The 57671-nt window shown below is 59.5% G+C and carries 47 protein-coding genes, 2 tRNA genes and 1 pseudogene (1 of these 50 running past the window's edge); 7 read left to right on the top strand and 43 right to left on the bottom strand.

Annotated features, from left to right (window positions below; genetic code table 11):
- On the top strand, positions 1–355 hold the 3' portion of the coding sequence (locus tag ACESLM_RS08155; RefSeq protein ID WP_372631057.1) for a serine hydrolase domain-containing protein. 743 nt of this gene lie to the left of the window's left edge; the window shows 355 of its 1098 coding nt (coding positions 744–1098); its start codon lies off the left edge, out of view; its stop codon occupies positions 353–355.
- A gap of 26 nt (positions 356–381) precedes the next feature.
- On the opposite strand, the gene ACESLM_RS08150 is transcribed toward ACESLM_RS08155, so the two are convergent.
- From ACESLM_RS08150 to ACESLM_RS08085, 14 genes are all read right to left on the bottom strand, one after another.
- Complete coding sequence (locus tag ACESLM_RS08150; RefSeq protein ID WP_372631056.1) at positions 382–729, bottom strand: MmcQ/YjbR family DNA-binding protein; 348 nt, start codon at positions 727–729, stop codon at positions 382–384.
- A complete protein-coding gene (locus ACESLM_RS08145; protein ID WP_372631055.1) occupies positions 713–1123 on the bottom strand; it encodes a VOC family protein in 411 nt (136 codons plus the stop codon). Before ACESLM_RS08145 ends, ACESLM_RS08150 begins: the two co-directional genes overlap by 17 nt.
- Before the next feature lie 129 nt (positions 1124–1252).
- The gene (gap, locus tag ACESLM_RS08140; protein ID WP_372631054.1) at positions 1253–2287 is read right to left on the bottom strand and encodes a type I glyceraldehyde-3-phosphate dehydrogenase; all 1035 of its coding nucleotides are present in this window, start codon (positions 2285–2287) and stop codon (positions 1253–1255) included.
- A gap of 542 nt (positions 2288–2829) precedes the next feature.
- Positions 2830–4137: an extracellular solute-binding protein gene (locus ACESLM_RS08135; RefSeq protein ID WP_372631053.1), complete on the bottom strand. Its 1308-nt coding sequence runs from the start codon at positions 4135–4137 to the stop codon at positions 2830–2832.
- 17 nt (positions 4138–4154) lie between these two features.
- The gene (locus tag ACESLM_RS08130; RefSeq protein ID WP_372631052.1) at positions 4155–5732 is read right to left on the bottom strand and encodes a response regulator transcription factor; all 1578 of its coding nucleotides are present in this window, start codon (positions 5730–5732) and stop codon (positions 4155–4157) included.
- Positions 5733–5734: 2 nt separating this feature from the next.
- Complete coding sequence (locus ACESLM_RS08125) at positions 5735–7558, bottom strand: cache domain-containing sensor histidine kinase (protein ID WP_372631051.1); 1824 nt, start codon at positions 7556–7558, stop codon at positions 5735–5737.
- Positions 7559–7655: 97 nt separating this feature from the next.
- Positions 7656–8489, bottom strand: a complete 834-nt coding sequence (locus ACESLM_RS08120; RefSeq protein ID WP_372631050.1) for a carbohydrate ABC transporter permease — start codon at positions 8487–8489, stop codon at positions 7656–7658.
- A gap of 24 nt (positions 8490–8513) precedes the next feature.
- Positions 8514–9443: a carbohydrate ABC transporter permease gene (locus ACESLM_RS08115; RefSeq protein ID WP_372631049.1), complete on the bottom strand. Its 930-nt coding sequence runs from the start codon at positions 9441–9443 to the stop codon at positions 8514–8516.
- Positions 9444–9519: 76 nt separating this feature from the next.
- Positions 9520–10827, bottom strand: a complete 1308-nt coding sequence (locus tag ACESLM_RS08110; protein WP_372631048.1) for an extracellular solute-binding protein — start codon at positions 10825–10827, stop codon at positions 9520–9522.
- Between the two features lie 248 nt (positions 10828–11075).
- Positions 11076–12149: a Gfo/Idh/MocA family protein gene (locus ACESLM_RS08105; RefSeq protein WP_372631047.1), complete on the bottom strand. Its 1074-nt coding sequence runs from the start codon at positions 12147–12149 to the stop codon at positions 11076–11078.
- A gap of 150 nt (positions 12150–12299) precedes the next feature.
- Positions 12300–16061, bottom strand: a complete 3762-nt coding sequence (locus ACESLM_RS08100) for a fibronectin type III domain-containing protein (protein WP_372631046.1) — start codon at positions 16059–16061, stop codon at positions 12300–12302.
- Between the two features lie 578 nt (positions 16062–16639).
- Positions 16640–17644, bottom strand: coding sequence for a FecCD family ABC transporter permease (locus ACESLM_RS08095; RefSeq protein ID WP_372631045.1), 1005 nt, complete (start codon positions 17642–17644; stop codon positions 16640–16642).
- Positions 17637–18665 carry a FecCD family ABC transporter permease gene (locus tag ACESLM_RS08090; protein WP_372631044.1) on the bottom strand — a complete coding sequence of 343 codons (1029 nt, stop codon included), beginning with the start codon at positions 18663–18665 and terminating at the stop codon, positions 17637–17639. Before ACESLM_RS08090 ends, ACESLM_RS08095 begins: the two co-directional genes overlap by 8 nt.
- A gap of 72 nt (positions 18666–18737) precedes the next feature.
- Complete coding sequence (locus ACESLM_RS08085; RefSeq protein WP_372631043.1) at positions 18738–20717, bottom strand: ABC transporter substrate-binding protein; 1980 nt, start codon at positions 20715–20717, stop codon at positions 18738–18740.
- Positions 20718–20901: 184 nt separating this feature from the next.
- Here ACESLM_RS08085 and ACESLM_RS08080 point away from each other — a divergent pair, with 184 nt between their 5' ends.
- Both ACESLM_RS08080 and ACESLM_RS08075 read left to right on the top strand, forming a co-directional pair.
- Positions 20902–21810 carry an ATP-binding cassette domain-containing protein gene (locus ACESLM_RS08080; protein ID WP_372631042.1) on the top strand — a complete coding sequence of 303 codons (909 nt, stop codon included), beginning with the start codon at positions 20902–20904 and terminating at the stop codon, positions 21808–21810.
- A 354-nt stretch (positions 21811–22164) separates the two neighbouring features.
- On the top strand, positions 22165–22956 hold the full coding sequence (locus tag ACESLM_RS08075; RefSeq protein ID WP_372631082.1) for an ABC transporter permease: 792 nt from the start codon (positions 22165–22167) through the stop codon (positions 22954–22956).
- Between the two features lie 74 nt (positions 22957–23030).
- On the opposite strand, the gene ACESLM_RS08070 is transcribed toward ACESLM_RS08075, so the two are convergent.
- Both ACESLM_RS08070 and ACESLM_RS08065 read right to left on the bottom strand, forming a co-directional pair.
- Positions 23031–23849 (bottom strand): TetR/AcrR family transcriptional regulator, encoded by an 819-nt coding sequence (locus ACESLM_RS08070; RefSeq protein WP_372631041.1) that lies wholly within the window; start codon positions 23847–23849, stop codon positions 23031–23033.
- Positions 23850–24023: 174 nt separating this feature from the next.
- Positions 24024–25022, bottom strand: a complete 999-nt coding sequence (locus ACESLM_RS08065) for an SDR family oxidoreductase (protein ID WP_372631040.1) — start codon at positions 25020–25022, stop codon at positions 24024–24026.
- 142 nt (positions 25023–25164) lie between these two features.
- Between ACESLM_RS08065 and ACESLM_RS08060 the strand changes: the two genes are divergently transcribed.
- Positions 25165–25335 carry a hypothetical protein gene (locus ACESLM_RS08060; RefSeq protein WP_372631039.1) on the top strand — a complete coding sequence of 57 codons (171 nt, stop codon included), beginning with the start codon at positions 25165–25167 and terminating at the stop codon, positions 25333–25335.
- A gap of 23 nt (positions 25336–25358) precedes the next feature.
- On the opposite strand, the gene ACESLM_RS08055 is transcribed toward ACESLM_RS08060, so the two are convergent.
- The 11 genes from ACESLM_RS08055 to ACESLM_RS08005 all read right to left on the bottom strand — a co-directional run bounded on the left by ACESLM_RS08055 (position 25359) and on the right by ACESLM_RS08005 (position 37009).
- Positions 25359–26633 (bottom strand): hypothetical protein, encoded by a 1275-nt coding sequence (locus ACESLM_RS08055; RefSeq protein WP_372631038.1) that lies wholly within the window; start codon positions 26631–26633, stop codon positions 25359–25361.
- 154 nt (positions 26634–26787) lie between these two features.
- The gene (locus ACESLM_RS08050; RefSeq protein ID WP_372631037.1) at positions 26788–27555 is read right to left on the bottom strand and encodes an ABC transporter ATP-binding protein; all 768 of its coding nucleotides are present in this window, start codon (positions 27553–27555) and stop codon (positions 26788–26790) included.
- A 15-nt stretch (positions 27556–27570) separates the two neighbouring features.
- The gene (locus ACESLM_RS08045) at positions 27571–29907 is read right to left on the bottom strand and encodes an ABC transporter permease (RefSeq protein WP_372631036.1); all 2337 of its coding nucleotides are present in this window, start codon (positions 29905–29907) and stop codon (positions 27571–27573) included.
- A gap of 16 nt (positions 29908–29923) precedes the next feature.
- Positions 29924–30586, bottom strand: coding sequence for a TetR/AcrR family transcriptional regulator (locus tag ACESLM_RS08040; protein ID WP_372631035.1), 663 nt, complete (start codon positions 30584–30586; stop codon positions 29924–29926).
- A gap of 147 nt (positions 30587–30733) precedes the next feature.
- Positions 30734–31702, bottom strand: coding sequence for an iron-hydroxamate ABC transporter substrate-binding protein (locus tag ACESLM_RS08035; protein ID WP_372631034.1), 969 nt, complete (start codon positions 31700–31702; stop codon positions 30734–30736).
- 261 nt (positions 31703–31963) lie between these two features.
- Positions 31964–32179 carry a cold-inducible protein YdjO-related protein gene (locus ACESLM_RS08030; protein WP_372631033.1) on the bottom strand — a complete coding sequence of 72 codons (216 nt, stop codon included), beginning with the start codon at positions 32177–32179 and terminating at the stop codon, positions 31964–31966.
- Positions 32180–32257: 78 nt separating this feature from the next.
- On the bottom strand, positions 32258–32881 hold the full coding sequence (locus ACESLM_RS08025) for a hypothetical protein (protein ID WP_372631032.1): 624 nt from the start codon (positions 32879–32881) through the stop codon (positions 32258–32260).
- Between the two features lie 77 nt (positions 32882–32958).
- Positions 32959–34512 carry a HelD family protein gene (locus tag ACESLM_RS08020; protein WP_372631031.1) on the bottom strand — a complete coding sequence of 518 codons (1554 nt, stop codon included), beginning with the start codon at positions 34510–34512 and terminating at the stop codon, positions 32959–32961.
- Positions 34513–34657: 145 nt separating this feature from the next.
- Complete coding sequence (locus ACESLM_RS08015; RefSeq protein WP_372631030.1) at positions 34658–35026, bottom strand: hypothetical protein; 369 nt, start codon at positions 35024–35026, stop codon at positions 34658–34660.
- A gap of 199 nt (positions 35027–35225) precedes the next feature.
- Positions 35226–36041, bottom strand: a complete 816-nt coding sequence (locus ACESLM_RS08010) for an ABC transporter permease (RefSeq protein ID WP_372631029.1) — start codon at positions 36039–36041, stop codon at positions 35226–35228.
- On the bottom strand, positions 36038–37009 hold the full coding sequence (locus ACESLM_RS08005) for an ATP-binding cassette domain-containing protein (RefSeq protein ID WP_372631028.1): 972 nt from the start codon (positions 37007–37009) through the stop codon (positions 36038–36040). Before ACESLM_RS08005 ends, ACESLM_RS08010 begins: the two co-directional genes overlap by 4 nt.
- Positions 37010–37284: 275 nt before the next feature.
- On the opposite strand from ACESLM_RS08005, the gene ACESLM_RS08000 reads away from it, so the two are divergent.
- Positions 37285–38358 carry a lactonase family protein gene (locus tag ACESLM_RS08000; RefSeq protein WP_372631027.1) on the top strand — a complete coding sequence of 358 codons (1074 nt, stop codon included), beginning with the start codon at positions 37285–37287 and terminating at the stop codon, positions 38356–38358.
- Positions 38359–38521: 163 nt separating this feature from the next.
- Positions 38522–40825: a glycoside hydrolase family 65 protein gene (locus tag ACESLM_RS07995; protein ID WP_372631026.1), complete on the top strand. Its 2304-nt coding sequence runs from the start codon at positions 38522–38524 to the stop codon at positions 40823–40825.
- An 84-nt stretch (positions 40826–40909) separates the two neighbouring features.
- Here ACESLM_RS07995 and ACESLM_RS07990 read toward each other — a convergent pair whose 3' ends face one another.
- The 4 genes from ACESLM_RS07990 to nrdR form a co-directional block, all read right to left on the bottom strand.
- Positions 40910–42571, bottom strand: coding sequence for a stalk domain-containing protein (locus ACESLM_RS07990; protein ID WP_372631025.1), 1662 nt, complete (start codon positions 42569–42571; stop codon positions 40910–40912).
- 208 nt (positions 42572–42779) lie between these two features.
- Positions 42780–42855: transfer RNA gene (locus ACESLM_RS07985), tRNA-Lys, on the bottom strand.
- Between the two features lie 9 nt (positions 42856–42864).
- Positions 42865–42940: transfer RNA gene (locus tag ACESLM_RS07980), tRNA-Ala, on the bottom strand.
- A gap of 274 nt (positions 42941–43214) precedes the next feature.
- Complete coding sequence (nrdR, locus tag ACESLM_RS07975) at positions 43215–43676, bottom strand: transcriptional regulator NrdR (RefSeq protein ID WP_094041919.1); 462 nt, start codon at positions 43674–43676, stop codon at positions 43215–43217.
- 110 nt (positions 43677–43786) lie between these two features.
- Here nrdR and ACESLM_RS07970 point away from each other — a divergent pair, with 110 nt between their 5' ends.
- Positions 43787–43999, top strand: a complete 213-nt coding sequence (locus ACESLM_RS07970; RefSeq protein ID WP_094041920.1) for an alpha/beta-type small acid-soluble spore protein — start codon at positions 43787–43789, stop codon at positions 43997–43999.
- 88 nt (positions 44000–44087) lie between these two features.
- Here ACESLM_RS07970 and ACESLM_RS07965 read toward each other — a convergent pair whose 3' ends face one another.
- From ACESLM_RS07965 to ACESLM_RS07910, 12 genes and pseudogenes are all read right to left on the bottom strand, one after another.
- Positions 44088–44657, bottom strand: a complete 570-nt coding sequence (locus ACESLM_RS07965) for a lytic transglycosylase domain-containing protein (RefSeq protein ID WP_372631024.1) — start codon at positions 44655–44657, stop codon at positions 44088–44090.
- A complete protein-coding gene (coaE, locus tag ACESLM_RS07960) occupies positions 44654–45250 on the bottom strand; it encodes a dephospho-CoA kinase (protein WP_372631023.1) in 597 nt (198 codons plus the stop codon). The genes ACESLM_RS07965 and coaE overlap by 4 nt, the downstream gene beginning before the upstream one ends.
- An 87-nt stretch (positions 45251–45337) precedes the next feature.
- Positions 45338–46015, bottom strand: a complete 678-nt coding sequence (gene ytaF / locus ACESLM_RS07955) for a sporulation membrane protein YtaF (RefSeq protein WP_372631022.1) — start codon at positions 46013–46015, stop codon at positions 45338–45340.
- Positions 46016–46120: 105 nt separating this feature from the next.
- Positions 46121–47050: a DNA-formamidopyrimidine glycosylase gene (mutM, locus tag ACESLM_RS07950; protein WP_372631021.1), complete on the bottom strand. Its 930-nt coding sequence runs from the start codon at positions 47048–47050 to the stop codon at positions 46121–46123.
- Between the two features lie 16 nt (positions 47051–47066).
- Positions 47067–49739, bottom strand: a complete 2673-nt coding sequence (polA, locus tag ACESLM_RS07945) for a DNA polymerase I (protein WP_372631020.1) — start codon at positions 49737–49739, stop codon at positions 47067–47069.
- Positions 49740–49866: 127 nt separating this feature from the next.
- The gene (locus ACESLM_RS07940; RefSeq protein WP_372631019.1) at positions 49867–51108 is read right to left on the bottom strand and encodes an EAL domain-containing protein; all 1242 of its coding nucleotides are present in this window, start codon (positions 51106–51108) and stop codon (positions 49867–49869) included.
- A 70-nt stretch (positions 51109–51178) separates the two neighbouring features.
- On the bottom strand, positions 51179–53482 hold the full coding sequence (locus tag ACESLM_RS07935) for an EAL domain-containing protein (RefSeq protein ID WP_372631018.1): 2304 nt from the start codon (positions 53480–53482) through the stop codon (positions 51179–51181).
- 70 nt (positions 53483–53552) lie between these two features.
- Positions 53553–54788: a M20 metallopeptidase family protein gene (locus ACESLM_RS07930; protein WP_372631017.1), complete on the bottom strand. Its 1236-nt coding sequence runs from the start codon at positions 54786–54788 to the stop codon at positions 53553–53555.
- A complete protein-coding gene (gene sdaAA, locus ACESLM_RS07925) occupies positions 54766–55698 on the bottom strand; it encodes an L-serine ammonia-lyase, iron-sulfur-dependent, subunit alpha (protein ID WP_372631016.1) in 933 nt (310 codons plus the stop codon). Before sdaAA ends, ACESLM_RS07930 begins: the two co-directional genes overlap by 23 nt.
- The gene (gene sdaAB / locus ACESLM_RS07920) at positions 55695–56375 is read right to left on the bottom strand and encodes an L-serine ammonia-lyase, iron-sulfur-dependent subunit beta (protein WP_372631015.1); all 681 of its coding nucleotides are present in this window, start codon (positions 56373–56375) and stop codon (positions 55695–55697) included. Before sdaAB ends, sdaAA begins: the two co-directional genes overlap by 4 nt.
- A 16-nt stretch (positions 56376–56391) precedes the next feature.
- Positions 56392–57459 carry a dihydrodipicolinate synthase family protein gene (locus tag ACESLM_RS07915; protein ID WP_372631014.1) on the bottom strand — a complete coding sequence of 356 codons (1068 nt, stop codon included), beginning with the start codon at positions 57457–57459 and terminating at the stop codon, positions 56392–56394.
- A 3-nt stretch (positions 57460–57462) separates the two neighbouring features.
- A pseudogene (locus ACESLM_RS07910) lies at positions 57463–57671 on the bottom strand (epimerase); the annotation flags it as partial.

The following is a 57671-nucleotide window of genomic DNA, read 5'->3' as shown; positions in this document are numbered from 1 at the left end:
GGGCGGAGGCGTCGTCTCCACGACCGAAGACCAGCTCAAGCTGATGAAAGCGCTGGTGGAACACCGCATCGTAAGCAAGGGGACGTTGGAGAAAATGAAAAGCGACCGGGGGAGGTTTTTCCCCGGCATCGATTACGGTTACGGATTGATGATGATCAAGCCGATGTTCCTGCTCATGCCCGGCAAGTACAGCTCGTGGGGCAACATGGGGACGTCCGGCTCGTGGCTGTTCTATCACCCGAAGACGGACGCATATCTGATCGGCAGCCTGAACCAGTTCCGCTATAACCGGAAAGGGCTGAGACTGATGTTCAAGGCGATCGACATTTTGCTTCGCTGCGGCGAGCGCGTTTAATCCGACGCCGCGGACTACGCCGGGTGTCAGAGCAGAGCGCTGTCCAAGAAACGTTTCACGAGACTTTTGGGGGCGACCTGCTTCCAGGCGCCGATGAGAAGTGAGCGGAACTCGTCCCGTTCGATCCGATCGAGGCGGACGAAGACGTAGGCCAGTTTGGCGTATTTCTCCGGAACTTTGAAAACGTCGGGAGCGAGAGAGACGTTGATCTCCCGCTCCTCCAGGGACATTTTCAGCAGCGCTGTACCGCCGTCCGGCTGTTCAACCGCGAAGATTTTACCCCGTACCCGGTAAGAGGGCTTATCCCAGTGGTCGTGCTCCTCCGCCTCCGGCAGCTCCAGCGCCATCCGGCGCAGCTCATCCGTAGTAACCACGGTCGCCTCCCGTAAACGTCGCGATGTACCAGTGATTGCCTTGCGGGTCCTCGACTCCCGCACTTCTTTCCCCGTACGGCATGTCTGCCGGTTCGTACAGCGATGCCGCGCCGGCCGCCAGAGCCCGCGCATAGCAATCGTCCGTATCCGGAACGAATACATGCAGCGTATTCGCGCGGGGAGGGAAACGGTCGCTGCCCGCGGACAGCTCGACTACGGACTCTCCGATTTTCACTTCCGCATGCCCGACGGTGCCGTCCTCTCTCTCGGACCGATTCAGCACCTCGGCGCCAAAAACCCCTTCCAGAAACTCGATCTGCTTGTCCGCGTCCGCCACCGTGAAATACGGCGTGACGTTCTGGTATCCGCGAGGAGCGTATCTGTTGCTTGCCATGTTTTCCGCCTCCTTGTCATGATCGCCTGCCCCTCTATCCTTCCAAGTCTGTCCTGGGCTGCATGGCAAACGTCTGTCTCTCTATCTTCGACATGTCCGTCCCGAATTACTGCCGCCGCCTGCGGAAAATTACGCCCGTTTCAGCGCGGTGGCGCGAGGCTCCCTCATCCGCTCCTGAACGAGACGGGCCAAGTCGGCTACCCGGCAAGCGTATCCGCTCTCGTTGTCGTACCAAGCGAGCAGCTTGACGTAACCGTCGGAGACGCTGACCGTCAGGGCGTCGATGACCGCCGATTGCTCATTGCCGATAAAATCCGCGGACACGAGCGGCGCATCCGTATATCCGATGTAAGGGGACAGTTCTCCCTCGGCCGCGGCACGGAAAGCTTCCAGCACCTGCCGCGTTCCGGTCGGCCTCGACAGCTTGGCCGTCAGATCGATCAGCGACACGTCCTGCGTCGGAACGCGGATCGAGCTTCCTTCAATACGCGGCGCCAAGTGGGGAAGCACGCCGGCCAGCGCTTTGCCGACGCCGGTCGTCGTAGGCACGATTGACTGCGTGCACGCCCGAGCCCTCCGCAAGTCTTTGTGCGGATTGTCCAGATGGTTCTGGTCCGACGTGTACGAGTGAACCGTCGTCATCCATCCGCGTTCCACGCCGAACGCGCGGTCGAGCACAAGCAGGACGGGCGACAGGCAGTTCGTCGTGCAGGACGCCGCGGACAGCAGATGGTGCTCGTCCGGATCGTACAAATGATCGTTCACGCCCATGACGACGGTCAGGTCCATTCGCTCGCCCGGAGCCGTAACGATCACTTTCCGCGCTCCGCCGACCATATGCTTCCGCGCTCCGGCTCCGTCGTTGAACTTTCCCGTCGCATCGACGACGATGTCCGCCCCGAGCGAACGCCATGGAATGCGCTCCGGCTCTCTCTCGTACGTCATCCGGATGGAATGGCCGTCGACGACCAGCATCCCGTCCCGCACGCCCACATCGGCCGCCCAAATCCCGTGCACCGTATCGTATTTCAGCAGATGGGCGATCGTCTCGACCGGATACGCGCTGTTTATCGCCTTCAGATCTCCCGGTCGTCTTGCCATCCACTTTCTAACCAACAGCCGTCCGATTCTCCCCATCCCGCTAATTCCGATCCCTTGGCTCATGTTGTCCCCCTATTGATCAACGAGTTAACTATTACACACTAAATATACATTTATCTGAAATAATGCACAATATAAACACCAATAAAACTTATTTATGACTCATATTAAAGATGAATAAGACGGAAATAAGACTACTCAGTGGCTTACAGTAGCTCGCTAGGGGCGCTACTTCTCCTTGTTTCTTCGACGCATCAATATGTGGTTTTTTCGAGTATCTCCCTCGTCGGAGCGCCATTCGGGAATCGTTAATCGATTCTTTAGAACATCGACCTCCGTTTGAGCGCCATTCGGGAGTCGTTAATCGATTGTTTAGTACATCGACCTCCATTTGGGTACCATTCCGGAGTCGTTAATCGATTCTTTCGAACAACGTCTCCCCAGAGCCCTGGGGAACGAGGCGTACTCACACTTCGGGCAACTCGCCTTGCGAAAAATCCCCGATGCGCATGCGTTCATGTAGGCGATCGGTCAGCCATAAAAAAATAACCCCCTTCCCAACCTAAGGTCGAGAAAGGAGGCCCCTGCTTTTCTATCCGCGCCGCTTACTCCTGAAGCCACCCGTCCACTTGCTTCGCCAGCTGCTCGAGACCGAGCTCGACCGGGACGCGGCCGTGCAGCATTCGTTCGAACATCTCGTTAAACGCCGCGTCGATCTTGGCCCAGTTCGCCACAGGAGGACGGAGGAACGACGCGTCGAGGCTTTCCACATAGGGCCGGATCGTCGGGCTGTAAGTCTCCTCCGATTCGCTCGCCTCGGCATTCGTCGGCAGCAGCCCGGCCTTGAACATGAGCCGCTGGGCTTCCACCCCCGCCATCCACTTCATGAACGTCCAGGCCGCCTGCTTATTCCGTGAACTTTCCATCAGCACCAGATTTTCTCCGCCGATGATCGAGCCTTTCGTCCCCGGATTGTGCGGGAACGGGGCCGGCACCGTATTGTCCCGCAGCTTCTCGTCATCGTAGCCTTCCACGTTCGACAGAATCGTGTAGTACCACGGCCCTTCGTCCATCATAAGCAGCTTGCCGTCCGGCACCGCCTGCCAGCGCTCCAGCCTGCCGGACAGCACGTCGCCGCTGACGAGGTTGGATTCGACCAGACGCTTGAGCGTATGAACGGCCCGAATGCTGTCCGCACTGTCCAGATACCCGCTCGCCCGCGTATAGTCCTCGTTCGTCAGCCGTCCGCCCAACCCGACGAAATAGGGCAGCACCGCCCACGTATTGATGCCGTTAACGCCGAGCTGGTAGCCGGTCCGCTCGCTGAGCGCCACCAATTCGTCCATCGTCTCCGGCGGTTTGTCCAGATCGGCTTTGCGCAGAAGCTCGCGGCTGTAGATCGCGACCTTCGTATTGATGTTCAGCGGCAGTCCGTAGTACCGGCCCTCGTACTTGCCGGATTCGAGCGCCGACCCCAGCAGCAGCTTCGTGACGCGGGGCAGCTCGGGATAGGCGTCGATCGGGTCGATCAGCCCCAGTCTGGCGAATTCCGGCAGCCAGGCGATATCCATGCGCACGACGTCCGGCCCGGTGCCCGAAGTCGTCTCGGCGATCAGCGAACCTTTGAAATACTCGTACAGATGCTTGACCGACACGACGCGAATCTCCGGATGCTGAGCCTCGAACGCCGGAATGACCTCGTCCTCGAACACCTTCATCTCCACGTCGCTGTACGTGTGCCAGACCGTGATCACTTCGCTGGCCTCCGGCTCCATCACCAGTTCGACTTCGTCTCCGTCGATAATGCTTTCCGCGCCGCAGCCCGTGAGCAGGACGGCGGCCAGCGCCAGACGCAGGGCGGCATGCGAACGGCGGCGAAGCCGGTCGCCAATCGTCCTCGCGAGTTTCGTCACCGTCGTCCCCTCCTCCCTTATTCGCGTCTCGGCAGACGTTCGCGATATTCGACCGGGGACGCTCCGGTCGTTTTTTTGAACAGCTTGCTGAAATATTTGACGTCGTTGAAGCCCGATCTCTGCGCCACTTCATATATTTTCAGGCTCGGATCCCCCAGCAGCTCCTTCGCTTTGCCGATGCGCAGGCGAATCAAATAATCGATAAAGTTAAAACCCGTATGATGCTTGAATTGGAGGCAGAAGTAGTTTTTGCTCATATGGACGTAATCGGCGAGCTGCTGCAGCGTGATTTCGCCCGTATAGTGCTGCGCGATGTACGCGATCGCCTTGTCGATCAGCTGTTTGTTGCCCTTGTACGTATGCGATCCGGCGGCGAAAGACTTCCGGTAACCCCGAATTTGTGCCTGCAGCAGGTCGGTCAGCTCTCCGAACGTTTCGCTGCGCTTAAGCTCCTCGAAGCCTTCGAGCAGCACGATCATCTCCTGCTCGTTCATGAACAGCGCCGTCACGATCTCGAACGCTTCCTTGCGCACCGCATCCGGGTCGGGCCGCATCGTCTCCCAACGTCCGATCCAGGCGCGCACGATCGCGTCGGCGCTCTCCGCATCCCGGGTCTGCGCGCTCGTCTTCAGCTCCTGCAGCAGTTGAGCGGAGGTCGGATGCCCAGGGGACGGCTCTTGCCCCTGCGCCTGCCCGGCCCCGGACGGACCGTACAGCCCGCCGCCTTCGAAAAACCGGCGCTCCGCCGCCGAACCGCTCGCCTGGAAGACGTCTCTCAGCTCTTCCGCGCTCCCTCCGAACGCGCAGCCGATCGTTACCCTGACGCCGAGTCTTTCTGCCCACCGCTCCGCAACGGAGCCGAGAACCGGCTGCGGCAGCACTCCGCCGCCTGCTTCCGCAGGAACGATCAGCACAAGCGTCCGCGTTCCGACAAGGAACGCCACGCCCTCCTCCGCCGTCTCGTAGAAAAGCTCCTGCATCTCCTCCAGCAAAATGGCGGCATGAAGCTGGCCGAACCTCTCCTCCGTCTCTCTCAGCCCGTCGATCAGCACGGTGCAGATCGCATAGCCGTGCTTCATCCATTCGGGCGCCGCATCCGCAGACAGACCTCCGTCGTCGTGGGCCAACGCACGCTTGACGTCCGATTCCAGCCGCTTGCGGCCGGAGGCCAGCTTGGTCATCCATACGAGCTGTCTGTCCCGATCCTGCCGCCTCTCTTCCTCGATCTGCCCCAGGCATTTGCGGACGAGCTCCAGCAGTCCCTCGGGCTCCAGCGTCGGCTTCAGCAAATAATCGACGACGCCCAGCTTCAGTCCCTGGCGGACGTATTCGAAATCGTTGTAGCTGCTGACGAAAATCACCTTCGTCCGCGGATGGCGCGCCAGCGTCCGTCTCGTCAGCTCAAGTCCGTCCATGACGGGCATCTTGATGTCGGTGATCAGAATATCGACCGGCTCGCTTTCGAGCGACCGCCAGGCTTCCTCTCCGTTGGCGAAATCGCCGATAAGCCCGACGTTCTCCCGTCCCCAGTCGACCGACGCCTTGATCCCGAACCGGATGACCGGCTCGTCGTCCACGATCGCTACCCGGTACATGCTCATCCCTCCTCGCGTTGCTCTCGCTTGCCCTTCGGCTTGATCAGCTTCATGTGCACGACCGTTCCTCCCACCTCGCCGCAGCTGCCGATTCGCATCTCCGAGCCGGGCGGGTAGTATAGCCGAATCCATTCGCGAACGTGCATCAGCCCGATTCCCGTCATTCCGGCTGGCTCCGCGCCTTGCGGAGCGCCCAGCTTCTGCAGATCGTCCGGCGAGATCCCGCGGCCGCTGTCGCGGATCGCAATCGCGATCGCCTCCTCCGTCGCGCGCGCCTCGATCCGAATGTCGCCGCCTCCGCCAAGCGGCACGAGCCCGTGGAACACGGCGTTCTCCACGAGCGGCTGAATGAGCATCCGCGGCACCGGAAACGTCTCCGCCTCGGGCGCGATGTCAAGCTTCAGCCGGAATTCCGTATCGTAACGGATCTGCAGGATGGACAAATATTTCGCGACGATGTCCAGCTCCTCCGCGAGCGTGACGAAGCTGCCCTTCTTGCCCATGTTGGCCTCCAGCAGCAGCACGAGCGACGACAGCGCGTCGTACGCTTTGGAGCTCTGGTTGTAGCGGACGAGCCACTTGATCGTGCTGAGCGTATTGAACAGGAAGTGCGGATTGATGCGGTGCATGACCGCCCTCAGCTCCGCTTGGCGCTTGCTCTCCTGCACCTCCCGCACTTCGCGCACGAGCTCGTCGATTCGCTTGATCATTTTGTTGAACTGCCGGCTGAGCAGCCCGATCTCGTCCTTGGTTCTGACTTCCGTACGGGCCGTGAAGTCGCCGCCTTCCGCCACCTTCATCTGCGAAGTCAGCTGCTGGATCGGCTTCGTCACCTGGCGGGCCAGGATGAGGCCGATCGCCACGGCGAGCAGCGCGAATCCGACGGCGGACGTCCAGATCATGCGGCGCATGCTCGTCAGCTGATCGGTGATTTCGTGGATCGGCACCGAGCCGACGACGCTCCAACCGTTCGTCAGCGTCTGCTTGATATGATAGAAGCGAACGCCGTCCTCCTCGTGCTCGAACTCGGCGGCGTTGCCGGACGCCGCCCATTCCCTCAGCTCCGGATCGGACAAAGGCTGCCCGAGACGGTCCAGCCGGCGGTCGATCACGATCGTCCCAGACTCGTCGACGACGAAAAATCCGCCGGTATCCCCGAGACGGATTTGTCCGATCCGATCCAATATTTTGTTGCCGTCCAGGTTAACGAGCAAATAGCCGATGTCGTCGAGCGACTCGAAATCTTTAATGACGCGGGTGACGGGCAGCACCAGATCGTTGATGTCCCCGATGCCGCTGTACGGATCGTAAGCCAGCTTTCCCCAAGCCGGCTTCCCGTCCTTCAGCCTGGCCATCCTGGCCCACTCCAGGTCGTCCAGCGATTGCACGTAGATTTTCGACAGCTTAAACGAGCCGCTCCCCCAGCTTGTGCCTTCCTCTCTGAGAACGTACAGCGTTTTCACGAAGGAATTGGAGCCCACGTAGTTGTTCAGCAGATTGGACACGTACGTTTTGTAGGCTTCCTCCTCTTCCGGCGTCGGACTCGCATTGCGCGCGGCCTGCTGCAGCTTGACGTCGCTGTACAAAATGTTGGAGGCGTCCGTGCCGGCAAGCATAATCGCGGACAGAGCGTCGGCGGCCTGCCGGACAAGCTGGAGCGAGGAGACGCGGACGTTCTTCTTGACGAGCTTCGACGAAGCGTTGTAGAACAGCACGCTCGTCAGCGTCGGAATGAGGATGACGACGAGCAGGGCCAGGATCATTTTCGTCGCGAATCTTCTGCCGCCGCGAAGCCTCTGGGCCGCGCCCCATACGAGTTGATTCATTGCCGCTCTCCTCCCGTACGCCTATTGTACACCGCCGGGAGGGCCCTATGAAAGCACTTTCAACAAGGTGTCGCATTTTCCGGAATTCCGTCCCCCATCAGCCTTTTACCGCCCCTTCGTTAAAGCCCGACTGCACGAACTTTTTCTGGAAGGCGACATAGATCAGAATGACCGGCAGCAGCGCGATGATCGACGCGGCGAAAATTTGCCCGTAGTTGGTCGCGTACTTGTCGTTGAACATCAGAATGGCGATCGGCAGCGTGCGCAGCGCCTCGCTCTTGATGATCGTCAGCGCCAGGAAGTATTCCTCCCATGTCGCCTGGAACACGAAGATCGCGAGCGTCCCCATCGCCGGCAGCGACAAGGGCAGGTAGATGTTCCAATAGATGCGCCAGCTCCCCCCGCCGTCGATTAGCACCGACTCCTCCAGCTCCCGCGGAATGCTCTCGAAGAACCCCCGGAGAAAAAACATGTTGCCCACGACCCCGGTTGCGATGTAGACGAGCCATAATCCCGCGTACGTGTTCACCAGCCCCATATTTTTGATGATGATGAATTGCGGAATGATGTTGATGACCGACGGGATCATCATCGTCAGCAGGAACAAGCGGAATACGCCCTCCTTGCCGGGAAAAGAAAACCGCGCAAACCCGTATGCGGTCAACGAACTGACGAGCAGCGCTCCCAGCATCGCCACCGACGTGAGCAGCATGCTGTTGCCGAAGTATTGCGCGAAGTGGTTTTTGCCCCAGACCACCTGATAGTTGATGAAGTTGGGCGTCACTCTGAACACTTCCTCCGGCCTCGGCAGCGAGAACGTGGCGGTGAAGAAGGAAGTGAGAATCATATAAATGAACGGAAAAACGAACAGCAGCGCTCCGGCCACGAGAATGGCATATACGGCGAGCTTCGTCATCCATGGCGTTCTCATAGGACGGGTCTCCTCCAATCGTCGTCAGAACAAGCGTTGCTTGCCGATCTTGGTCATCTGGTAATACGTGACGGCAAATACGAGCAGCCCCATCATGACGCCCATCGCCGCCGCTTCCCCGAAGTGGAAGTGCTTGAACGCCTCCATGTAGATCAGGCTCGGAATGACCTGCGTCTGGTTCATCGGACCGCCTGCCGTAATGAAGTACACCTGCGGGAAAAAGCCGAACGCGCCGTTGACCAGGTTGATCAGCACGAACACCGTAATCGGGCGCAGCATCGGCAGCGTCACGCGGAAAAATTTCCCCGTCGCCGAAGCGCCGTCCATGTCCGCCGCCTCGTACAAGTCGCGCGGGATGCCTTGGAGAGCGGCCAGATAGATGACGATGCCCCAGCCGACCGTCTTCCAAATATGGAACAGCCAGATCATGATCATCGCCGACCAGTAATGGCTCTTCCAGGCGATCGGCTCGGACAGGATGCCGACGTTCAGCAGCACGTAGTTGACGAAGCCGCCGGATCCGTCGGCGAACAAATATTTGAACAGCAGCGCGACGACGATCCACGACGTCACGATCGGCAAGTAGTACAGCGTGCGGAATGCAACCTTCATTTTCACGAACCGGGTATTGATGACGACGGCGAAAAACACCGCGAGAAACCAGTTGATCGGCACGGTGACCGCTACGTTGAGGAACGTGTTCTTCAGCGCGATCATGAATTTGCCGTTCGGGTCCTCGAATACGGCCCGGTAGTTGTCCCACCCGACCCACGGACTGTTCTGGCCGGGCAAAATGTTAAACTCCTGAAAGCTCACCTTGACGTTCTGGATCATCGGATAGACGACGAAGACGAGAACGCCGACGAGCCCGACGGCGACGAACGGAAGAGCGTTCAGCCATTGCGCCAGACCGGTTCGGAACCGGGATTTGCGGGGCAGCGTCGCTTGCGTCACGGCTATGGCCTCCTTCTATGGGATAGCGACGGCCGCGCCGCGATCGCTTCGTCGGCGCAGCCGTCTTCGTGGTAAGCTACTTGGCCAGAATGGCGTTTATCTGCTTCACCGCTTCGTTCAGCGCGTCCGCCGCCGTCTGATCGCCGCGGATCGCTTTCTCCAGGCTCAGGTTGAAGATCGTCTCCATCTCGCCCCATTGCGGGATCGGCGTGCGAGGCAGCGCCGTGTTAAGCTGCTCGATGAACGTGCCGATGTACGGGTTCTGGCCCGGATCGATGGCCTGCGCGGCCTCGCGGTTCGTCGGCACCATCCCGGCTTCGACCATGATCTGCTGCGGCTCCTTGCCGAGCATCCACTTCATGAACGTCCACGCTTCCTCCGGATGCTTGGAGTTGGCGAACGTGACGAGGTTCTCGCCGCCGACGACCGAGATGCTGCCGCCGGGACCGGCCGGGAGCTGCGCGCGAACGGTTTTGTCCAGCGGGTTAAACGTGTTCTCCGCATCGCCGAGCAGAATGCTGAAAAACCACGGGCCGTCGTCGATCATCATATACTGCCCGGATTTCAGCCCGTCCCACGAGCCCGGCTCTCCGCCGAGCAGCGCCGGAATGACGAGCCCTTCGTTGTTCCAGCTCACGATCGTCTCCAGCGCCTCGATGCTGGCCGGGCTGTTCAGATAACCGTCCACCTGCGTATAGTCGTCGTTCGTCACTTTGCCGCCGAGGCTCCAGAAATAAGGCAGCACTCCCCATGCTCCGATGCTCGATACGCCGATGCCCTGCTTGCCTTGGGATTTCAGGCTGCGGGCGGCCTGCACCAATTCGTCCATTGTCGCCGGCGCCTGCTCCAGCCCCGCTTCCTTCAGCGTGTCGGCGTTGTAGATGGCGATTTTCGTATTCGTGTTAAGCGGCACGCCGTAATATTCGCCCTTGAAAATGTTCGTCTGCATTGGACTGTCGAATACGGCGCTCTTCACGTCGTCGAAGCCGGGCAGGTCGCTCAGCTTCTTCAGCGCTCCCTTCGAGGCGAGCTCGGGCACCCAGATGATGTCCATCCGCATCAGATCGGGAGCCGCGTCGCCGGCCACCGCCGCGATTACCTGGTCCTTCAGTCCCTCGTACGGCATGCGGGTCAGCTTCAGCTCGATGTTCGGGTGCTCGGACTCGAACTGCGGCTTGATCTTCTCGAGCAGTACCTTCTCCTCGGAATCCGAATACGTGTGCCAGTATTCGATCGTGATTTTTTCCGCCGGTTTCGCGGAGTTCCCGGACGGCTTGCTCGGGCTGGCGCTTCCGCTCGGCGTCCCCTCGTTATTTCCCCCGCCGCATGCGGCCAATACGAACGTCAGCGCGAACGCCAGCACAACGGATAAGCTTTTTTTCATCGCCTGATCTCCCCCATTAACGTGATTTACATCCGACTCCGGGCAACTCCTTCGGCTGACCCGGAGGTTGGATGTCGTTGCTCGTTTAGTATGCGAGAATTCGGCGGGGATAAGAAACCGCTTACATTACGCTTTAGGGGGACTGCGTTCCGTAGTTTTGACGAGGCTTGGACCGCGCGCAGCAAAAAAGGTGTCGAACGTTCCGATTGCAATCGGAATGCCCGACACCTCTTTAGAGGGAAAGCCCCTTATTCCGCTTCGACCGCAACTGCGGCCCGGGCCGCGTTCGCTCGCACGACCGCTTCGAGAAGCAGTTGATTGCGATAGCCGTCCTCCAGCCCGGCGAATTCCGGGCTGGCCGGACGTTCGCCGCGGATGCGTTCGGCGAACTCCGCCCACGGGTTCAGCCCTTCGCTCTCCGCGACGTCGATCTTCTGGGTCGCCGTCTCCCTGCCGTCCTCCGTGGGACACATCCAGACGAGCTGCCGGTCGTTCAGCGTGCTGACAAGCAGCGTCCCCTTCTCGCCGTACAGCGCGACCTCGTGCTGGTTGCCCGAGCCGAGCGCGTTGCGCGACGTCTGGAACACGCCGACGGCCCCGTCTGCGAAGCGGGCATTAAAGCAGGCGAAGTCGTCGACCTTGACTTGTACGGACTCCCCCGTCTGCGGATGAGGGCGCTCCGGCACGATCGTCGTTAGCATTGCCTGAAGCTCGGCCATGCGTCCGCCGGTCAAATATTCCGCGATGTCGATCATATGCGAGCCGAGATCTCCGAGCGTCCCGGTTCCCGTCACCGCCTCGTCGAAGCGCCACAGGAACGGCGTGTTTTTCACCGTCGAGCCCCAATCCTGCAAATATTGCACGAACAGATGGTTGATGCGGCCCAGCTTGCCTTCGGCGACGAACTTCCGCGCATATTGGAAAGCCGGTCCGTTGCGATACGAGAAATTGATCAGCAGCGGAATCGGACGGCGGCGGTACGCCTCCAGCACCTCGCGCGCCTCGTCCAGCGTCCGCGTCAGCGGCTTCTCCGCGAAGAGCGGCTTGCCCGCCGCGATGCACGCCAGCAGAATCGCCGCATGCGAATCGTTCGGCGTCACGGAGACGACGCCTTCCACTCCCGCATCGGCAATGAGCGCATCCGCATCGCGATAGCGCCGCTCCTCCGGTACGCCCAGATTGCCGCCCACCTCCGCCAGCGCTTCCTCGCTGACGTCGCATAGCGCGACGATCTTCACGCCCTCCACCTTGCCCAACTGCTCGATATGATACCTTGCCATTCCGCCCAATCCGATAACTCCGATGCTGACTTGCCTGCTCACAGAGATCGCCTTCTTTCGCATGAAGAGGTTCAACCCTCATCATAAGGGTATCGCCTTATCGATTCGCAGCGCACGGCGAAATTCCTGCAAAGCCCGGCAACTTCCGAATATAAAACACGGAATCGGAACGGGCGACTCCTTCCTGGCGGCTTAGATCAGCCCGGACTTCTGCAGCAGCCGCTGCACGATCGATGCGGTTTCGGCCCTTGTCATGTAGGCTTTCGGAGCGAGAGTGGCGCTGTTGCGGCCCGTCACGATGCCGGAACGCACACTGTCGGCGATGCCGCTCCGCGCCCAGCCTGCCGCGGATGCGCGGTCTGCGAACGGCTCCAGCGCTTCCTCCCGCGTCCCGACAGCATTCCGTCCGTTGTTCAGCCCCGTCAGCTTCATCGCTTCGGCGATAATCGTCATGGCCTGCTCTCGCGTGATCTTATCGTTCGGTCGGAACGTGCCGTCTCCCATGCCGTCGATCAGACCGTACGCATGGGCTGTCTTTACCGCCCCATTGTACCAGTCCGATTCCTTCACGTCGGAGAACGGAGCCGCTCCGGTCTCCGGCTTCAGTCCCAGCGCGCGAACGACGATCGCCGCGAATTCTGCGCGCGTAATGTCTCTGTCCGGACTGAACAGCCCGTTGCCTACGCCGCCGATAACCATCCGCGAGCCCATGTCGTTTACCGCGTCTTTCGCCCAATGCTTCGCGACGTCGGCGAATTCCAGCGGATGCCAGACGACCGAATACGCGCTGTTCGTCAAGCTGTTGATCTTGGCGTAATACTTGCCGTCGACGACGACCTTCGTCGGCACGTGGCGCACCGTGCCGTTCGGATCGACGACGACGCCCGTCGTAATTTTGTTCGGGTCGACGCCGTCCGGGATCGCGACCGTCCGCTCGACGTAAGCGTTAAACTTCTCCACCTTGATCGTCCGATCCCCGAAGACCGCCTGAACCTTGAACTCCAACGAAGGCGAGACCAGCGTGAACGAACCTTTTTCCGCCGCGTTTTCCACGACTTTCGCCGCCTCCGCCGAAACCGCCGCAATCTCGATCCGCACCTTGATGTCTTCCAGGGCGACCGACTTGCCGATCTGCTCGGAGAGGGCGTCGATGTTGATCTGCAAGGCCGGAAGCGAGTAGGTCGCGCGAGCGGTACGGATTTCCAACACCGCCCGCTTGTCCTCCATGCTCCTAACCATCCGCCCGTTCAGCTCGCCGATGACGACGTCCGGCCCTGCCCCGACGGGAATGGCGACGACGGCGCCGCTGCCTTCTGCCGCAAGCTTGGCTGCCAGCTTATTTTCGTCGACGGAAATCGTCGTGACGGACTGTCCGGCGCGCTCGGATCGCGTTGCCGTCCCCGCGTTCTCCGCCTTGCCGTTGACCAGCACGTCCACTCCCGTATTCGCCGGAGCGGAAGGTCCGGTCGGTCCCGATTGCGCCGGCGGCGTACCGCCGCTTCCTCCGGACGGAGCGGCTGGAGTGACCGAGTTGGACTCGGCGGAGGCAGCCCCGCTTCCGGCGAGATTTTGGGCGATGACGGTAAACGTATAGCTCTCTCCGTTGTTCAGGCCGGTCACCGTAATCGGACTGCCGCCTCCAGTTGCTGTGATGCCGCCCGGATTTGACGTCACCACGAATTCCGTAATCGGACTGCCTCCGTCGTTACCCGGCGGATCAAAGCGGATCACGGCCGACCCGTTGCCCGCGGACGCCGTCACGTTCGTCGGCGCGTCCGGCGCGAACGCAAGCGGCGTCATTTCGCTCGAAGGAGCGGAGGCGACAGAAATTCCGGCGCCGTTCTTCGCCGTCACCGTGAACGTATAGTTCACCCCGTAAGTTAACCCGGTTACCTGAATCGGACTTGCCGATCCGGTCGCGGTAAGGCCTCCCGGACTTGCCGTCACCGCGTATTCCGTAATCGAACTGCCTCCGTCGTTATCCGGCGGATCGAAGCTGACTATGGCTCCGCGGATTCCCGGTACTGCAACCACTTGGGTCGGAGCATCCGGAGCCAGCGGCGTCGGGACGATCGCGTTCGACGGCGCGGAAGCGACGGAAGCTCCCGCCGCGTTGCTCGCCGCTACCTTAAACGTGTAGCTCTCCCCGTTCGTCAGGCCCGTTACCGTTATCGGGCTTGAACCGCCCGACGCCGTATAGCCACCAGGGCTCGAAGTGACGACATAGTTCGTAATCGGGCTGCCTCCGTCGCCCCCCGGAGGATCGAAGCTGATCAAGGCCGACCCGTTCCCTGCAGTCGCCGTCACGTTCAACGGTGCATCGGGCGCGAACGCAAGCGGATTAATCGGGTTCGAAGGAGCCGATGCGGCGGAAACCCCTGCAACGTTTTTCGCCGTCACCGTGAACGTGTAATTCACTCCGTACGTGACTCCCGTCACCGTTATCGGACTTGCCGCTCCCGTTCCCGTAAGCCCGTCGGGAATGGAGGTGACGACATATTCGGTAATCGGGCTGCCTCCGTCGCTCGTCGGAGGATCGAAGCTGACCGTCGCTTCCCCGACGCCCGCAGCCGCAGTTACATTCGTCGGGATGCCCGGCGCCACCGGAGCCGGAACGACTGCGTTCGACGGAGAAGAAGCGACCGAATCGCCGACCGCGTTGGTCGCCACGACCGTAAACTCGTAATTCTCCCCGTTCGTCAAGCCCGTTACCGTAATCGGGCTTGCGCTGCCCGTCGCCGTAAAGCCACCGGGGTTCGAAGTCACGACATAGCCCGTAATCGGGCTGCCTCCGTCGTTCGCCGGAGGATCGAAGCTGATCGAGGCCGACCCGTTCCCGGCAGTCGCAGTCACGTTCGCCGGCGCGTCCGGTGCCAGTCCGAGCGGCGTAATCTCGTTTGATGCAACTGACGAGACGGACGTTCCCGCGCTATTTTTCGCCGATACCGAGAACGTATAATTCTCTCCGTACGTCAGACCCGTCACCGTAATCGGGCTTGATCCGCCCGTTCCCGTAAGCCCTCCGGGACTGGACGTGACGATATATTCGGTAATCGGACTGCCCCCGTTGCTTGCTGGCGGGTCGAAGCTGACCGTCGCTTCCCCGACGCCCGCCGTCGCCGATACGTTCGTCGGAGCGCCCGGCGCGGTCGGCGGCAACGGCATCTGCGCGACTCTGATTTGATTTTGGCCCGAGGACGTCTCCGCCCATGACGCGTACAGCTTGCCGTCGTGGATGCCCAGCGAAGGATCATTGGCAGTCCCGTTGCCAGCATTCAGCCCCAACCCGCTGTCTGCCGCCGTCCAGCTGATGCCGTTATACTTTTTGACGCGTATTTTTCCGGCTTCCGTCCAGGAGGCATACAAATAACCGTCGTAAGCGATGAGCTTTGGAACTTTAGCCGCAGCGCTCATCAGGAAATTCAAACCTTTGTTATTGTCGACCCATTCCCAATCTTCCCCGTCGTAGGATTTTGCTCTTATGACCTGATTGCCCTCGGACCAGGCCACATAGAATTTGTCCTTGTACACCGCCGCGCTCGGATCTAATCTCGTGGCGATTACTCCGGTCGACAATCCTTCATTGACGACAGAAGTCCAGCTTGTGCCGCCGTTATAACGGCTAACCATTATTTTATTGGAACCGGCTACTCCTTGCTCCCATTCGCGCCATACGGCATACAATTTGTTGTTGTATACGACCAATCGCGGGGGATCGGACGTATACGAGTTCAGACCCGCCGATGGCGATACAAGCTGCCATTGACCATTGCTCTCGTTATACTTCTTGACAAATACGTTATACTTCTCCAGCCAGGCTGCGTAGAGCTCTCCGTTCAGCTCCATCATCGTCGGCTCGTTGCCCGGTTCTGCGCTTAAATTCAATTTTCCGCCGGCCTCAGTATTCCAGCCGCTGCCGTCATAGCTTCTGACGATCGCCAAATTGTTGACCATAAAGTACCTTTCGTACCATCCCGCATACAGTTTATCTTTAAAAACCGTCAAGGACGGTGCGAAGGCCGAACTATCCGCCTGGCTCGCATATGCGTTAATACAGCCTGAAGCTATACAGCCTTCTTTATTTTCGTCCACTGAACTCCAATTTGTTCCATCAAATTTCATCGCGTGTATCTGGTATTTGCTTTGAGCGTACTCTTCGGACCATAAGACATACAGCTCGCTCTCAAAAGATATCAGATCGCTTTTGAAGACCTTCTTGGTCGGATCCTTGCTCAGACCGATTCCTCCGTCTACGATCAACCAAGCGCTAGCCGCATGCGCGGTGTTCCCCGAAACGGGTAACCAAACCGCCATAAACGCAAGCAAAAAACTAAGCGCGAATTTGCTCTTCCTAAAAGTTCTCGAAGGGTTGTTCATCCTCATCCTGCAAGCCTCCCCTGCATATAATCGATCTGTGTCCATGACGACAACAATCGACTATATCTTACAAAAGAGACTATCAACAAATAATAAACATTCCGAACGAGTCGATTGCAGGTATAGGAACGACCTACTCATTGCCTGGGTCCTCTTTACGGCCTCCCGTTCCCCCGCCGCATAAGCAAATACAGGAAAAACGGCGCTCCGATCCCGGCCGTAAACACGCCCGCGGGAATATCGAGAGGCTGGAACAGCGTTCTGCCGGCCAGGTCGGACAGCAGCAGCAGATTGGCGCCGAGCAGCGCGGACACCGGAATGATTACCGCATGCGATCGTCCGGCGATTCTCCTCGCCATATGGGGCGCCAGGAGTCCGATGAAGGAAAGCGTGCCGGCTATGCCTACCGCGGCTCCCGCCAAAGCGACGCTGATTCCGATAAGGATGACGCGATGAAGCTGAAGCCGGCTTCCCAGACCGATGGCCGCGGCATCGCCGAGCGACTGCACGTTCAATTCCTTGGCGTAGAGCAGCGAGAGCGGCAAAAAAAACGCGACCCACGGCCATAGCGCCTGAATGTACGTCCAGTTGGTGCCATAGACGCTTCCTGTCATCCAGTTCAGCACCTGGGCTGCGAGATACGCCGGGCCGCTGATCAGCAGGAACATCGTGATCGCGCCCGCCGCCGTCGAGATGCCGATTCCGATCAGCACGAGCCGCATCGGCGACACGCCTCTGCTCCAAGCCAGCACGTAATTGATCGCGGCCGCAACGAAAGCGCCGGCGACCGCGACGACCGGAATCCAGTGAACGCTGTATCCCTGGAACAGCGTCATGAAGGCGACGGCCGCGACCGAAGCGCCTCCCGTCACCCCCATCAGATCGGGCGAAGCGAGCGGATTGCGAACGACGCCCTGAAGCAGCGCTCCGGACACCGCCAAAGCCGCTCCGACCAGCAGAGCCGCCGCGATTCTCGGCATCCGGAGCTTCATGACGATCAGATCGCTGCCCTGGTCGTTCCTTCCGATCAGAGACAGGACGACCTCCTTGAGGGGAACGCCCACTCCTCCTATCGACAGGCAGACAAGCGCGGTCAACGCCGTTACAACGGTTAACGACAACAGCAGGTACATCGTCCTACGTGAATTCCGCCTACTCATGCTTCCTCCTTCTCGCGACGCGGATCAGAAACGGAACGCCGATCAGCGCCGTCGCGACCCCTACGGGAACTTCCTTCGGCATCAGGACGAATCGCGAGGCGAGATCGGCCGTAACGAGAAGAATGGCGCCCGTTATCGCGCAATAAGGAATGAGCCAGCGGTGGTCGTTGCCGACGAGCGCCCTGCACAGGTGCGGCACGACGAGGCCTACGAACGCGATCGGACCGGCGATGGCGACGGAGCTGCCCGCGAGGAGCATGACGGCGACCGCCGCCGCGGCCCGGGAGATCAACAGTCTCTGACCGAGGCTCTTGGCGTTGTCGTCGCCGAGCGCCATGACGTTCAGCGATCCCGACAGCAGCATCGCCAGCGCCAGTCCCGCCAGCATGTAGGGAAGAACGTCCGCCAAATGCTCCAGCTTCCTGCCCGAGACGGAGCCGATCATCCAGAACAAGGCGGATTCCAGCGATTGCTTGTGGAGAAGCATCAGCCCCGACGTAGCCGACGACGCGAAAGCCGCGATCGCGGCTCCGGCCAAGGTCAGCCTGACCGGCTCGAAGCCTCCCCGTTCGCGGGCGCCGATCGCATAGACGAACGCCGCCGCAGCGAGCGCGCCCGCGAACGCGATCCAGATCATGCCGCCGAGCGTCAGCGAAGAACCGAAGGCGATCAGCCCGACCACGACGAAAAGCGACGCGCCCGAGTTAACGCCCAGCACCGACGGCGACGCCAGCGGATTTTTCGTGACGACCTGCATGACCGCTCCCGCAACTGCAAGGCTTGCTCCCGTCGCGAGCGCCACGAGCGCTCGGGGCACCCGGGTCGTCGTCAGGATCAGATGGTCGTTGGAACCGTCGAAATGGCGGTAGGATTGCCACAGATCCCCGATTCCATAACTGTGAAGACCGAGCAATATGCTCAATAAGACGCTTGCGAGCAGCACAGCGGCGCCGACGGATAAGCCGGCCGCCCTCTGCCTGCGGTTATGCAAACGAAACGCGTTTTCCTTCGACTGCTTCAACTGTCTCACCCGTCGCCCAAAAGCTCAACAAGCCGACGCGTCACGGGCGTCAGCTTGCCGGCATACCATTTCTTATTTCACTTCGAAGTATTCGATCAGCTCGTCCAGCAGCAGGTTCGCCGCTTCGTAGCCTCCGGCCGTATTCCAGATCGCTTCGTCCACCTGAATCACCTTGTTGTTCTTGGCTACGCTCAAGTTTTTGAACAGCGGATCGTTCATCCACTCTTCCACCACTTTGGACGCGTCCGTAGAGCCCGGATTTTCCGATACGAAGTAGAACATGACGTCCCCGTCCATATTCGGAATGTTTTCCTTGGTCATGATCTCGATGAACGCGTCTTTGTCCTGCGCCTCCGGCCGGGCGATTCCAAGCTGGTTCAACAGCACTCCTGCGAACGTTTGCTTCTGGTAGATTCGCACCTGAGCGGCGGAGAAACGGACCAAGGACACTTTTGTCGCCGCCTTGTCGCCGAGCTTGGCCTTCACTTCCTCGACGCGCTTGTCGAAGTCGGCCATCGCTTTCTCGCCTTCCGCTTTTTTGTTGACCGCTTCGGAGTACAGCTCGAAGTTTACCTTCCAGTTGCCGCCCAGATCGGCGGCGAATACGGTCGGCGCGATCGCCTTTAACTGCTCGTAGATTTTTTCCTGTCTGACTTTATTGCCGATAATCAAATCCGGCTCGAGGCTGGCAATCAGCTCGACGTTGGGCTGAAGCTCGTCTCCTACCGCCGTTACGCCTTCCATTTCGTCCTTGATATGGTCGTACCACGGATCTCCGATCCAGGATTGCACCGCTCCTACCGGCTTGATCCCGACCGCCAGAAGCGCCTCCGTTCCTTCGTTGGTCAGAATGACGACGCGCTTCGGCGTACCGACCAGCGTCTCTTCTCCCATCGCGTGCTTGACGACGCGCGGCGCCTCGCTCGCGGACGCTTGCGGCGAGGACGCGGACGGCGACGCGACGCTGCCGGACGATGGCGACGGGCTTCCGGTGGCGGAACTATTGTTTGCCGCCCCGCACGCGCCGAGCAGCAAGGACAGACCTAGCAGTAAAGTGGCGAATGTAAGAGCTCTCGATTTGGCTTGCCATTGCATGTGTATGACTCCCTCTCTACCCAGTTGATAATGATTCTCATGTTCATTAACAATATAGCGGGATGAGCCATTCTTCGCAATGGAGGATCCGGACAAGCGAAATGGATTATGGCGACGGACCTGAACGCTGCCGCCCATGTCCTTGAAGCGAATCGGCGAAACCCCCTCCGTTTTCTTGAACAATCGGCCGAAATAGTAGCTGTCCGCGTAGCCTACCCCTTCCGCGATGTCTTTAAGGGCGAAATCCGTCGTCAGCAGCAGTTCCTTCGCCTTGTCCATGCGCACGCGAATGAGATAGTCGATCGGGCTCGTGCCCGTTCTGCTCTTGAACAGCCGCTGCAAGTGCCGCGGATGGCAGTCGAGCAGTCCGGCAAGAGATTCGAGCGTAATCGGCTCCTTATAGTTCTCGTGGAGGTAGCGAACCGCCTGCGCGACCGGGTCGGGCTTGAACGCGGCCACTCTCTGATCGCCGAATTGCCGCAGCAATTCGTGCACGAAGCGATAAAATAAAGCTTTCGCGTACAGCTTGTCCTCCGGCCGCTCCGGCAGCCAGCTTCCTTCCATCCGAACGAGCGGATCGAACAGGGCGAGCGGCTCCCCCGGCTTGAAGTCGTATTGCAGGCCGAACGGCCTCTCCTTCTCCAGCAAGCTGACGAGCTCTTGGCGGCAAGGCGGCGACAAATTCGCCTTGTACAAGATCAGATAATACTCCAGCGGATCGCTTGCTTCGATATCCAGACGCGTTCCTTTGCCCCCGTGCAGCACGTGAAACCGCTCCACGGATTTGCTCTCCCCGTCCAACCCGACGATCGCGCTTCCCCGAACGATATAGATAAAGGCGCTGGACGGCAGCCGGTAAGCCCGTAGAGCCGTCCCCGGCTCCATGTGCGTATGACGCAGGTCCATCACCTGGACGAACGCTTGGTTCCACAACAAGACATGGTCTCGATAATTCACTCGACGCTCCTCCCAACTTCCTTTCTCTTTGCCAAATTATAATTGAAAATCATTCTCAATAACAGGATTGTTTTGGATGGGAGGGATTATTAAATCGAAAAATATTGTAGTTGCCCCAAAACTGTATACATAATATACTGTTTATGAAACATACAGTTTTATAAAGGACGAAAGGGGAACAAGGATGAAACAGCTCGCTATAGAAACGAAGGGTTTGAAGAAACGCTTCGGCAAGCAAGTCGTTCTAGACGGGGTCGATCTGTCCGTGCCTTCCGGCATCATCTATGCGCTGCTCGGACCGAACGGCGCGGGCAAGACCACGCTGATCAACATTCTGTCTACTTTGACGGCCGCCGATGCGGGAGAGGCGAGGGTAGCGGGGTACGAAGTTGCGGCGGAGAAAACGAAAGTGAAGATGTCCATCAGCTTGACCGGACAGTTCGCGGCCGTGGACGAAATGCTGACAGGGGAAGAGAACATGCGCATGATCTGCCGATTGTCCGGGTTATCCCCGTCGGAGTCGAAAGCCCGCACGGCGGAGCTGCTGCAAGGGTTCGAGCTCCTGTCGGCAGCAGGCAAGCGGGTGAAGTCGTATTCGGGCGGCATGCGCAGAAGGCTCGATCTCGCCGTCAGTCTCGTCGTGGAACGGCCGGTGCTGTTTCTGGACGAACCGACGACCGGACTGGATACGATAAGCCGGCAGACGCTCTGGAAGACTATCCTCCAATTGAAAGAGCGCGGCATTACCGTCTTCCTGACGACGCAATACTTGGAGGAGGCCGACCAATTGGCCGATACGATCTCGGTCATCGACGGCGGACGGATCGTCGCGACCGGTACGGCTGCCGAGCTGAAAGCCAGAGTCGGCGAGGAAGTGATCGAGCTGCGCGACCGCAATGAGGTGCTGCTGCGGACGGTGTCCACGTCCGGCACGATCGCCGACGTCCGTCAAGCGCTGTCCGAGCTTGCTCCCCTGCTCCCGCCGGACGCGCGCGTAAGCCTGCGCAAGCCGAGCATGGACGATGTGTTCCTGGCTCTTACATCCCAACCTCGTTTGGAGGAATCGATCTCGTCAACGACTCACCGCCTATAGAGGCGGGAGCTTGTAACTGCCCGGAAGTGCAAACGCCTTGCGGCTCCTTCCTTAGGGTGGCGTTACATTAGGCTGGTTGACAACAGCCCTGCAACACGGGACATGCCCGCGATGCACCGTCAAGACGGCTGTAAGTCGTTCAATGTTTTACGGTTGCGACTACCGCACCCAACTCCATACATTGAGTTTTCAAAGAACAGGAGTGCCTTAATTAACCGTTTCTCCTGATCCAATTTTACCACAAAAAGGAGGCAAGCAGGCAGGGATGTCGGATACTTGATGCGGCTAAAGCCACCGTATCCGAAGCGCATTCCTCTCCCACCTATAGAGGTAGGGGCCGCCTGCGCTAAAATGATGAATCTCTCTTCCCGCTCGGCGCCGCCGTCGGCCTCGTTCTTCGTCTCGAACGCCGTCTTCATCGGCCGCAGCATCCGCCTCAGCCTGCGAAACGTCGAGGCTCTGCTCATGGCCGTTATGCTTCCAGTGATGCTTATGCTGGTGTTCACCTACGTATTCGGCGGAGCGCTCGATCCGAGCGGCAACTATGTCAACTACGTCGTTCCGGGCATTATTTTGCTGTGCGCCGGCTTCGGATCTTCCAGCACCGCCGTCGACGTCTCCATGGACATGACGAACGGCATCATCGACCGCTTCCGCACGATGCCGATCCACAGCATGGGCGTCGTGACCGGTCATGTCGCCGCCAGCCTCGCCCGCAACCTGCTCGCCACCGCGATCGTCATCGGCGTCGCCTTCCTCGTCGGCTTTCGCCCCAATGCCGGCTTGACGGAGTGGCTGGCGGCGCTCGGCATCATCGTGCTGTTCATTCTCGCCTTCACGTGGCTGTACGCCGCGATAGGACTCGTCGCGGGCAGCCCTTCGGCGGCTAGCGGATACGGCTTCGCCCTGCTGTTCCTCCCCTACCTGTCCAGCGCATTCGTGCAGACGGAGACGATGCCGGGCTGGCTGCGAGGCGTCGCCAACCACCAGCCGATTACGCCGGTCATCGAGACGATCCGCGGCCTGCTGACCGGCACGCCGATCGGCGATCAGGCCTGGCTGGCCGTCGGCTGGTGCGCGCTGCTTATCGCGGTCGCCATCGCGTGGTGCGGCATCTCGTTCCGCCGCCGGGCCGGACGCAGATAAACCGATAAGCTCGCCGGGCAGGCTTATTCGCCCGGGCTGAACCCGGCTGCGGCAGTTAAGCGCGTCTCGCGAGCTTATCGACCGGGGCCGGGCCCAGGTGCCTTCCGAGTATCCAAATAATGCTGAACGCCGTCCAGAATGCGCTCCAGGCCGAAGTCGAAATCGTCGCCGACCGTGCTCGTCTGATCGTTCTCCCCTGCGTAGGTACCCGACATGACGATCGGATACAAGTGAGGATAGCTGTCCGGCTTGACGAGCTGCTTCAGCGCCGCGCTGTACTCCAGCCCGTTGAACGTATCCGGATTGGCTCCCGCCTTGAGCGCCTGGCCGAAGTCGCGGTTGATCAATCCGACGGAACGGCTGTAGCTGCTCAGAAGCAGCAGGATCGACATCTTCTCATGCTCGTTCAGCGGAAAAGTACGCATCGTCCCCAACATCCAATCGACGATTTTCAGCGTGTTCGGCATGATCGGGATCGAGGTCACCGGAATATCCCCGAACCAGGGATGCTTGACGAACACCTCCACGCACGCCCACACGTACGCCCGCATCTCGGCCCGCCAATCTCCGTCTTTTCTTTCCGGGAACTCCAGCTCGCTTACGGAATCGTACATCAGCATCAGAAGATCGTCTTTGCTCGCGATATATCGATAAAGCGACATCGTCGTAAAACCAAGAGACGCCGCGACCCGGCTCATCGATACGGCGGCAAGCCCGTCCCGGTCGGCCAGCGCGACTGCCGCGTCGACGATTTTCTTGACGCTCAGCTCTCCTTTCGGTCCCCGCGTCGAAGGCTTCGCCAGCCCCCACCCGAGCTTCGCTCCGTTCGGCAGCTTCTCCAGCGCCTCTTCGTTTAATCCGTCCCCATTGTTTTCGTGGCGCATCCGTTCCATCGTTCTCTCCTTGAAGTGTTCGCGAGCTCCCGCCAAGGAACTGCGCAAAAAGTGTATACGATGTAAACAGTATACCACAATCGCCGAAGGAAAATTGAACCGCTCGACTGCCTGAAGATCGGCCGCTCGTTCATTATGGATAGTTGAACCAGGGAACACGGCTAAGAAATGACCTCACGAGCTCGTAGATTCGCCGCCGTCCACATGCAGCACCTGACCGGTCACGAACCGGGAATCGTCGGACGCCAGGTAGACGAAAGTAGGCGCCATCTCGAACGGTTGGGCCGACCGTTCCATCGGGTTGAACGCGCCGAACACCGCCACCTGGTCCGACGAGAAGCTCGCCGGAATGAGCGGCGTCCACGTACGCCCGGGCGCCACGGCGTTGACGCGGATGCCCCGCTTCACTACGCTCTTGGCCAACGCCCGGGTAAATCCGACGATCGCGCCCTTGGTCGCGGTGTAATCGATCAATTGCTCCTCGCCGACATACGGGACGACGGACGCCGTTCCGATGATGGAGCTTCCGGGCTTTAAATGCGGGAGCGCGGCTCTTGTCGTGTAGAAATGGGAGTAGATGTTCACTTTGAACGTGTCGTCGAATTGCTCGTCCGTAATGTCGCACAGACTCTCTTGTTGGAATTGGATGCCGACGTTGTTGCACAGAATGTCGAGCCTTCCGAATACGGCGACGGTCTGCTCCACGATCGCCGCGCACACCCTCTTGTCTCTCAGATCTCCGGGCAGCAGCAGACAGCGCTGCCCCAGCTCTTCGATTCTCCGCTTCGTCCGGTTCGCGTCCTCGTGTTCGTCCAAGTAAGAGATCGCCACGTCGGCGCCCTCCTTCGCGAACGCGATCGCCGCGGCCGCGCCTATGCCGCTGTCCCCTCCGGTAATCAGAGCGACCTTCCCGGTCAGCTTGCAGCTTCCCTTATAATGAGGATTTTCGTTGATCGGCCTCGGAACCATCACGCTCTCGATGCCCGGCTGCCTAAGTTGGCGCTGCTCCGGCATGTTGATCGGAATATGTTGATATCTCGTGATTTGTCCGTAATTGGGATAGAGAGGATAAGGCTCCTTCGCCTTATTCGCGTCGAACCACTGCTGCGCCTCTTCGATCTGCTTGAGCTTCAGCCGTTCCGATTCGGCCTGATTTTGCGGATTCGGATTCATAATCGGACCTCCTTGTCGCTTTCCGTTCAGCATATGAACAGTAGGCATACGCCGTGCCGGTCTTCCCGGAAATAAAGACTGGCTCGCTGCGTCCGTTCGGCGAATAGGCTAATGGGTAAATCCATTTTCGGAGGGTCCGCCTATGATTTTCGAGTTCGATCCTTGCGTCCGCCTGCTTCTCGTCACCGGCTCGAACGCCCGCGTCCAGATGCGCTACGCGTCCAATCCTTATACGTGGTCCATGCCCGAGATCGGGCCTCGCCCGCCCTTCTACGCCAATCCCCGCTACGGCGCGAATTATCCGATCCTCTGATTTCCGCCCGCGGCCAAGCCGAGCTACCGCTCCGCGTTCGGCCGAACCTCGAGAAGCTTGCCTGCGGGAACGTCGTAGACGTATTCCCCGGAGTAGGTCTCGTATTCCGCTCCGGTCCATTGGAACGATACGCGCAATCTGCGGTCGTCCAGCCACTCCTCGGACCGGAAGAGCGGATCGGGGCGCTCTTCGTGCACCGTCGTCCCCCCTTCCCATTGCTTGCGCAGCGATTCCAGATCGGGCAGCGCGATCTCCGAACCGTCGCGCGCGTCGACCGCGACCGTTCCTCCCCAGATGCGAGCCTCATAGGAGACGGCTGCATACCGGCTGTTGGGCGACCAGACGAAGGAATGGCTGTAGTAACCCATCGTCGACCACAGCTCCTTGCCGGTGCTTATCTGCACGAGCCGGATCCCTTCCGCGGGATACAGTCCGCCTGCCGTCACCCCTTTGTTAACGCCGTAGGCTTCGGCCAAGTACTTGCCGTCCGGCGACTCCGCCGACTCGTTGTTGACTCCCGGCTCCGCCAATGCGCCCGTTGCCGGGGAAGGAGCCTCGGCCTCGGCAGCCTGCTCGTCCTCTTCGAAGCGGAATCCGGTCAACGCATACTTCCCGTCCCTATAGTTCACGTCCGCGATCAGCTCTCCGATGTAGTCCGGCATCGGATCGTCCTGCGTCACGGTTCCGGCGCCGATCGACATCCTCAGTCCTGCCTCGGTCTTCTCGTACGAAATCCTGTTGCCGAACGCGATTTTCTGGTCCGCATACCGTGCCGGAATAGCGGAGTTTGCCTTCAACTCGTCGATCGCTTGATCGACCTGGGATCTGTAATCGTCCACCGCCAGCGGGTAATCCCCAAGATCGTCGAGCTCGACGACGTGCAGCTCATCTACGGATACTCCCGTCCCCGATCCGATGTACAAAATGACGGCCAGCTCGTCCTTCCCGTCGCCGTCGAAGTCCGCCACGTGCAGCACGGGCTCTATTCCCTGCGGAGTCATATAGCTCCAAGCGTATTGCCGCGACAGATCGCCGGCATGCAGCGTAACGCCGTTCTCTTCGGCGAACAGATAGATGCGCCGATCGGGAACCGAGGCCAGCAAGTAGGAGCGGAAGGGCTCGTCCTCGCCGGAAGCCGGCTGTTCGGCCTGAATCGCAAGCGCGGCCGCGCTCCCTTCTGCCGTCTCTTCAGGCGCGCTCTCCTTCCTATTTTCTCCGGAACAGGACGACGACAGCAAAGCCAGGGCCGTCAGGCCGATTAATGCGAACGCCTTTTTCTTGCCGAGAAACATCGACACGTCGGACCACCTTTCACCATTAAGAGACTCTCCTAAATTAACGCAGGACAGCAGAAGAAGGTTTAAATATTTTTCCAGATACGTTAAAAGAACCGCCCCGGGATACGTCCGCGATATCCCCAAGGCGGCCCTTTCTTGGCCGCGCCCTTACAGGCTACAAGCCTAAGTTCGACAGCCAACCGGCCAGATCCTCTTCCCTCGCCTTGACGTCGCCTTTTTCTTTCCTGTACTTGCCAAGATTCCGCTCGGCGACGAGACTGCCGTCCAGCATGAACAGAACTCGCTCCGTCTTCGCCGCGACCTTGACGTCGTGCGTCACGAGCAGAATCGTCGTTCCGGCCTCGTTGATGTCCGCGAGCAGATCCATGATCTCTCCTGCGGATTTGGAATTAAGCGCGCCGGTCGGCTCGTCGCCGAACACGATCTCCGGCTGATTAATCAGCGCCCTGCAGATCGCCACCCGCTGCAGCTGCCCTCCGGACACCTGCGTAATGCTCTTGCCCGCCAGCTCGTCGATGCCCGACTTCCGCATGTATTCGAGCGCCCTCTCATTAATGCTCTTGCGGCTGCTGCGCTTGGCCAGGTAGGCGGACAGGACGATGTTGTCGAAGAGACTCAAGTTTTTCAAGAGATGGATGTGTTGAAAAATAAACCCCATCTTCGTCAGGCGCAGGTCGGACAGCCGCTTCTCGGAGAACGAGCAGATGTCCTCGCCGCCGAACGTTACGCTGCCGGAGCTGGCCCGATCCATCCCGCTCAGGTTAAAGAGCAGCGTCGACTTGCCCGAGCCGGACGGCCCCATCACCGCTATAAATTCGCCCTTGCGAATTTGCAGATTCACCTTCTTCAAAACCTGCTGCCCGTCGTTCGGGCCGCTTGCGTACGATTTGCTCAATTCCTTCGCTTCCAGCAGCACTCCCACCGCAATTCCTCCCTCTTAGGTCGCGTTCATCTCGGACATTTTCACTTTCCGGATCGATGCCAGGCTGACGAGAGCCGTGACAGTCACGGCGGCCAGCAGCAAAGCCGGATACAGCACGTAAGCCTGAAGCGGATCGATCACGAATGTGATGCGGGCGGCGCCCATGAAGGACATCGCGACCCCCGCGGCGCTCGGCCCAGCCGTATTGGACAGGACGGTTCCGACGGCGATGCCGGCGACGAGCACGAGCAGCGCCTTCGTCACGTACTGAATGCGAACGTGCAGCATGGAGAAGCCGATGCTCTTCATGATTGCGATCTGACCGGCGTCCTTGGCTACGGCCATCTTCACGAACAGCGCCGTAATGAGCGCCGATACCAGCAGAGCGACGACCGTGGCGACTCTCGTCACCAGCTTGAGCTGTTCGAGCGTATTGCCGAACGTCTGCGCCATATAGCCGGCCAGATCGGTCACCTTCGCCGGATGCATCGCTTGCGCGTACCGGTCCCTCTTGTCCGCGACGTCGGCCCCGGGCTTCAAGTCGACGGCGATTTCGTAACGAAGCACTGTGTCGGGCCGGACGGGCAGCGCCGCCTTGGCCGTGCGGCCTCCGTTCGTCACGTCTTGGTAGATGCCGCTCACCTTAAGCGTTATCTCCCGCCCGTCCACGATCAGCCGGACCGGATCGCCTACCTTCTTCTCCATTTCCTTGCCGTTTAAGTAGGAGAGCGCAATCTCGTCGGCCCGCGACGGAGCCGATCCCTGCATGTACTCCAGCGGGAACGCCGCGAAGTCGCCGACTTCGACGGTCATGTTTTCGAGAGTCCCGTCGTCGCCGACCATCTTGAACGAGCTGACGAGCACTGCGGCGTATTTCTCCACGTCGTTATCGTTCTCAAGCTGCGCGACAATGCTCCGGTAGTCGTCTCCGGCGGAGCCGGCATGCTGCAGGTCGATGCGCAGATCGCTTCTCTCGATGCCCATGTAATTGTTGAATCCGGGAGATTGAACCGTATGGAAAAAGTTGACCGGCACAAGCATGATGAACGAGCTGATGATGAAGACGAGCAGCAGCATCCGGTACATCTTGAAGCGGCTGACGATGTCCTTGACCGCCAGGAATACGGGAACGCTGAGCGTCCGGTTTCGGTGCAGCGCCGGTTTCGTGCCGGGCGGACGCCCCTCTCCCGCCGCACCGGAGCGAAGCGCCTCCACCGCGGAAATCCGGTCGAACCGTCTTAGCGTCAGCATGCAGAACGCGATCACGATCGCGAACGTGAACGCGGCTGCCGCGACCGGAACGAGTTGCAGGACCAGCCCTTTCGGCGCCGTCCCGATATAGAGCATAATATTGCGCGTAAACAGCGGATGAAGCAGCAGAGACGCCGCATAGCCGATAACCGAAGCGACGGCGGCCGTCAGCACGTATTTCGCCAGATAGAGCTTGCGGATATGCTTGGAGGAGATTCCGATCGCCTTCATCACGCCGATCTCGCGATAATCCTCCTCGATTGCCGCCAAAATCGTGAATCTCAGGCAGAGCAGCGCGATCGTCCCGATCAGGAAGCTGACCAGCAGAATAACGGCCGCCAGCAGCCCGTCCGTCAATGCGTTCAGCGTCCGGAACAGCGTGTGGTCGATGGCCGGCCCCAGCTTGGGCAGGTTCGACGCTTCGTAAGCGGTTCTGAATTCGCCGAGCTTGCCTGGATCGGTCAGTTGGAATTCGAGTAAATATTCCCGCTCCCCGGTACCGCTGCCGCTCAACCGGGCGAAGTCCGCGTCGCGGACGACGAATCTCTTCGAATGAATGATGGAAGGATTCATCTGCGCGTCCCGAACGAAGTCGGCGATTCGAAACTCCATCGCGAAGCCAGGAGCGGCGATCCGAATCTTATCGCCGATCTCCAGACCGTCCCTCTGCTTGTAATAGACCGGTACCGCGATTTCCCCACGCTTCACTTGGACGGGTTGGCTGTCCAGGTCGAGCAGCAGGTCGAAGGTCCGATTCTGCTTAACGAAATAATGGTCCATGATGCCGCCGCTTCCGGGTGCGGCTCCATCGCCGAGAACGAGATGGGCATCCTCGACCTTGATCATCTCGGCCGCCTGATGACGCCGGACCAGCTCGTTGCCCTGAGCCCACCGGTCGATGGCCGCGCGGTCGATTTCGCCGGCATGCATCTGCACGTAATGGGGAACGCCGGATTTGGCGAACAGCGCGCCGAGCGAACTCGACAACTCCGCGATCATATTCGCGCCGCTGGACGCCAGCAGCGCGGATAGAGAAATAAAGACAAGCAGAGCCGCGGAAATGCTTTTGTTTCTAAGCCAATCCCTTCTCAGCATGCGCATGAGCATCTTCTTCCCGTCAGCTCCCTTCTTTGGACCCTGTTGTATTATCCGTCTCTTTAGTGACTACGCCCAGCATATAAGCGAAGCTGCCGCGCTCTGCACCAAGCGTCGTTTCCATAATGGAAGCAAATGCCGACGCCTTCTTCGCGAGCTCCTCCGGCTTCCATTGGAAAATGCCTTCGTCGAACAAATATTGCGAGGACACGAGCAGAAACTCCACCGTCTCCCGCGGATACTCCGTACGGAACTCGCCTTCTTCGATTCCCTGTTCGATGACTTCCGTCAACACGGGCGTCAGGCGCAAGATCGTCTCGAGGAGACTCTTCTGGTGCATCTCCGCGTTGTCGACCTGGTGCAGCTGTTCGATCATCTGTTCCTTCCCGTCCGATTCCGCGCCGCTGCCCGTGACGATCCGGAACATCTTCTCATGGGCGCTCAGCGCCGGATCGGCGGCAACCGCCTTGGCGGCCTCCACTCCGGATTCGATATACCGCATGACGATGGCGTCCATCACCTCCTCCTTCGACTGGAAGTGATAATAGAACGTGCCTTTGGCGATACCGACCTCGCTTAAAATATCGTTGATCGTCGCGCGCGAGTACCCCTTGGTCATGAACAGCCTTTCGGCGGCGTCCAATATTTCGCTTTTCCTTTCTTCGGGCTTCTTGGAGATTCTCATGACCGTACCCTCCGCATTGCTTTTTTCTATTTCGACCGACCGTCGGTCTATAAGCAACAGTAACATTTTTCTATTTTGGCAGTCAAGCTGCAAAATAAAAAACCGCCCCCCTCGCATCGTTGGATGGGGGAGCGGCTCGCGTCCGAATTAGTTGCCCAGGAATCCTTTTTTGAAGATGTCCAGCAAATATTCGAGCGTAGTCGGATCGCTGTACGACGACGCTTCCGTGTCGATCTCGATCACTTGGTTGTTTTTGACCGCGGGGATGTTCTTCCAAGTTTCCGAATCCAGGAATGCCCCGTTGCCTTCCTTGTTCTTGCTCAGCACGATGAAGTCGCCGGCGTATTCGGGAACCACTTCCTGGGACAGCGTGTAGTAGCCCGGCTCCAACGCGTCCTGTTCGACTTTGGCCGGCATTTTCAGCCCCATCGCCTGATACAGAATCTCGGTGCCGCGCGCCCAGTTGTTGCCGAATACGTAAACGTCCTTCAGATCGTATTCGAAGACGGATACGGTCACGTTCTCGCCGTACTTCGCTTTGATCTCGTCGCCGGCCGCTTTGGCCCTGCTCGTGAAATCGTCGATCCAAGCTTGCGTCTCCGCTTCCTTGCTCAGCAGCTTGCCGATCTCGAGCTGCTGGGCCAGATAGTCCAGCTTGCCCCATGTGTATACGATGGTCGGAGCGATCTCGCTCATCTTGTCGAGGTTGTTCATCCAGGAACCGGCAATGATCAGATCGGGATCGAGCTCGATGATCTTCTCCAGATCGGCGTCGGATACGGTTTCCACGTTGGCCGTTTTGTCGGCGAACAGAGGGTTTTTCTTCGTCCACTCGTCTACTCCGACCAGCTTGCCGTCCAAGGAAATAATATTAGGAGCGTTCGTCAGACCGATAATGCGCTGCGGGCTGGCCGGAATTTCCACCGGACCGTTCTCGGATTCGTAGATGACGGTTCCGGCAGACGCTTCCTGGCTCGGAGCTTCGCTGCTGGCGGGAGCGCTGCTCTCCGGAGCGGCGCTGGCCGACGGGCTGCTCGATTGTTCCTGCTTGTTGCCGCCGCATGCGCTAACGATCAGAACGAGCAGCAGTACGACGGGCAGAAATGCTTTTTTCATGTTGATGTCCCCTCTATCCCTATGTCTGGTATAGTCGACGATAATGAGAATCATTATCGTTTCTCACATTACTATCATATAGATTATCGGGGAATTGTCAAGCTCCAATTGCTATAGTCCCGTGCCCCGAGCGCTCTCCCGCCTTTCTTCGCCGCGCTCCGGAATGCCGAAAGAGCCTTCTCGTCCGCCGCGAAAGTCGGGAAGAACGAGAAGGCTCTCGATAAATAACCGTTAGAATAATTGCGGTCGTCGACCGGGTGATTACCAGGCGCTCGCTTCGTCTTTGCTCTTGCGGGGACTCTTGTGCTTCTTGATCAGCTTGGGCAAGTGCTTGATGCCCCGCACCATGCCGCCTTTGCACATCGGGCATTCCGGCGAAGCGGACGAGGCCAGTTCCTCCCGGATCCATACTTTGCATTCCGCATTTCGGCAACGCCAGATCGGCACCGGCGACAATTCGGGCTTAACGGATTCCATATTCGTGCTCCACCTCCGCGGATGTAAGATCCCCGTATTCATCCGGTTCCATGCTATTCAATTTCGTTCCCATAACGCCTATTGAAGCCCATGCTCCTCCCGGATCTTGTACAGGCCTTGCAGCAGCATATCGGCCGGATCACGATTCAGAAGCAAGTGCGTAAACAGCAGATGGAGGGGAATCGCGCATACGTTGTTTCCGTCCCGTATGGCCGGAAATCCGGTTTCGAAGACGGGGCCGTGCTCTTGGTTCCAAGCCAATCCGGCATGCACCTGTTCCGGCGCGAACTCTTCGGTGACCGCTTTAATGCATTGGGGAACGAGCACGTTGTCGATCAGCCCTCTCGCTTCCGCTTCGTTCGCGGGAGGTTTCGGAAACGATTTGCCCCCTTTGTCTTTCATCAGATCGACGAAAAACGACGCCATCCATTCCGAGGGATTGCCTTCTCCCTGAAACTTGGCAACCAGCTCGCGAAGGAAAAATCCGCATTCGTAGCCGTCGTTCGCTTCGTCCTTGACCTGGAAAACGAAAACCGGACCGTAGATGTCCTGGTTCAACACTTGCCCTTCCACATGCTCGAAGTGCATTCTTAGCGCGACAAGGCCGTTATGGTGGACCGCCTTGACCAGCTCGGCAAATTTCTCGTCCTTGTTCGGCGCTTGGCCGTCGTTTGCCGTGTTCGTTGTCTCATTATTAGTCATTGTCTGCTCACCCGCTTCCCATCATACCACGAATTGAGAAGTTGTCCTACTCGGAGAGCGGCATCCAAATCCTTCTTTTACTCTTCCTCCTCGACAAACGGGGAGCGGACTCCGTGAAACGTCAAAGTCAGAACGTGCATCGCCCTCGTGCAGGCGATATAGAGCAGGCTTCGATCCATTTCCTTCCTGTAATTCGAGGAATCCGCGAAGGGCACGACGACTTGGTCGAATTCCAAGCCTTTGGCCAAATGAACGGTCGTGACGACGACTCCCTCGTGAAATTTGTCGCTGCCGAAATCCAGCAGCCGAACGGAATCGCCGGCATCGCCTAATTGCCGGAGTAGAGCATCCGCCTGCGCATGCGTCTTGCATACAATGCCCAATGTCCGGAACCCGGATGTCCTGAATTGCGCGATTAATTCGCCTATTCTTAACGCTTCGTCCCCGGCGTTATCGGTTTGGATCGCTTGAGGGGGAGCGCCGTGCCTCCGGATCGGATCGATCTTGCTATCCGGCTTTATTCTCCTTACGAACTCGATAATCTCGAAAGTTGAACGGTAGCTTTTGAACAATTCCACGGTGTCGGCTTCGGGAAACGCCCGGCGGATATCCTCGATCGAGGAAGAGGAGTAAGGATTAACGGATTGGCTGGCGTCGCCAAGTATCGTTTTCCTGCATTTGAACAGCAGCGAGAGAACGGCATATTGAACCGCGGTATAGTCCTGCATCTCGTCTACGACCAAGTGCTTGACCTCATGGTACTCCTTCGCCCCTTCGAGCCGAATCTTCAAATACACGAGAGGAAACGCGTCGGCAAATTCCAGCGTTCCGGGTCTGACGAGCTTGAACAGCTCCGGCTTGCCAATATGATCGAAGAAGTCCTTGTAGACCGCGAGAAGCTTGATCTTCCTGAACATTTTCCTGATCTCCGCTTTGATCTTGTTGACGTCGGAAGCCTTCAGCCTTCCCCCGTCCGCATCCCGTGCTCTTCCGGAGACGACCGAGGCCGTCTTGTCGGCTCTGAGCTTTGCGGGGAAACCGGCGAAAGTCTCGTAAACATCCGCTATCAGGTCCTTGGCGACGTATACGTCGTCGAACCGAATATCGGCAGGGCAGAAATACCGACTGCTCGCGGATTCGACAAACTCATCCAGACGGCGGACGAATTCCGCGTCGGCCTTATACCGAATGCGTTCGATCAAAGATGCGTTCCCGGAAGCCGCAAGCTCCGCTACTTGTTCGCCGAAGGTTTGACAGGCGCACGTGCCGGCAAGCTCTCGCGCGGCGATTTCGTCGAATCCGATTTCCGCGATCGGTTCCTCTCCCAGTTCGGGTAGAACATTAGAGATATAGTCGGAAAACACCTTGTTCGGAGAAAGGATCAGGATGTTGCGCGAAACCAGCGTCTTTTTATACCGATACAGTAAAAAGGCGATCCGGTGCAGCGCGACCGACGTTTTCCCGGACCCGGCCACGCCCTGGATGATCAGTTCGCGGGAATGCTCGTTTCGGATAATCTCGTTCTGTTCCTTCTGGATCGTGGCGACGATGTTTTTCATTTTCTCGTCCGACGCGCGGCTCAATTCCCTCTGAAGCACGTCGTCGTTAATGTTGATCGCGCTCTCGATCATATATTCCATCCGCCCTTGCCGGATTCGGTACTGCCTCTTGAGACTGATTTCCCCGCAAACGTCGCCTTCTGGAGCGGTATAACCCGCCGGACCGACGGCGTAATCGTAAAACAGACTGGCTACGGGAGAACGCCAATCGTAGATTTCATTCTTCCGCCCGGTTTCTTCGCCGAAAGAAAAGACGCCGATATAATAGGCGCAAGGCTCGTTCTGGTCGTCCGCAATAAAATCGACACGGCCGAAAATAGGGCGACGACTCCAGCTTTCGGAGCCGGTGCCGCTTGGTGACCGCGCTCTCGCCCCGATCGATGGAGATGGAGATGTCGACGACGTTGGCCGCCCGTTCCGCCGGATCGAGCTGGTCCCTGTTTTCCCACATGTATTTCTTGGCTTCGATAATCTCGCTTCTGGCCTCGCGTATCCGGCCGTCCAATTGTTCGGCCGCTCTCCGGACCCGGGCGATCGTCGCATCCAAAAAAGCTCTCTCATCCGCTTCCGTACGATTGATCAACATTCATCCCTCTATTCTTATCCAAGTTAGCCTTAAGTATAAAAGGAATCGCAAAAAAATATAGACTTATTCTTCCCCGTATATTATTATGTGATTATCGTGGGTCCAAAAATCCTTATACGAACGTGACGAAAAAAGACGTCCCGACTTCATCCGCATGGAATGAGGCCGGGACGTCTTTTTTTCGCCGAGAGCCGCGAAGCTACGTCCGGCGCATATAGGCGCGAACCGTGATCGGTGCGAAGATCCCTACGATAACGGCGGCCCCGATCAGGGAAATCACGAGATCCCAGCCTGCCGTTCCGGAATTGGCGAGCTCCCTGACGGCGGAAACGAGATGCGAGATCGGATTGAGGTTGACGAACCATTGCAGCCACTTCGGCATCGTCTCTACCGGCACGAAGGCGTTGGACAGAAACGTGAGCGGGAACAGCACGATCATTGAAATCCCTTGTACACTCGAGGCGGTGCGGGCGATGACGCCGAAGAAAGCGAAAATCCAGCTGATCGCCCACGAGCAGAAAATGACCAGCACCGCCGCAAGGGCGACATGCTCCAGCCCTCCGTCCGGACGATAGCCCATCAAATAGCCCATGGTAAAGGTAAGCACGGTGGCGATCGTATAGCGGATCGTGTCGGCCAGCAAAGCCCCGGCCAGCGGCGCGATTCGCGCGATCGGCAGCGACTTGAACCGGTCGAACACGCCTTTGTCCATATCCTCGCGCAATTGCACGCCGGTCACGATCGAGGTCGTAATGACGGTCTGAACGAGGATGCCCGGAATAATGACGGGCAAGTAGCTGACGACGTCGCCGGAGATCGCCCCGCCGAAAATGTAAGTAAACATCAGCGTAAACAAAATCGGCTGCAGCGTAACGTCGAACAGTTGCTCCGGCGTGCGCCGGATTTTCAGCAGCCCCCGGTAAGCCATCGTTAACGAATGGCGCAGCGACTGCCCGAAGCTCGTATGATTTTTCAATTGGCGGGCGACTCCCGCCCTGACGGATGCGGTTCTCATGCGCTTGCCTCCTCTTTGTTCTTGGCGCCTTCGCCTGTAATCGTGAGGAAAACCTCGTCAAGCGTCGGCTTCTGCACGCTCATCTCGGCCAGACGAATGCCTTTCGCCCGGAGCGCGACGAGCAAATCCGTCACCAGATCCGCGTTCGCCATCGGCGCGGTAATGACGCCGGCTTCCGACGATACGCCGGATACGGCATGGAGCACCTGCTCGATTGTGCGGCGAGTTTCCGGAACGTCCGACGCCTGCTCCACTCGCAAATGCAGCGACGAGGTTCCTACGGACGTCTTCAATTCGTCCACGGTTCCCTCAGCGACGACGTGGCCGCGGTCGATGACCGCGATCCGGTCGGCCAACTGGTCCGCTTCGTCGAGATATTGCGTCGTCAGCAGAACGGTCGAGCCCGTCTTCACCAGCCTGCGGATCGTCTCCCACATCTGCGCGCGGGTGCGGGGGTCAAGACCGGTCGTCGGTTCGTCGAGGAAGATGAGCGGCGGCTGGGCGATCAGGCTCGCCGCCAAGTCCAGACGGCGGCGCATCCCGCCGGAGAAGTTCTTGAGCGGACGCTTCGCCGCTTCCGTCAAGCCGAATTCCTCCAGCAGCTCCTCCGCCTTGGCTTTCGCCTCCGACCGTCCCAGCCCGAGCAGACGGGAGAAGATCACCAAATTTTCGGTCGCGCTGAGCGATTCGTCCACCGAGGCGTATTGCCCCGTCACCCCGATCAACTGGCGGACGATCTGCGATTCCTTGACCGCGTCGTAGCCGAAGACGCGCGCCGAACCGGCATCCGGCCGCAGCAGCGTCGCCAGCATCCGGATCGTCGTCGTCTTGCCCGCTCCGTTCGGGCCGAGCACGCCGTATATCGAACCTGCCCGCACCTTCAAGTCCACTCCGTCTACAGCCCGATTATCGCCGAACACTTTGACGAGCCCGTGCGCTTCGACGGCCCATTCGTTGTTTTTATACATCGTAATTCCTCCCTTAATGGCTCAACACTTAGAAAAATAACTCACGTTTATGAACTGAGTGTGAACACCGGCGGTTACTCGCCTTCTTTTTCCATTGTAAAGAGCCGTACTCAACCGATAAACCACCCGAAGAACGGTTTGCCTATCGGTCTCGAGGAGGAGCCGGACGCCGATGCAGTCGCCATTATGCGGGAGATTCTCATGCGTCTCCTCGCGAATCGTGATACAATTCAATTTTAGAGCGTCTATATCGTATTCAGGAGGCGATTTTGCGAATGACAAACCGAATGTATGCCTTTATCGGCTCTTATGCAGAGGAGAACGGACCTGGCCTGTACGCCTGCTCCTATGACGAACAAACCGGCCAGTTAACGATTCTGGACAGTGCGGACGGCCTGCCCAACCCGACGTTCCTCGTTCCGGACGAAGAGAGAAAGACGATCTACGCCATTACCGAGAGCAAGGATGAGGAAGGTCGCCGTGTGGGCGCCGCCGCCTCGTACCGGTTCGATCCGGAGGCGGGGACGCTGCAGCGGCTGAACCTGGAAGCGACGACTCCCGCGACGACGTGTCATATCGAGCTGGATCGCACACGGCGCCTCGCCATCACGTCAAGCTATCATGGCGGTCTTCTGGGCGTCTCTCGTATTCTCGACGACGGCCGCATCGGCCCGGCGGTCCAAGTTCATCGGCATGAAGGCTCAAGCGCGCTGCCGGTGCAGTCCCAAGCGAGAGTCCATTCGGCCGTCGTCGACCGGAGCAACCGTTACGCCGTCGTCTCCGACCTCGGGCTGGACAAGGTGTTCGTCTACGCGATCGACGCCGCCGGCGAATCGTTATCCCTTCGCAGCGAGACGAGCGTCGCCTCGGGATCCGGGCCTCGCCACTTCGTCTTCCATCCCGAGCTGCCGTACGGTTACGGCATTAACGAGCTGAACGGCACGATCACCGTCTACGCGTTCGACGCAGATGGGGGAACGCTGAGCGTTGCGCAGACGATTTCCACGCTGCCTGACGGCTACGAGGGAGACAACGCCTGCGCGGACATCCACCTGTCCCCCGACGGCCGATTCCTGTACGGCTCCAATCGGGGACACGACAGCATCGCGGTGTACCAGGTCGATGCCGCGGACGGCAGCCTGACGCTGGTCGAGCACGCGCCGACGCTCGGCGGTCACCCGCGCAACTTCGCCGTTTCTCCGGACGGACGGTTCGTACTCGTCGCCAATCGCGACGGCAACCATATCGTAACGTTCGCCCGCGACTCCGGGAGCGGCAAGCTTCAGCCGGCCGGCATCGAGCTCGAAGTGTCCAAGCCGGTCTGCGTGCGCTTCGCGGCGTTCTCTTGACGGCAAACCAGGCAAGGAGCTGTCCGGATGCGGGCGGCTCCTTTTTTCTAATTCCGATATAAATGCACATAAAATGCTTAACGATAAACCTTCGATCCGCGCTCCGATTGCTCTAATCTTGTCAGTGTATGGGATTCCCAAGCACATAAAGGAGTGGATCGGAGTGGCAAAAGTAGCGGATAAGTACCTCGTCGTGGACACGTGGAAAGTGATCGAGGAAGGCTTTGACCCGGCCAGGAACCGCGTCTTGGAATCGATATTTTCCCTGGGCAACGAATACATGGGGGTGCGCGCGTATCCGGAGGAAGGCTACAGCGGGGACTCGTTGATCGGCAGCTATTTTAACGGACTATTCGAAGAGAGCAAGGTCGCCGCTCACTACAAAGGCATCATCCGCTTCCTTCGGTTCATGGTCAGCGCGGTAGATTGGCTGTACGCGAGAATCAGCGTAAACGGCGAACAGCTCGATCTGGCGACGAGCAAGTTCAGCGATTTCAGAAGAGAGCTCGACTTCAAGCGGGGCAAGTACGTTCGCAGTTTTGTCTGGCATTTGTCGGACGGCAAGCAGCTTCGAATAACCTTCGAGAGGTTCGTCAGCATGCACGTATCGAACCTCGGCTGCCAGCGCATCGTCTTCGAGCCGCTTAACTTCTCCGGGCAGGCCGACGTCCGAACGGGCCTTGATTTCTCCGTCGTGCATGAGGATCAGGGTCGCTGCTTCTGGCAGAGCGTCCGTCACGGCCAAGAGGAAGGCGTAACGGCGATGCTCGGCGAGACGATCCAGACGAAAAACCGCCTATACTCCGGATTCTCGCTCGACGTGCCGAACGCGCTGCACGCGGATCCGGTCGAAGGCGATCGGTTCATCGGCCAGGACGTGGCGATCAAGCTGACGCAAGGCGAATCGACCACCTTCGATAAATTCGTCTACAACTATGCGGAAAAAGATCGCTCGACGACGAACGAGGAACTGTGGAGCCAGGGGCTGCGGCAAGCGAAGGCATACGTGGGCGTGAGTTATGCGGAGCTGGAAAAGCGGCAGGCGGAATACTGGGCGAACGTGTGGAAGGAGTCGGACATCGTCATCGAGGGCGATCCCGACAACCAGCAGGGCATCCGCTTCTGCATTTTCAACTTGTACCAGACGTACCACGGCGACAATCCGGGCTTTAACATCGGCGCCAAAGGACTGACGGGAGAAGCGTACAGAGGGCTCGCCTTCTGGGATACCGAGTCCTATTGCTTGCCTTTCTATATTTTCAACAATCCGAAAGCCGCCAAGAGTCTGCTCGAATTCCGTTACAAATCTTTGCCCCACGCGCTGGAACGCGCGAAGGACTTGGATTGCGCCGGCGCCTTCTACCCGATCGCGACGATCGACGGCACGGAGAGCTGCGATCTCTGGCAGAACTCGAACCTGCAGCTGCATGTCGGAACGGCCGTTGCATACGGCATTCGCCACTACGTGAACATTACGGACGACGTCGAATTCCTGTACGAGAAAGGACTGGAGATGCTCATCCAGATCAGCCGTTTCTACGCGACCCGCGGCCAATGGGGACAGAAGACCGGCCTGTACGGATACTTCGGCGTCATGGGGCCCGACGAATTCCAGCTTATGGTCAACAATAACTGCTACCTCAACCTGATGGCCAAGAAGCTGTTCGAATACACGCTGGAAACGATCGCCCGCATGTCCGCGGAAGCCGGAGAAGCGTTCCAGACGTTGGCCGGACGGCTCGGCCTGACCGAAGAGGAGCAAGCCGACTGGAAGCGCAAGGCGGAGTTGATGAAAATTCCGCAAGATCCCGAGACCGGCATCTACGAGGAGCACGACGGCTTCTTCGATATGCCTCATCTCGATATTCACTCGATTCCGGTTACGGAATTCCCGCTGTATTCGCATTGGTCGTACGACCGCCTGTACCGTTACGACATGATCAAGCAGCCTGACGTGCTCATGTTCATGTTCCTGTACAGCGGAGATTACCCGTTGGCCGAGAAGATCGCCAACTACGAGTACTACGAATCGCGCTGCATCCACGAATCCTCGCTCTCCCCTTCCATTCACTCCATTCTCGCCGCTGAGATCGGGAAGGATGAGGAGGCCTATAAGTTTTTCGAATTCGCGACGCGTCTCGATCTGGACAACTACAACCGCAATACGCGCGAAGGTCTGCATACGACCTCCATTGCCGCCGCCTGGATGAACATCGTCTACGGCTTCGGCGGCATGCGGTCCGACGGCGACCATCTCGTCCTGCGGCCGACGATTCCCGCGCGCTGGGACAGCTACAGCTTCCCGATCTCGTACAAGGAATCGAAGCTGCTCGTCGAAGTCGACAAGCGGCAAGCTTCCATCAAGGTCGTCTCCGGCAGCTCGGTTGACATTACGATCTACGGGCAAGCCCGCAGCGTCGGCTCGGACGGCGTGACGGTCGAGCTTCAGCAGCTTGTCGGGCAATAAAGCCTGGAGCATAGCAGGGCGCTTGACCATGCAACGCCCTCACCCGCAATTCCAAGCCGGATGAGGGCGTTTGTCCGCTTCAGGTTATTTGAGGGTTATCGCAATCGTCAGCTTCGTCGTATCGACCTTAACCGTTCCGCCGAGCTGCTTCGCCAGCCAATCGGCAGAGATCAGCCACGTTGCGGGAACCGCAGACGCGAGTTTGACGGTTTTGCCGTTCACGGTCGCTTGAGCGCTTCCCTTCTTCAGCACGATCTTCGATTTGCCCCGCGTGACGGTCGCCGTCGTCTTGTTTTTGTCGTAGGCGACTTTCGCTCCGAACGCCTTCGCGGCGTCGGCCAGAGGCAGCGTCACGGCCGTTCCCTTCACGACGGGACTGGCGGCAAGCGCCACTTCCTTGCCGTTCACGACGAGCTTGTACTTCGCCGGAAGATCGGGCTTAACCGGCGCGCTTCCGAACCCGCCGATAGCGACGGGAGTCTTCCGCGTCACTGTTGTGCCGTCGCCGAGCTGGCCGTAATCGTTTCTCCCCCACGCCCAGACGCTGCCGTCTTTCCCGACGGCCAGATTCGAGCCGAAGACGCCCTTCACGGTCGCGATTTGCGGCACCCCCCCAACCTGTCCCCAAGAATAACGCTCGGCAACGCCTGAGACGCCGAGCTGGCCGACGGCATTGTCGCCGAACGTCCACACGGTGCCGTCCGTCTTTAAGCCGAGGAGCGAAGGCTTCACGAGCAGATTCGTCGTGTTCCGGATTTCGCTGAAGCCTTGCAGCGCAGATGTGGCCGTCGGCTGAAGATGATGCGGCATTTTGCCGTAGTGCGCCGGGTCCGTCCGATTCAAGCCCTTCGTCTCCAGCAGACTGACGCCCCACTCGAACACCTTGCCGCCCCGTTGGAACGCAAGGGCAGTCGCTCCATCCGTCATTACCCGTTCGACGTTTGCTATTCCCTCTACTTGGACGGTGCCGATGCGGCCCGATTCGTCTCTCTTGCCGTCGCCGAGCTGCCCGAAGGTGTTCCAGCCCTGCGTCCACACCGTCCCGTCCTTGTCGACCACCGCCAACAAGCCGTTTCCTGCCGACACGAAGACGACCGATCCTACGGAATCATTTTTCTGAGGAGAGAGCCGTTCCTTCAAAATCGCGCCGGAGGCTCTTGCATTCCCCCATTGCCACATCTCCCCTGCCGCATTCCAGGCGGTGCCTCCCGCGCTCGTCGCCTCGATGCCGACAATATCGGCCAGACCAGGCACTTGCTGCGGAACGTAGCCGCTGCGGTCGATGCTGATTCTGCTTGCCCCGCTGCTATCGGGCTCGCCATATTCCGTATACGTCCCGTCTCCCAGTTCGCCTTGCACGTTAAAGCCCCACGTCCATACGGTGCCGTCGGCTCTGAGTGCCATTGCATGATTGACGCCCGCGGAGACAGCGACGATGCGATATACGCCCTGCACCTTAACCGGCGAAGAGGCAGACGCTGCGGATTTGCCAAGTCCAAGCTTTCCGCCCCCGTTGCTTCCCCAGCTCCAGAGCGTGCCGTCCTTGGCTACCGCCAGCGCAAAGCCGTTGCCCATCGCAACGTCCACGATCCGTTTGCTATCGTCGCCCTCCGCCGCTGCAGCCGACCTAAAATCGCCGGCCACTCCTCCGAAAATGACAAACGCAGCAAGCGCGAAAGTCAAGCTTTTCGCCGCCAGTCGGTGCGTTAACGCTTTTAATCGAGTCGGTACGTTCTGTCTATGCATATCTGATTTCCTCCTGCCAGTTGATAGAGCTTAAAATGTCTCCTATCATTATCGGCAGATGCTGTCGACGATTTGATCAGAACGCCCTCGTCGTCGGAGCATGCGGGTCAAACCGGTTGTCCGGGCGGCCAACCAATACCCCCTGACGAGAGTAAGAAGCCGTTTAAAACAAAAAAACGGCATCTCTGCCGTTTCGTCTTAAATATGCTGGTGGGTTCTCAGGGGCTCGAACCCTGGACCTGATGATTAAGAGTCACCTGCTCTGCCAACTGAGCTAAGAACCCTTGCATTATTGGTGGACCCTAGCGGGATCGAACCGCTGACCTCTTCGCTGCCAGCGAAGCGCTCTCCCAGCTGAGCTAAGGGCCCGTATCATTTGGCGACAAAAATGAGTTTATCACAGGCTTGGGAGGGTTGTCAACGTCTTTTCCAACAATATTTTTACGCTTGCGGCGACCGTTCTTCGTCCTAACAGCGGATGTCATGGCGGACGCGAAGTCGCTGCCTTATCGTGTAAAAGGACTGGAGAGATCGGCGCTTCCGATGCTTTAAGATAAGCTTTTTACGGCCGTGCGAAATAAAGCCGAACGCCCCTGGCGCCCGGCTTTATGCTATATTCGGCATATTCGGGAAATACGACTGTCTATATCCCGTGTTTGCTCATCAGCGTGTTCAGCTCTTTGAAGAACATGTTAATATCCTTGAACTGGCGGTACACCGACGCGAATCGGACGTACGCGACCTCGTCGACGGGATAAATATGCTCCATCAACAGCTCGCCGATAATCCGGCTCTCGACCTCCGCCGACGCCGTATTGCGGATTTCCCGCTCCACGTCGGAGACGATGACTTCGAGTTGTCCGACGGATACCGGACGCTTCTCGCAAGCCCGCAGAAGCCCCCTAAGCACCTTGTCCCTGCTGAACTCCTCGCGGCTCCCGTCCTTCTTGATCACCATCAGCGGCGTTTCCTCGACCGTCTCGAAAGTCGTAAACCGACGGCTGCACTTCTCGCACTCCCGGCGGCGGCGAATCGATTTGTTATCGTTGGCCGGACGGGAGTCCAACACTTTCGTTCCGCTGTAATCGCAATAAGGGCATTTCATGTCGCCGATCTCGCCTCCTTCGAATACGAATGATTTTCCAAGCCTTACCTTACATGAACGGTAGAATAAAGCACATAATACAGTTACCAACCGCAAGGAGGTGAACATTCATGGCACAGAACAACAGCAGCAATACATTGCTCGTTCCCCAAGCGACAGCGGGTCTGAACCAACTGAAATACGAAGCGGCTCAAGAGCTTGGCATCGCCATCCCGCAAGATGGTTACCAAGGTAACATGACGACGAAGGACAACGGTTCCATCGGGGGTAACATTACCCGCCGTTTGGTGCAAATCGCCGAGCAACAGCTGGCGGGCCGATAATCCGAACGAATGATCGACAGTGGAAAAGCACTAGATACCGGGAAGCTTTGAAGCGAACGCTTCAAGGCTTCCTTTTGCCTTATCCTAATTATAAGGTCTCGTAAATATCCTGATACTTCTTATAATAATACAACACACGCTGCACGTAATGTCTAGTCTCCCCGTAAGGAATATCGCTAATCGTCCGCTCTTCGCCGTCCCATACTCCCTTTTCCAGCCAAGATCTGACCTTCCCGGGACCGGCGTTATAGGCGGCAAGCGATTTGATCAGATCGCCTCTGAACTGCCGGTTCAGCTCTTTCACGTACCAGGAGCCGAGAGCGATGCCGGCGTGAGCCTGAGATCCCGCGTCCTTCACCGTAATATCGCCGAAATCGTCCTGCTTCAAAATCCACTCCGCCGTATCGGGCATAATCTGCATGATGCCGATCGCTCCCTTTCGGGAGACCGCCGTCAGCCTGTAGTTCGATTCGACGCGGATGATCGCGGCGATCAGAAGCGGATCCAGCTCGTAATGCTGCGCGTTCCTCTTGATTTCATCTTGATAAGAAATCGGATAAATTCGCTTCCCCAACCAATCCGACCGGATGAACAGCGCCCCGAGCACGATAACGACCAACATCAGGATGAAGCGCTTGCGCCTGACCCTTCTCTTCATCCTAGCCCCTTTTCCCGCCAGAAGCGCTCAATCTGCCGATCCGTCTCCCCGGGCGTTCCGCTATTGTCGATAAGCACGTCTGCCCGTCTCTTCTTCTCCTCGATGTCCATCTGCGCGGCGAGTCTCTTCCCGGCTTCCTCCGGCGTCAGGCCGTCTCGTTCGATGAGCCGGCGAAGCTGCGTCTCCCGGGGAACGTACACGACCATGACCTGCTCGAAATAACCTTCAAGCTTCGACTCGTACAGAAGCGGAACGTCGACGACGACCGGCCTGTCCGGCTCTTCCGTCTCGTAACGCGCCATCCGTTCCTTCATCACGGCGCGAATGGCCGGATGCGTAATCGCTTCGAGCGCCTTGCGCTCCTCCGGATCGGAGAAGACGACGGCGCCGAGCTTCTTGCGGTCCAGCGAGCCGTCCGGCTTGAGCACGGCTTGTCCGAACCGCTCGGCGATCGCGAGCAAAGCCGGCTGCCCGGGCTCGACGACCTCCCGGGCGACTTTGTCCAGATCGATCAGGTTCGCCCCGCGCTCCGCGAGCAGCTTGGCGACCGTGCTTTTGCCGGTGGCGATGCCTCCCGTTAATCCTATGTTCATAAGCCCTCTTCCTTACATCTGAGTAAAGTGGTTCAAAAAGTCCGACCGCTGAGAACCGAACTCTTTGAACCCGGCCTTACCTCGGCCTTATACAAACAGCTTGAAAATTCCCATCGTGATCAAAATGATGCCCGGCAGCATGGACAGCTGCTTAATCCAGCGCCAGCGCGACGCCCACAATCCGAACTTCGTGCCGGACCAGAGGAACAATCCGCTCGAAGCGGCGATAAGAATCGCCGTCAGCATGGGCGGAAAGCCGACCAGGGCCGCGCCGATGCCCGCTCCGAAGGCGTCCAGCGACAGCGCCGTCCCGAGCAGGAACGCTTCTCCCGCGCTGATCGTGCCCGACCGGTCCATGTCGGCCGCCGACGGCGTGCGAAGAATTTGAATGATGAACCCGAATATTTTAAGCTCCATCTTAAGCACGGGAGCGTCCGCCGCCGCGCCTGCTTCCGCGCCCCCGCGGCCTCCGGCGTCACGTTCGTCCCGTTCGCCGCTGCGGATAAATTGAATGAGCGCCCACATGCCGATGCCGATCAGAATGACCGCCCCTATGGCCGATGCCCCTTGCGGGGGAATCCATCGCGTGATCGCGACCCCGACCATCATTGAGAGCAGAATGATCAGACCGGAACAAACCGAAATAATCGCTACGGATGATACGGGAATTTTGATTCTCCTGACGCCGTAAGTCATTCCGACGCCGAAACCGTCCAAACTTACCGCGAAAGACAATAACAGAAGCGACGCGACAGGTGCCATCATAACGCATTTCCCCCTGCATGGATGCGATCCCTCGCTCCCGTTCCGGAAGCCGGGTACCTTCCATCCTATGCAGGCGGCGGCGACAATGCCCCGCTTAATGCACTTCTATCGCTCCGCCCCGTCCAGCCTCCGCTTCACGGCATGGGTTCGCGGCCGCTTCGATGCAGTCGCGGCATCGTCCGATGACGTCGGCGATTTCCCGCCGCGAGGCGGCTTCTGGCACTTCGGACACACGTGCGTGCCTCGTCCGCCGACGACCGACTTCTCGATCGGCGTTCCGCATTCGGGACAAGGTTCGCCCGTTCTGCCGTACGCCCTTAAGCTGAACTGGAACATTCCCATCTCGCCCTGGCCGTTCACGTACGATTTGATGGAGGACCCCCCCGCATCCACGGCGGCCGAGAGCGTGACGACGATCGCGCCGTGCAGCTTCTCCTGCTCTTTCCGCTTCAGCTCGCTTGCGGGCGTCTCCGGGTGGATGCCGGCGGCATGAAGCGCTTCGTCCACGTAGATGTTGCCCAGCCCGACGACGATCTCCTGATTAAGCAGCAGCGGCTTGATTTTTGTCGTCCTGCGGGCAAGCGCTCGGCAGAACTCGTCCAGCGTAAAGCTCTCGTCCAGCGGCTCTAATCCCAGTTTATTCAGCGGAGCGGCTGTCCATTCGTCCCCCGGCGCGAACAGATGCATCGTTCCGAATTGGCGAACGTCCTTGTAACGCAGCTCCGTGCCGTCCGTAAAAGAAAACCGGACGTGCGTGTGGAGTTCGACGGGATCGTCTTTCCCGTACAGGCCGTAACGGCCTTCCATCCTCAGATGGGAGATCAGCACCAGTCCGTCCAGCACGAGCCGCAGAAACTTCCCCCGCCGTTCCACCGATTGAAACGTCCTTCCTTCCAGCATGGCGGCGAACGCCTGCGGATCGTCCGGCTTCTGCAGAATGCGCGGCAAGCTGACCGTCACGAACTCGATCGTCTTCCCGGCGATCAATTGATTCAAGGTGCGCCGCACCGTTTCTACCTCGGGCAGTTCCGGCATTTCTCTTCACTTCCTTTTACTTCGCTTCGTACCAGTTCGAGCCGACGCTGACTTCGGCCAGCAGCGGCACGTCGAGCTTCAGCGCGTTTTTCATCGTCTCCGGCACGAGGCTCTTCATCGTCTCCAATTCGTCTTCCGGCACCTCGAACACCAATTCGTCATGAACCTGCAGCAGCATGCGGCTGCGCAATCCGCGAGCGGACAGCTCCTCGCTCATCCGCATCATCGCCAGCTTGATAATGTCCGCGGCGGTGCCCTGGATCGGCGTGTTCATCGCGGTACGCTCCGCGAAGGAACGCAGGTTGAAGTTGGAATGGCGGATTTCCGGCAAGTAGCGGCGGCGCTCCAGCAAGGTCGTCACGTAGCCGTCCTTCCTCGCCTGCTCTACGATCTCGGTCATATAGCGGCGCACTCCCGGGAACGCCACGAAATATTGCTCGATGAAGTCGGCTGCTTCGCCTCGCGTAATGTTCAAGTTCTGCGACAGGCCCCAATCGCTGATACCGTAGACGATGCCGAAGTTGACGGCCTTCGCCTGGCGTCTCATGTTGGCGTCCACCCGTTCCGCCGGAACTCCGAACACGTCCATCGCCGTCTTCGTATGGATGTCCATCTCCTTCAGGAACGCTACTTTCAGTCCGTCGTCTCCGGAGATATGCGCCAGCACACGCAGCTCAATCTGCGAATAGTCGGCTGCGACGATTGTCCAGCCCGGCTCGGACGGCACGAACGCTTTGCGGATTTGGCGACCTTCCTCCAAACGGATCGGAATGTTTTGCAAGTTCGGGTATTGGCTCGAAAGCCTGCCCGTCGCCGCGATCGTCTGCCGGTAGAACGTATGGATTTTGCCCGTCTCCGGACGGATTTCCTTCAACAAGCCTTCGATATAGGTCGATTGCAGCTTGGAAAGCTGGCGATAGTGCAGAATCAGCTTGACGATCTCGTGATGGGGCTCCAGCTTCTCCAACACTTCCGCGTCGGTCGAATAGCCCGTCTTCGTCTTCTTCACGACGGGCAGCCGAAGCCGCTCGAACAGCACTTCCCCGAGCTGGCGCGTCGAGCCGATGTTGAACTCGAAGCCGGCGCTGGCGTAGATCGCGTCCGTCGTCTCCTCGAGACGGCGCTGAAACTCCGCGCCCAGCTCCTGCAGCGCCTCCGGCCGTACTTTAATGCCCTGCTTCTCCATTCCGGCCAGCACGACGGACAGAGGCTGCTCCAGCTCGTAATAGAGCCGGTGCATGCCCAGCTTCTCGAGCTGTTCGGCGAGCGGCTCCTTAAGGCGGCGCACCGCGTCGGCTTTCGCCGCCAAATGCTTGGCCAGCTCGTCCGCCGCCGGAACGCGAAACTTGGCTCCCTTGCCGTACGCCGCTTCGTCGGACGGAATCGGATCGAGTCCGTACCGCTGCAGCAGACCGTGCAGCGACGGATCGGCCTCCGTCGGGTCGAGCAGATAGGCGGCCAGCTGTACGTCGAACGAATGGCCTTGCAGCTTGACGCCCGAGCGAGCCAGCACGAGATCGACGCGGTGCAGATCGTAGCTCGTCTTCGGCGTTCCGGCGTCCGCGAGCCACTCCCTGAGCTTCTCTGCTTCGGCTCCCAGCAAGGAGGCATAAGGAACGACATAGCAGATCGAGCCGACCGCGACGGCCAGTCCGATGCCTTCGCTCTGATGCGGGTTGTCGCCCGCCGCGTCCACCAGCAGCGCTTCCGCGTCGGCAAGCGCGCCGTACAGGCCGTCCCAGCCATCCTTGTCGACCTGGACGACTTCGTAGCGGGAGGCGGTCTCCGCCGTCTGATGCTCCAGCGCTTCGTCCGCCGCCCCCAAGTTCAGCCGTTCGCTGAGCGCCTTGAACTCCAGCTTGCGGAACGCCGCCGCCAGAGCCGCCGGGTCGTAGCCCTTCCAGGCGACGTCGTCGAGCGAATAGTCGACCGGAACCTCGCGGTAGATCGTCGCCAGTTCCTTGCTCATCTTGGCGCTTTCCATGTTCGCTTCGATATTTTCACGCAGCTTGCCTTTGATTTCTTCGACGTGCTCCAATACGCCTTCGACCGTGCCGAATTCGTGCAGCAGCTTCAGCGCGGTCTTCTCCCCGACTCCGGGAACGCCCGGAATATTGTCGCTGGCGTCGCCCATCAATCCCTTCAGATCGATGATCTGGGCGGGCGTCAGTCCGTACTTCTCCCCGATGCCCTCCGGCGTGAACCGTTCCACTTCGCTGACGCCCTTGCGCGTAATCCAGACGCTGACCTGGTCGGTCGCGAGCTGGAGCATATCCTTGTCCCCGGATACGATAATCGCGGATTTGCCTTGCTCCTCCGCCTGCTTCGCCATCGTGCCGATAATATCGTCCGCCTCGTACCCCGCCAGCTCGTACTGGGAGATGGAGAACGCTTGCAGCAGTTCCTTCAGCAGCGGGAATTGCTCCGACAGCTCCGGAGGCGTCTTCTGCCTTCCGCCTTTATATTCCGAGTATCCCTCATGGCGGAAAGTCACTTTGCCCGCGTCGAAGGCAACGAGCAAATGGCTCGGTTTCTCCTCCTCCAGCACCTTAAGCAGCATCGTCGTAAAGCCGAGAACGGCGTTCGTATGCAGCCCGTTGCTGCTTGTAAGCGGAGGCAGCGCGTAAAACGCGCGATTAATAATGCTGTTCCCGTCGATCAGGACCAGCTTGTCCTTTTCATTGGCCATGGCCGTTCGTCCACCTCGCCGACTTTGGTTTATGTGCAAGTCCAACAACATCTACATAGCCTCATCATACCATAACTGCGGAACGGGCCGCACCCCGGCGAGAACGAAAAGAGAGCCCTCCCCGTCGTCAGACTTTGGGGATGGCTCCCGAATTCGCGGCCGCGGGAAACTCGCTCGGCCTACCTATCAAATAACCTTGCGCGAAGTCGAATCCTATAGCGCGAAGAAGCCTCAGCTCTTCCGGTCGTTCGATTCCTTCCGCGACCGTGCGGATGTTCATCTTCTTCGCGAAGCGGACGAACGTGCGCAGCATATGCTTCTTCATCTCGTCCTTGTCGGCGAGACGGACGAGCGAACGGTCTACCTTAATATAGTCGGGGCTCAGCTCCACGATCGATTGCAAGGAAGAATACCCGGCTCCCGCATCGTCGATGGCGATCTCGTACCCTTGGCTGCGGTAATGCGCCAATATTTTCTTAGCCGCTTCGAAATCGTCGATCGAGCTGCGCTCCGTCAGTTCGAACACGACCTGGCCCGGGAACATTCCCTTCTCGCTTAGCCATCGTACCGTCTGACCGGATACGAAATGGGGATCATTGATGATGCTCATCGTCACGTTGATGAATATTTTCTGAACGGCTCCCAATGCCGGGGAATGCCGGATCGCCGTTTCCCTCGCAAGGCGGTCCAGGGCGAGCGCCATCTGGTTTTTCTCGGCGAATCTGAAGAGCGCGAGCGGACCGTCGAACAGGCTGCCCTCCGGACATCTCGTCAACGCTTCGTAGCCGAACACTCTGCCGTCCCCAAGGCGCACGATCGGCTGGTAGACGCTCTTGATGCTGCTCTCCGCGAGCAGACGCTCCAGTTCGCAGCGAAGCTCCCAATCCCTGTGCCCGTTGAGCGATTCCCGAATTCTCTCCGTCGCTTTCACGACGCCGTCGTAGACGACGTCCTTAATCGGGTCCGACTTAAGCCCCTGCAGGCTGGCGTAACCGATGCCCCGCTCCTTCTGGCCGGAAGTCGTCGGGGTCTGCCCGGCCTTCCCTACCGATTCCGCGGCGATCGCTTCCCTGACCCGCTTGGCCATCGCCCGCAAATAGGAATCTGCCTCGTCTTCCCGCATAGAAGCCGGCATGCCGGCATATAACCAGAGATGTCCCGACACCACGTCTCCGAACCACAAGTCGCTTCGGTTCATCGATCTGGCGAGCCAGTTCTCCCATCCGAATCCTTTTTCTCTAAACTTGGACGCCAAGCCGCCGCTCCACTCGGAAAGATCGATGCCGATAAGACCGATAGAAGGATGATGTTCGATTCGATCGATGAGTTGATCTATGCCGAACCAGGACGTTGCCATACGATTGAACACCAGCTTCCTCGTGAAAATAACCGCGCTTTTAAATGTAGCAAGGTTGTGTTAACGAAATTCCTCATTTACGTTAACGCCCGGTTAATTCCAGCTCCGGCTTCAGATCCGACGGCTCGCGCTCCCCGAGCTCTTCCCATGCGATCGAATTGCCCCGCTCCCGCTTCGCCTGCTTCTTAAGCTGCGCCGCCCTCTCCGAGAGCGCCTCCGCCGTCCAACCCGCCGTCGATCGGCACAGGAGCAGCGACAGGGACAAAGACAAGGCCGGCGCCTCGAGCGGCTGGCCCGAGCGATCGAATGCCGGTCCCGAATGCGCCGAAGCGTAAGCGCCGATCCCTTGCTCGAACTTGGCGATCGTCTCGTGCGCCGCTTCGTGCGCATCCAAGCCGGACGACAGCACGATAAAGTCGTCGCCGCCGATATGGCCGACGAAGCAATCGCCGTTCGGACGCTCCCTGGCCACTTGAATCAGCATCTCCGCCGTATAGCGGATGACGTCGTCTCCCCGCTGAAATCCGAACTGGTCGTTGTACCACTTGAAATGGTCCAAATCCGCGTACAGCACCGCGAACGGCCGACCTTCCGCGAGCCTGCGGTTCATCTCCCTGCGGATCGGCTCGTTGCCCGGAAGCCCGGACAGCGGGTTCGCCCACTGCGCGTCCTTCACTCGGGCCTGGGACACCCATTCCAGCATCGATCGGATCGAGGCGATCCCCGCCACCTGTCCGTCTCGAGTAATGATTACTTCGTCGTACAGCTTGTCCGGCTCGCGGGCCATGGCCATCTGCGAAGCCTGATCCACGACGACCGACTCTTCGACGATGACCGGGTGCGTATCCATGATTTTGCCTACGGGCCTGTTCCAATAGAGCGGCAATCCGAACTGGCCGGACAACAGCTGCAGCAGCTTCTCCTTCATTAATAATCCGATCGGCTTGCCGCCCTCCGAGATGACGACGCCCTGCGCTTCGCGGTGGAGCTCAAAGTGTCGCGATACTTCCGACACGAGCGTATTGCGGCTGAACTGCTTGACCGGATTGGCCAACACGGCCATCGTGCCCGCCGCCCCTTTGAACCGCTTGCCGACCTCGGTCCGAATGCGGACTTGCATCTCGGCGATCCGACGACCCGGTTCGGCATCGCCGTCACCTCCTTCCTCGGCCAGCTTCTCCGCCTGCGCGTAATGCATCCCGCTGGCGACGAGGCCCGGCAGCAGCGGCTCCCGATCGAGCCCTCCGGCGATAAAGACGATCTGCTCCTTGCGCGCCAAGGCGATCAGCGCCTGCAGCATGCTCTCCTCAACCGAGTCGGGCGTCTCCCCACGAATCCAATCGACGTCCAAAAGCGCGTAGTCGGGGTGCAGGTCCGTCATTTTGCGCAGCGACTCGAGCTCCGGACGGATTCCCGGGATCGAGATGCGGAAGCCTTGATGGCGGTAATGCTTCAAGGCGGAACGCGTTATCGCCGCCGATTCGTTATCCCCGTCGATCAGGACGAGCACAACGTGCTCCGGGCGCAGGTTGGCCGCCTCGATTCTGCGAAGCGTGCTTCCGGGATAGAGCCGCGGATCGTAAATGATTTTGGCCGGAACGGGCAGGAACAGCTTAACGTCCCCGTTGCGGGACGGCAAACGCCGAATGGCCGCTTCGCGGAAGCGGCGGTCCCATTCGAACAGCTTGCCGGACTGGTCGGCTTGAGCGTAGAAAGCCCGCAGGTCGATCCGTTCCCCTCTGCGAGCGCCGACCGGAATGGCCTCGTATCCGTACAGCGATCCGTCCAGCAGCGAGACGATAGGCAAGTAGCGCACTTCGAACTCGAAACCGGACAACGATTCGCGCAATTCGTCCAAGGGAAACCGGATCAAAGGCGCGGGAGAGAACAGCATCCGCTTCAAGGCCGTTTCGTATGCGGCCAGCAGCGCGCTTTCCCATTCGCGCGGACTGCCGGGCATCGGAATCGTCCGCCCATCCTGTCCCGCGACCCAGCCGAAGCCGCAGCGAATGCCTCCGCCCGCCCGCATCGTCTCGGCTTGTCCGAATTCCAGCAGCACGCGCTGCGCCGTGTCCCGGATGAGGAACGCCATCCTGCCCGAGGATACGTCGCCGGACGTCCGGTCGTCGTTCTCCTCCGGAGCAAAGGACGCGGCCAGAATCAAGTCGTCGCCGGCCAGCGTCCAGCCCCGTACCGAATCCGACAGCTTCGACAGCCGCAGCCCGATCGCACTCAGCAAGCGGGCGACCCTTAGGGGAGAACTGCCCGGCTTCTCCGGATCGGCTTCCCATCGCACGACGAACAGCCCGCAATGTCCGGGAGTTCCGTCCTTGCTTCGCCAATGCCGCAAAATGCTCCGTTCCAACCAACCTTCGTTCCCCACCATGTCGCCAACCTCCGCCCGACGTTTCCCGGCTAACGAGCTCCGTTATTTCTTCAAAAATAACACGGCACCATTAGCTTCGGCTCCGTTTTTTGTTATCCGAATGTAAATTCGCATCAGGAAACTCGTTGCGAATTGCGATCGCGGCCAGCAAAGCCGCCCCCTTCGCCAAGCAACCCTCGTTCAGCGTATACCGGGGATGATGCAGCCCGTATGCCTGCTCTGCGCCGGTCTCCGGTCCCGAACCAAGCCAGAAGAAGCAGCCCGGCACACGCCCGAGATAGACGGAGAAGTCCTCTCCGGCCAGCACCGGAGGCGCTTCGATCCGGTTGTCCCGACCCAGGACCGCATCTATCGCCTCCTCTACTCGGCGTACTTGATCATCGTGATTAAGCAGGACCGGCACATGCCGGATATAATGAAGCTCCGCCGTGCACCGGTAGGCTTCCGCTATCCGCCCGGCCAGCCTGGCGAGCCGATCGGGCATCTGCTCCTGAACGTCGGGGGAAAACGTCCGCACCGTCCCGGCAAGCTCCACCCGCTCGGGGATCACGTTGTAGGACGCGCCGCCATGCACGCTGCCAACCGTCACGACGGCCGGACTGAACGGGGACAGTTCGCGGCTGACTGCCGTCTGCAGCGCCATCACGATCGCCGACGCCGCCACGACTGGGTCGACGCATTGCTCGGGAAGCGCGCCATGTCCTCCCCGGCCGGTCACCGTCACCTCGAATTGATCGACGGACCCCATCAACGCTCCAAAGCGAGTACCCGCTTGACCGGCAGACAGCGTAGGCAGATTGTGCAGACCGTAAATTTCGTCCACGCCCTCCAGCGCCCCCTGCTCGATCATCGCCTTAGCTCCGGCGTTGATCTCCTCCGCCGATTGGAAGAGGAACCGGACGCTTCCCGCCAGCCGGTCCCGACGGTCCGCCAGCAATCGGGCCGCGCCGCACAGCATCGCCGTATGGGCGTCATGCCCGCAAGCGTGCATGACGCCCGGCACCTGCGAAGCATATGGCAGGCCGGTCTCCTCCCGGATCGGCAGCGCGTCCATGTCCGCACGCAGGGCGATACGCGGTCCGGGCCGGCTGCCGGCAAGCTCGGCCACGATGCCGTGCCCGCCGACGCCCCGCCGGACGGCGTCCAGCCCCAGGCCGTTCAGCCACTCGGCAACGGCATCCGATGTGCGCTCCTCCTCGAAGCTGAGCTCCGGATACGAATGAAGCTTCCTGCGCAGCGCGATCAGTTCCTCCTCGATCGCGCCGGCGGAAGCCCGCAAACCGCTATAGATGTCCTCCGTCCCCATCGTTCTCCCCATCCTTTCTATCGCCCGGCGTCCCCGTTCCCGCCGCAAGCTGCTCGGCGAGCCTTCTGCCGGTCGGCGTCCGCGCCAAGCCGCCCTTCGCCGTCTCGCGGTGAATGTCCGGCATGGCGCTGCCAACCTCGAGCATCACCTGAATGACCTCATCCGAAGGAATGACGCTCCGAACGCCCGCCAGCGCCATATCGGCGGCAGCCAGGGCGTTAACTGCACCGAAGCCGTTACGTACGATGCACGGAATTTCCACCAATCCCGCCACCGGATCGCAGATCAATCCCAACGTGTTTTTCAAAGCGAGTCCAACCGCGTGCACCACTTGCGCCGGACTGCCGCCCTTCAGTTCCGTCAGAGCGCCCGCGGCCATGCCGATCGCCGAGCCGATCTCCGCCTGGCAGCCGCCCTCCGCCCCGGAAATAAAAGAATTGTTGGCGATGACGTAGCCAATCGCTCCCGCACAGAACAGCCCGCCGACCATATGATCGTCGCTCCAGCCGAACCGTTCCTGGCTGCTGACGAATACGCCGGGAATGACGCCGCAGGAGCCTGCGGTCGGGGTGGCGACGATGCGCCCCATCGAGGCGTTCACCTCGGACACAGCCAGTGCGTACGCCATCGCCGTGCCCGCATCGCGAGCAAGCGACGAATCCGGCTGACGAGCGTAAGCCAGCGCCCGCTTCGCGTCTCCTCCGGTCAACCCGCTCCTTGATCCCCCTTCCGCCGCAGCCCCCTTTCGTACGGCCTCCTTCATGATGCCGTAGTACTGCTTCATTTTGTCCCATTCCTGCTCGGCCGTCCGTCCGGATTCCATCGCTTGATCCTCCAGCATCACCCGGTAGATCGGCTTGCTTTCGCGCACGCTCAGCTCTGCCAGCTCGTTCAAAGTACGGAACCTCATGTCTTTGCACCGCCATTCAGGTCGATATAGCTCACTCCGCTCACCCCTGGCAGCCGCCGAATATCCGCGAGCAAATCGTCGGAGAGCCCCCCGTCCGTCTCGATCGCCGTCGCCGCCTCTCCAAGCCGGCCCTTCCGGTCGACGTCCATATAGCCGATGTTGACGTTCGCACCGCTCAGCAGCCGCGTCATGTCCGCAAGCACCCCGGGGCGGTCGCCGTGAAACACAATCGTCGTCGGATAATCGGCCGTAAAGCGCAGATCGAAGCCGCTAGCCTCCACAACCTCGATGTTGCCGCCGCCGATCGAGCAGCCGGTCATCCGGCAAGAGCGCTCGCCCTCACGCAGCTCAACGGACAACGTATTCGGATGAACGGCCGCTCCCGCTCCCGTCCGGAAGGTCACCTTCATGCCGGCCTCCGCGGCCTCCCGCAAAGCGTCCGGAATCCGCTCGTCATCCGTGCCGAACCGCAGCAGCCCGGCGACGACGGCCACGTCGGTGCCATGCCCGCCGTACGTCGCGGCGAACGAGCCATAAAAGACGACTTCGGCTTCCTCCGGCATCTCGCCCAGCAGCTCGCGCGCGACTCTTCCGAGCCGGACCGCCCCGGCCGTATGCGAGCTGGACGGGCCGATCATGCTCGGCCCAATGATCGAAAAAACGTCTTTGAATCGCATTTTCCGCTCACAACCTTCAGGCCAGCCATTCGGCCAGATTTCGACGCACGAAATCGTCGTCGTTCAGATGCGGGTAATCCCGGTATACGCGGTCGATCTGTTCCTTCTGTCCCTCCGACAGCTGCTCGTGCGGGTTGAGGCACCACGTTCCCTCCAGCAGCCCCTGCCTGCGCAGCACCTCGTGAATGCCCGGAATGCAGCCTGCGAAGCCGTGCGCCGGGTCGAAGAAAGCCGCGTTGGCGTCGGTGACTTCGACGTTGCGGGTCAGCCATTCCGGCGGAATGCTCCTTTGTTCCCGTACGCGCTTGATCTCTTCCAACAGCTCGACCGCTTTGTTCGTCCAGACCGCCCAATGTCCGAGCAGCCCGCCGACGATTCTTTTCTCCACGACGCGGCCCTCCACCTGAAACTTGTAAACGGTCAGCAAATCGTTGACGATGTTATCGTCGTTCCCCGTATACAGCGCGATGTCGTCCCTGCGCCCGGAATAGCAGACCGCGCGCACGACGTCGATCGTCTGGTAGCGGTTGAACGGCGCCATCTTGATCGCGACGACGCCGGGAATATCGGCGAACGCCCGCCAGAAGTCGAAGCTGAACGTTCGACCTCCCACCGAAGGCTGCAAGTAGAAGCCGACGACCGGCATCACCTCCGCTACTTTTTCCGTCCGCTTCAGAAGGTCCGACTCGGTCCAATCCCGCAATCCGCCCATGCTGAGCAAACCGGCGTCATAACCGAGCGCGGCGGAAGTTTCCGCCTCTGCGACCGCCTGCTCCGTCGGCCCGCAAATGCCGGCAACGCGGATAAACGGACGCCGCAGCTCAGCCCGCTCCACTTCCTCGGAAGCCAGACGCAGCACTCGCTCGAACAGCCTGTGCTGCGGATCGCGTATTTCGAACTGCGTGGAATGAACGCCGACGGCGATGCCGCCCGCTCCCGACGCGATATAATACCGGCTCAACGCCCGCTGGCGCGTTTCGGCCAGACGGCGGTTCTCGTCCAACGCCAACGGATGGGCCGGAATGACCAGCCCGTCATGAAGCGCCCGTTTCTGCTCGGGCGTCAGCTCCCTTTTTCCGCTCATCGCTCAGAACTTCCCCTTTCGTTCCTGAAAATGCGTCGGCTTGTTCAGCGTCGCTCCGCCGGCTTCCACCCAATCGGCGACCCAGTCGATCATTTGCAGCAGCGAGACGCCGGGATAGCCGAACCGTTGATGGCACTGCGTCGCGTTGTTCAGCAGCGCGTTGTCGGACTCCGTTCCCGTGTATACCGGCTCCGTTCCCAGCCTCTTGCCGA

The organism is Cohnella sp. (genome assembly GCF_041641335.1).
Classification (GTDB): domain Bacteria; phylum Bacillota; class Bacilli; order Paenibacillales; family Paenibacillaceae; genus Cohnella.
Note: the sequence above shows the minus strand (reverse complement) of the source record. Positions and strands in the feature narration are given on the sequence as shown.

Excerpts from the sequence above, each read along its gene's own strand:
- ACESLM_RS08075 (WP_372631082.1), top strand. The coding sequence starts at position 22,165 with ATGAATCTCTCTTCCCGCTCGGCGCCGCCGTCGGCCTCGTTCTTCGTC.
- ACESLM_RS07990 (WP_372631025.1), bottom strand. The coding sequence starts at position 42,571 with ATGCATAGACAGAACGTACCGACTCGATTAAAAGCGTTAACGCACCGA.
- ACESLM_RS08120 (WP_372631050.1), bottom strand. The coding sequence starts at position 8,489 with ATGAGAACGCCATGGATGACGAAGCTCGCCGTATATGCCATTCTCGTG.
- ACESLM_RS08145 (WP_372631055.1), bottom strand. The coding sequence starts at position 1,123 with ATGGCAAGCAACAGATACGCTCCTCGCGGATACCAGAACGTCACGCCG.
- ACESLM_RS08000 (WP_372631027.1), top strand. The coding sequence starts at position 37,285 with ATGACAAACCGAATGTATGCCTTTATCGGCTCTTATGCAGAGGAGAAC.
- ACESLM_RS08130 (WP_372631052.1), bottom strand. The coding sequence starts at position 5,732 with ATGTACCGGGTAGCGATCGTGGACGACGAGCCGGTCATCCGGTTCGGG.
- ACESLM_RS08045 (WP_372631036.1), bottom strand. The coding sequence starts at position 29,907 with ATGCGCATGCTGAGAAGGGATTGGCTTAGAAACAAAAGCATTTCCGCG.
- ACESLM_RS07915 (WP_372631014.1), bottom strand. The coding sequence starts at position 57,459 with ATGAGCGGAAAAAGGGAGCTGACGCCCGAGCAGAAACGGGCGCTTCAT.
- ACESLM_RS08095 (WP_372631045.1), bottom strand. The coding sequence starts at position 17,644 with ATGAGTAGGCGGAATTCACGTAGGACGATGTACCTGCTGTTGTCGTTA.
- gap (WP_372631054.1), bottom strand. The coding sequence starts at position 2,287 with ATGAGCCAAGGGATCGGAATTAGCGGGATGGGGAGAATCGGACGGCTG.
- sdaAA (WP_372631016.1), bottom strand. The coding sequence starts at position 55,698 with ATGAGGTTCCGTACTTTGAACGAGCTGGCAGAGCTGAGCGTGCGCGAA.
- ACESLM_RS08065 (WP_372631040.1), bottom strand. The coding sequence starts at position 25,022 with ATGAATCCGAATCCGCAAAATCAGGCCGAATCGGAACGGCTGAAGCTC.
- ACESLM_RS07930 (WP_372631017.1), bottom strand. The coding sequence starts at position 54,788 with ATGGGGACGGAGGACATCTATAGCGGTTTGCGGGCTTCCGCCGGCGCG.
- ACESLM_RS08030 (WP_372631033.1), bottom strand. The coding sequence starts at position 32,179 with ATGGAATCCGTTAAGCCCGAATTGTCGCCGGTGCCGATCTGGCGTTGC.
- ACESLM_RS08020 (WP_372631031.1), bottom strand. The coding sequence starts at position 34,512 with ATGATCGAGAGCGCGATCAACATTAACGACGACGTGCTTCAGAGGGAA.
- ACESLM_RS08035 (WP_372631034.1), bottom strand. The coding sequence starts at position 31,702 with ATGAAAAAAGCATTTCTGCCCGTCGTACTGCTGCTCGTTCTGATCGTT.
- ACESLM_RS07970 (WP_094041920.1), top strand. The coding sequence starts at position 43,787 with ATGGCACAGAACAACAGCAGCAATACATTGCTCGTTCCCCAAGCGACA.
- nrdR (WP_094041919.1), bottom strand. The coding sequence starts at position 43,676 with ATGAAATGCCCTTATTGCGATTACAGCGGAACGAAAGTGTTGGACTCC.
- ACESLM_RS08005 (WP_372631028.1), bottom strand. The coding sequence starts at position 37,009 with ATGTATAAAAACAACGAATGGGCCGTCGAAGCGCACGGGCTCGTCAAA.
- mutM (WP_372631021.1), bottom strand. The coding sequence starts at position 47,050 with ATGCCGGAACTGCCCGAGGTAGAAACGGTGCGGCGCACCTTGAATCAA.
- ACESLM_RS07935 (WP_372631018.1), bottom strand. The coding sequence starts at position 53,482 with ATGGTGGGGAACGAAGGTTGGTTGGAACGGAGCATTTTGCGGCATTGG.
- ACESLM_RS08015 (WP_372631030.1), bottom strand. The coding sequence starts at position 35,026 with ATGTTGATCAATCGTACGGAAGCGGATGAGAGAGCTTTTTTGGATGCG.
- ACESLM_RS08080 (WP_372631042.1), top strand. The coding sequence starts at position 20,902 with ATGAAACAGCTCGCTATAGAAACGAAGGGTTTGAAGAAACGCTTCGGC.
- ACESLM_RS08070 (WP_372631041.1), bottom strand. The coding sequence starts at position 23,849 with ATGGAACGGATGCGCCACGAAAACAATGGGGACGGATTAAACGAAGAG.
- ACESLM_RS08025 (WP_372631032.1), bottom strand. The coding sequence starts at position 32,881 with ATGACTAATAATGAGACAACGAACACGGCAAACGACGGCCAAGCGCCG.
- ACESLM_RS08060 (WP_372631039.1), top strand. The coding sequence starts at position 25,165 with ATGATTTTCGAGTTCGATCCTTGCGTCCGCCTGCTTCTCGTCACCGGC.
- ACESLM_RS08100 (WP_372631046.1), bottom strand. The coding sequence starts at position 16,061 with ATGGTCAACAATTTGGCGATCGTCAGAAGCTATGACGGCAGCGGCTGG.
- coaE (WP_372631023.1), bottom strand. The coding sequence starts at position 45,250 with ATGAACATAGGATTAACGGGAGGCATCGCCACCGGCAAAAGCACGGTC.
- sdaAB (WP_372631015.1), bottom strand. The coding sequence starts at position 56,375 with ATGCGATTCAAAGACGTTTTTTCGATCATTGGGCCGAGCATGATCGGC.
- ACESLM_RS08010 (WP_372631029.1), bottom strand. The coding sequence starts at position 36,041 with ATGAGAACCGCATCCGTCAGGGCGGGAGTCGCCCGCCAATTGAAAAAT.
- ACESLM_RS08040 (WP_372631035.1), bottom strand. The coding sequence starts at position 30,586 with ATGAGAATCTCCAAGAAGCCCGAAGAAAGGAAAAGCGAAATATTGGAC.
- ACESLM_RS08110 (WP_372631048.1), bottom strand. The coding sequence starts at position 10,827 with ATGAAAAAAAGCTTATCCGTTGTGCTGGCGTTCGCGCTGACGTTCGTA.
- ytaF (WP_372631022.1), bottom strand. The coding sequence starts at position 46,015 with ATGATGGCACCTGTCGCGTCGCTTCTGTTATTGTCTTTCGCGGTAAGT.
- polA (WP_372631020.1), bottom strand. The coding sequence starts at position 49,739 with ATGGCCAATGAAAAGGACAAGCTGGTCCTGATCGACGGGAACAGCATT.
- ACESLM_RS08125 (WP_372631051.1), bottom strand. The coding sequence starts at position 7,558 with ATGAATCAACTCGTATGGGGCGCGGCCCAGAGGCTTCGCGGCGGCAGA.
- ACESLM_RS07965 (WP_372631024.1), bottom strand. The coding sequence starts at position 44,657 with ATGAAGAGAAGGGTCAGGCGCAAGCGCTTCATCCTGATGTTGGTCGTT.